The organism is Dyella sp. 05T440, assembly GCF_056395965.1.
Map to the genome: position 1 here is coordinate 1 of NZ_JBFTKN010000011.1, position 55,976 is coordinate 55,976.

The 55,976-nt window shown below is 64.5% G+C and carries 55 protein-coding genes and 1 tRNA gene (1 of these 56 running past the window's edge); 41 read left to right on the forward strand and 15 right to left on the reverse strand.

Annotated features, from left to right (window positions below; genetic code table 11):
- Positions 1 to 229: 229 nt before the first annotated feature.
- Positions 230 to 634, reverse strand: coding sequence for a hypothetical protein (locus AC1DE1_RS14855; protein ID WP_046973138.1), 405 nt, complete (start codon positions 632 to 634; stop codon positions 230 to 232).
- Between the two features lie 75 nt (positions 635 to 709).
- Here AC1DE1_RS14855 and AC1DE1_RS14860 point away from each other — a divergent pair, with 75 nt between their 5' ends.
- Both AC1DE1_RS14860 and recQ read left to right on the forward strand, forming a co-directional pair.
- A complete protein-coding gene (locus tag AC1DE1_RS14860) occupies positions 710 to 1,060 on the forward strand; it encodes an MGMT family protein (RefSeq protein ID WP_121882339.1) in 351 nt (116 codons plus the stop codon).
- Between the two features lie 189 nt (positions 1,061 to 1,249).
- Positions 1,250 to 3,067 carry a DNA helicase RecQ gene (recQ, locus tag AC1DE1_RS14865; RefSeq protein WP_477177757.1) on the forward strand — a complete coding sequence of 606 codons (1,818 nt, stop codon included), beginning with the start codon at positions 1,250 to 1,252 and terminating at the stop codon, positions 3,065 to 3,067.
- A gap of 114 nt (positions 3,068 to 3,181) precedes the next feature.
- On the opposite strand, the gene AC1DE1_RS14870 is transcribed toward recQ, so the two are convergent.
- Together AC1DE1_RS14870 and AC1DE1_RS14875 are read right to left on the reverse strand one after the other, a co-directional pair.
- Positions 3,182 to 3,439, reverse strand: a complete 258-nt coding sequence (locus AC1DE1_RS14870; RefSeq protein ID WP_441603157.1) for a hypothetical protein — start codon at positions 3,437 to 3,439, stop codon at positions 3,182 to 3,184.
- A gap of 220 nt (positions 3,440 to 3,659) precedes the next feature.
- Entirely contained in the window at positions 3,660 to 5,321 is a 1,662-nt protein-coding gene (locus AC1DE1_RS14875; protein ID WP_477177756.1) for a M28 family metallopeptidase, read from the reverse strand.
- 292 nt (positions 5,322 to 5,613) lie between these two features.
- Between AC1DE1_RS14875 and AC1DE1_RS14880 the strand changes: the two genes are divergently transcribed.
- The 5 genes from AC1DE1_RS14880 to AC1DE1_RS14900 all read left to right on the forward strand — a co-directional run bounded on the left by AC1DE1_RS14880 (position 5,614) and on the right by AC1DE1_RS14900 (position 10,819).
- Complete coding sequence (locus tag AC1DE1_RS14880; RefSeq protein WP_046973133.1) at positions 5,614 to 6,009, forward strand: HU family DNA-binding protein; 396 nt, start codon at positions 5,614 to 5,616, stop codon at positions 6,007 to 6,009.
- Between the two features lie 648 nt (positions 6,010 to 6,657).
- A complete protein-coding gene (locus AC1DE1_RS14885) occupies positions 6,658 to 7,086 on the forward strand; it encodes a phasin family protein (protein WP_477177755.1) in 429 nt (142 codons plus the stop codon).
- A 514-nt stretch (positions 7,087 to 7,600) separates the two neighbouring features.
- A complete protein-coding gene (locus tag AC1DE1_RS14890; protein WP_441603021.1) occupies positions 7,601 to 8,269 on the forward strand; it encodes a DUF1045 domain-containing protein in 669 nt (222 codons plus the stop codon).
- A 259-nt stretch (positions 8,270 to 8,528) separates the two neighbouring features.
- Positions 8,529 to 8,987 carry a host attachment protein gene (locus AC1DE1_RS14895; RefSeq protein ID WP_441603020.1) on the forward strand — a complete coding sequence of 153 codons (459 nt, stop codon included), beginning with the start codon at positions 8,529 to 8,531 and terminating at the stop codon, positions 8,985 to 8,987.
- 236 nt (positions 8,988 to 9,223) lie between these two features.
- Positions 9,224 to 10,819: an MASE1 domain-containing protein gene (locus AC1DE1_RS14900; protein ID WP_477177754.1), complete on the forward strand. Its 1,596-nt coding sequence runs from the start codon at positions 9,224 to 9,226 to the stop codon at positions 10,817 to 10,819.
- 31 nt (positions 10,820 to 10,850) lie between these two features.
- Here the strand turns inward: AC1DE1_RS14900 and AC1DE1_RS14905 are convergent, their stop codons facing one another.
- From AC1DE1_RS14905 to ftsY, 7 genes are all read right to left on the reverse strand, one after another.
- Entirely contained in the window at positions 10,851 to 11,312 is a 462-nt protein-coding gene (locus tag AC1DE1_RS14905; protein ID WP_441603018.1) for a hypothetical protein, read from the reverse strand.
- A 385-nt stretch (positions 11,313 to 11,697) separates the two neighbouring features.
- On the reverse strand, positions 11,698 to 12,798 hold the full coding sequence (locus AC1DE1_RS14910) for a TraB/GumN family protein (RefSeq protein WP_477177753.1): 1,101 nt from the start codon (positions 12,796 to 12,798) through the stop codon (positions 11,698 to 11,700).
- 417 nt (positions 12,799 to 13,215) lie between these two features.
- Positions 13,216 to 13,291: transfer RNA gene (locus tag AC1DE1_RS14915), tRNA-Phe, on the reverse strand.
- Positions 13,292 to 13,354: 63 nt separating this feature from the next.
- Complete coding sequence (locus AC1DE1_RS14920) at positions 13,355 to 13,633, reverse strand: oxidative damage protection protein (RefSeq protein ID WP_477177752.1); 279 nt, start codon at positions 13,631 to 13,633, stop codon at positions 13,355 to 13,357.
- Positions 13,634 to 13,657: 24 nt separating this feature from the next.
- Positions 13,658 to 14,689: an A/G-specific adenine glycosylase gene (gene mutY, locus AC1DE1_RS14925; protein ID WP_477177751.1), complete on the reverse strand. Its 1,032-nt coding sequence runs from the start codon at positions 14,687 to 14,689 to the stop codon at positions 13,658 to 13,660.
- Positions 14,686 to 15,780 (reverse strand): AsmA family protein, encoded by a 1,095-nt coding sequence (locus AC1DE1_RS14930; RefSeq protein ID WP_477177750.1) that lies wholly within the window; start codon positions 15,778 to 15,780, stop codon positions 14,686 to 14,688. The genes mutY and AC1DE1_RS14930 overlap by 4 nt, the downstream gene beginning before the upstream one ends.
- A 13-nt stretch (positions 15,781 to 15,793) precedes the next feature.
- Positions 15,794 to 16,945, reverse strand: coding sequence for a signal recognition particle-docking protein FtsY (gene ftsY, locus AC1DE1_RS14935; RefSeq protein WP_477177749.1), 1,152 nt, complete (start codon positions 16,943 to 16,945; stop codon positions 15,794 to 15,796).
- Positions 16,946 to 17,019: 74 nt separating this feature from the next.
- On the opposite strand from ftsY, the gene rsmD reads away from it, so the two are divergent.
- The 7 genes from rsmD to AC1DE1_RS14970 all read left to right on the forward strand — a co-directional run bounded on the left by rsmD (position 17,020) and on the right by AC1DE1_RS14970 (position 23,112).
- Positions 17,020 to 17,580 (forward strand): 16S rRNA (guanine(966)-N(2))-methyltransferase RsmD, encoded by a 561-nt coding sequence (gene rsmD / locus AC1DE1_RS14940; RefSeq protein ID WP_477177758.1) that lies wholly within the window; start codon positions 17,020 to 17,022, stop codon positions 17,578 to 17,580.
- Between the two features lie 204 nt (positions 17,581 to 17,784).
- Positions 17,785 to 18,303, forward strand: coding sequence for a pantetheine-phosphate adenylyltransferase (gene coaD / locus AC1DE1_RS14945; RefSeq protein WP_477179129.1), 519 nt, complete (start codon positions 17,785 to 17,787; stop codon positions 18,301 to 18,303).
- A 252-nt stretch (positions 18,304 to 18,555) separates the two neighbouring features.
- On the forward strand, positions 18,556 to 19,050 hold the full coding sequence (locus tag AC1DE1_RS14950) for a hypothetical protein (RefSeq protein ID WP_441603008.1): 495 nt from the start codon (positions 18,556 to 18,558) through the stop codon (positions 19,048 to 19,050).
- Between the two features lie 141 nt (positions 19,051 to 19,191).
- Positions 19,192 to 19,488, forward strand: a complete 297-nt coding sequence (locus tag AC1DE1_RS14955; protein WP_441603007.1) for a YfhL family 4Fe-4S dicluster ferredoxin — start codon at positions 19,192 to 19,194, stop codon at positions 19,486 to 19,488.
- Positions 19,485 to 21,212: a gamma-glutamyltransferase gene (ggt, locus tag AC1DE1_RS14960; protein ID WP_477177748.1), complete on the forward strand. Its 1,728-nt coding sequence runs from the start codon at positions 19,485 to 19,487 to the stop codon at positions 21,210 to 21,212. The genes AC1DE1_RS14955 and ggt overlap by 4 nt, the downstream gene beginning before the upstream one ends.
- Before the next feature lie 2 nt (positions 21,213 to 21,214).
- Complete coding sequence (locus AC1DE1_RS14965) at positions 21,215 to 22,066, forward strand: MBL fold metallo-hydrolase (protein WP_477177747.1); 852 nt, start codon at positions 21,215 to 21,217, stop codon at positions 22,064 to 22,066.
- A 29-nt stretch (positions 22,067 to 22,095) separates the two neighbouring features.
- Positions 22,096 to 23,112 carry a TMEM43 family protein gene (locus tag AC1DE1_RS14970; RefSeq protein WP_477177746.1) on the forward strand — a complete coding sequence of 339 codons (1,017 nt, stop codon included), beginning with the start codon at positions 22,096 to 22,098 and terminating at the stop codon, positions 23,110 to 23,112.
- A gap of 780 nt (positions 23,113 to 23,892) precedes the next feature.
- Here the strand turns inward: AC1DE1_RS14970 and AC1DE1_RS14975 are convergent.
- The 5 genes from AC1DE1_RS14975 to AC1DE1_RS14995 all read right to left on the reverse strand — a co-directional run bounded on the left by AC1DE1_RS14975 (position 23,893) and on the right by AC1DE1_RS14995 (position 28,088).
- Positions 23,893 to 25,149, reverse strand: a complete 1,257-nt coding sequence (locus tag AC1DE1_RS14975; protein WP_441603003.1) for an EAL and HDOD domain-containing protein — start codon at positions 25,147 to 25,149, stop codon at positions 23,893 to 23,895.
- A 95-nt stretch (positions 25,150 to 25,244) separates the two neighbouring features.
- Positions 25,245 to 25,691: a flagella synthesis protein FlgN gene (locus AC1DE1_RS14980; protein ID WP_477176975.1), complete on the reverse strand. Its 447-nt coding sequence runs from the start codon at positions 25,689 to 25,691 to the stop codon at positions 25,245 to 25,247.
- Positions 25,688 to 26,011 carry a flagellar biosynthesis anti-sigma factor FlgM gene (gene flgM / locus AC1DE1_RS14985; RefSeq protein WP_441603001.1) on the reverse strand — a complete coding sequence of 108 codons (324 nt, stop codon included), beginning with the start codon at positions 26,009 to 26,011 and terminating at the stop codon, positions 25,688 to 25,690. Before flgM ends, AC1DE1_RS14980 begins: the two co-directional genes overlap by 4 nt.
- An 83-nt stretch (positions 26,012 to 26,094) precedes the next feature.
- On the reverse strand, positions 26,095 to 26,784 hold the full coding sequence (gene flgA / locus AC1DE1_RS14990) for a flagellar basal body P-ring formation chaperone FlgA (protein WP_477176976.1): 690 nt from the start codon (positions 26,782 to 26,784) through the stop codon (positions 26,095 to 26,097).
- On the reverse strand, positions 26,781 to 28,088 hold the full coding sequence (locus AC1DE1_RS14995; RefSeq protein ID WP_477176977.1) for a methyl-accepting chemotaxis protein: 1,308 nt from the start codon (positions 28,086 to 28,088) through the stop codon (positions 26,781 to 26,783). The genes flgA and AC1DE1_RS14995 overlap by 4 nt, the downstream gene beginning before the upstream one ends.
- A 160-nt stretch (positions 28,089 to 28,248) precedes the next feature.
- On the opposite strand from AC1DE1_RS14995, the gene AC1DE1_RS15000 reads away from it, so the two are divergent.
- The 27 genes from AC1DE1_RS15000 to fliM all read left to right on the forward strand — a co-directional run.
- Positions 28,249 to 29,178, forward strand: coding sequence for a chemotaxis protein (locus tag AC1DE1_RS15000; RefSeq protein WP_477176978.1), 930 nt, complete (start codon positions 28,249 to 28,251; stop codon positions 29,176 to 29,178).
- Positions 29,179 to 30,181: 1,003 nt separating this feature from the next.
- Complete coding sequence (gene flgB, locus AC1DE1_RS15005) at positions 30,182 to 30,583, forward strand: flagellar basal body rod protein FlgB (protein ID WP_441602997.1); 402 nt, start codon at positions 30,182 to 30,184, stop codon at positions 30,581 to 30,583.
- A complete protein-coding gene (flgC, locus tag AC1DE1_RS15010) occupies positions 30,583 to 31,011 on the forward strand; it encodes a flagellar basal body rod protein FlgC (RefSeq protein ID WP_477176979.1) in 429 nt (142 codons plus the stop codon). Before flgB ends, flgC begins: the two co-directional genes overlap by 1 nt.
- A gap of 16 nt (positions 31,012 to 31,027) precedes the next feature.
- A complete protein-coding gene (locus AC1DE1_RS15015; protein ID WP_477178551.1) occupies positions 31,028 to 31,732 on the forward strand; it encodes a flagellar hook assembly protein FlgD in 705 nt (234 codons plus the stop codon).
- A 34-nt stretch (positions 31,733 to 31,766) separates the two neighbouring features.
- The gene (gene flgE, locus AC1DE1_RS15020) at positions 31,767 to 32,984 is read left to right on the forward strand and encodes a flagellar hook protein FlgE (RefSeq protein WP_441602994.1); all 1,218 of its coding nucleotides are present in this window, start codon (positions 31,767 to 31,769) and stop codon (positions 32,982 to 32,984) included.
- 6 nt (positions 32,985 to 32,990) lie between these two features.
- Positions 32,991 to 33,731, forward strand: coding sequence for a flagellar basal-body rod protein FlgF (gene flgF / locus AC1DE1_RS15025; RefSeq protein WP_441602993.1), 741 nt, complete (start codon positions 32,991 to 32,993; stop codon positions 33,729 to 33,731).
- Between the two features lie 23 nt (positions 33,732 to 33,754).
- Entirely contained in the window at positions 33,755 to 34,540 is a 786-nt protein-coding gene (flgG, locus tag AC1DE1_RS15030; RefSeq protein WP_046973171.1) for a flagellar basal-body rod protein FlgG, read from the forward strand.
- An 8-nt stretch (positions 34,541 to 34,548) separates the two neighbouring features.
- Positions 34,549 to 35,232 carry a flagellar basal body L-ring protein FlgH gene (flgH, locus tag AC1DE1_RS15035; RefSeq protein WP_477176981.1) on the forward strand — a complete coding sequence of 228 codons (684 nt, stop codon included), beginning with the start codon at positions 34,549 to 34,551 and terminating at the stop codon, positions 35,230 to 35,232.
- On the forward strand, positions 35,232 to 36,401 hold the full coding sequence (locus tag AC1DE1_RS15040; RefSeq protein WP_477176982.1) for a flagellar basal body P-ring protein FlgI: 1,170 nt from the start codon (positions 35,232 to 35,234) through the stop codon (positions 36,399 to 36,401). Before flgH ends, AC1DE1_RS15040 begins: the two co-directional genes overlap by 1 nt.
- The gene (gene flgJ, locus AC1DE1_RS15045; RefSeq protein WP_477176983.1) at positions 36,401 to 37,387 is read left to right on the forward strand and encodes a flagellar assembly peptidoglycan hydrolase FlgJ; all 987 of its coding nucleotides are present in this window, start codon (positions 36,401 to 36,403) and stop codon (positions 37,385 to 37,387) included. The genes AC1DE1_RS15040 and flgJ overlap by 1 nt, the downstream gene beginning before the upstream one ends.
- 17 nt (positions 37,388 to 37,404) lie before the next feature.
- Positions 37,405 to 39,279 (forward strand): flagellar hook-associated protein FlgK, encoded by a 1,875-nt coding sequence (flgK, locus tag AC1DE1_RS15050; RefSeq protein ID WP_477176984.1) that lies wholly within the window; start codon positions 37,405 to 37,407, stop codon positions 39,277 to 39,279.
- Between the two features lie 6 nt (positions 39,280 to 39,285).
- Positions 39,286 to 40,515 (forward strand): flagellar hook-associated protein FlgL, encoded by a 1,230-nt coding sequence (flgL, locus tag AC1DE1_RS15055; RefSeq protein ID WP_477176985.1) that lies wholly within the window; start codon positions 39,286 to 39,288, stop codon positions 40,513 to 40,515.
- A 257-nt stretch (positions 40,516 to 40,772) separates the two neighbouring features.
- Positions 40,773 to 42,200 (forward strand): flagellin N-terminal helical domain-containing protein, encoded by a 1,428-nt coding sequence (locus tag AC1DE1_RS15060; protein WP_441602987.1) that lies wholly within the window; start codon positions 40,773 to 40,775, stop codon positions 42,198 to 42,200.
- A gap of 195 nt (positions 42,201 to 42,395) precedes the next feature.
- Entirely contained in the window at positions 42,396 to 43,880 is a 1,485-nt protein-coding gene (gene fliD, locus AC1DE1_RS15065) for a flagellar filament capping protein FliD (RefSeq protein ID WP_477176986.1), read from the forward strand.
- A gap of 16 nt (positions 43,881 to 43,896) precedes the next feature.
- Complete coding sequence (gene fliS / locus AC1DE1_RS15070) at positions 43,897 to 44,328, forward strand: flagellar export chaperone FliS (protein ID WP_441602985.1); 432 nt, start codon at positions 43,897 to 43,899, stop codon at positions 44,326 to 44,328.
- Positions 44,325 to 44,624 (forward strand): flagellar protein FliT, encoded by a 300-nt coding sequence (locus AC1DE1_RS15075; RefSeq protein WP_477176987.1) that lies wholly within the window; start codon positions 44,325 to 44,327, stop codon positions 44,622 to 44,624. Before fliS ends, AC1DE1_RS15075 begins: the two co-directional genes overlap by 4 nt.
- 78 nt (positions 44,625 to 44,702) lie before the next feature.
- Complete coding sequence (locus AC1DE1_RS15080) at positions 44,703 to 45,260, forward strand: PilZ domain-containing protein (RefSeq protein ID WP_477176988.1); 558 nt, start codon at positions 44,703 to 44,705, stop codon at positions 45,258 to 45,260.
- A gap of 360 nt (positions 45,261 to 45,620) precedes the next feature.
- Positions 45,621 to 47,042, forward strand: a complete 1,422-nt coding sequence (locus AC1DE1_RS15085) for a sigma-54 dependent transcriptional regulator (protein WP_441603155.1) — start codon at positions 45,621 to 45,623, stop codon at positions 47,040 to 47,042.
- 206 nt (positions 47,043 to 47,248) lie between these two features.
- Complete coding sequence (gene fliE, locus AC1DE1_RS15090) at positions 47,249 to 47,572, forward strand: flagellar hook-basal body complex protein FliE (protein WP_441602982.1); 324 nt, start codon at positions 47,249 to 47,251, stop codon at positions 47,570 to 47,572.
- A gap of 48 nt (positions 47,573 to 47,620) precedes the next feature.
- Positions 47,621 to 49,324 (forward strand): flagellar basal-body MS-ring/collar protein FliF, encoded by a 1,704-nt coding sequence (gene fliF / locus AC1DE1_RS15095; RefSeq protein ID WP_477176989.1) that lies wholly within the window; start codon positions 47,621 to 47,623, stop codon positions 49,322 to 49,324.
- Positions 49,325 to 49,447: 123 nt separating this feature from the next.
- Positions 49,448 to 50,443, forward strand: a complete 996-nt coding sequence (gene fliG, locus AC1DE1_RS15100) for a flagellar motor switch protein FliG (protein ID WP_441603154.1) — start codon at positions 49,448 to 49,450, stop codon at positions 50,441 to 50,443.
- Positions 50,440 to 51,087: a flagellar assembly protein FliH gene (locus AC1DE1_RS15105; RefSeq protein WP_441602980.1), complete on the forward strand. Its 648-nt coding sequence runs from the start codon at positions 50,440 to 50,442 to the stop codon at positions 51,085 to 51,087. Before fliG ends, AC1DE1_RS15105 begins: the two co-directional genes overlap by 4 nt.
- Positions 51,084 to 52,445 (forward strand): flagellar protein export ATPase FliI, encoded by a 1,362-nt coding sequence (gene fliI, locus AC1DE1_RS15110; RefSeq protein ID WP_441602979.1) that lies wholly within the window; start codon positions 51,084 to 51,086, stop codon positions 52,443 to 52,445. The genes AC1DE1_RS15105 and fliI overlap by 4 nt, the downstream gene beginning before the upstream one ends.
- Positions 52,442 to 52,876 (forward strand): flagellar export protein FliJ, encoded by a 435-nt coding sequence (fliJ, locus tag AC1DE1_RS15115; RefSeq protein WP_441602978.1) that lies wholly within the window; start codon positions 52,442 to 52,444, stop codon positions 52,874 to 52,876. Before fliI ends, fliJ begins: the two co-directional genes overlap by 4 nt.
- Positions 52,877 to 52,910: 34 nt before the next feature.
- Positions 52,911 to 54,098, forward strand: coding sequence for a flagellar hook-length control protein FliK (locus AC1DE1_RS15120; protein WP_477176990.1), 1,188 nt, complete (start codon positions 52,911 to 52,913; stop codon positions 54,096 to 54,098).
- Positions 54,099 to 54,998: 900 nt separating this feature from the next.
- Entirely contained in the window at positions 54,999 to 55,499 is a 501-nt protein-coding gene (locus tag AC1DE1_RS15125; RefSeq protein ID WP_441602976.1) for a flagellar basal body-associated FliL family protein, read from the forward strand.
- Positions 55,500 to 55,512: 13 nt separating this feature from the next.
- On the forward strand, positions 55,513 to 55,976 hold the 5' portion of the coding sequence (gene fliM / locus AC1DE1_RS15130) for a flagellar motor switch protein FliM (protein ID WP_441602975.1). It continues 553 nt past the right edge of the window; the window shows 464 of its 1,017 coding nt (coding positions 1-464); it begins with the start codon at positions 55,513 to 55,515; the stop codon falls past the right edge of the window.

Genomic DNA, 55,976 nt, shown 5'->3' on the forward strand with positions numbered 1-55,976 from the left:
CCGTAGGTTTGTCGCGCACAGGGTGCGCTCCCACAAAGAGCCGATCGGTACCGGCCTGCGCGATCCCTTGTAGGAGCGCACTTGTGCGCGACCGCAGCGCCGGGATGTACCGCTCCGTAGGTTTATCGCGCACAGGGTGCGCTCCCACAGTCGCGATGCGGCCGCCTGCATAGAAACGCGGTGCGCGGCGTCTGCCTCCGTTCCTGTGGGGGGGCAGAACCGCCCTCAATCAGAGGTCATCGCCCCCAGCCGCAACGATCCTCTCCAACTGATCACCCAGCTCGCCGAGCTCCTCAATCAGACGCCTCAATTCCACCGCATCCAGCAATTCATACGGGCGGTTTTCGCACAGGTGCAGATAGGGCGAACCATCCAGGTCTGCAACGGCGAGAAAACCCTTGCGTTGCTCCCAGTTGAAACGCAGGCATCGGCGCGGGTCAGCACCGGCGAGCGGGCCCACCGGCGTGGAGATGCGCAGATAGCGGCGGCCGGACTCGTCTTCGAGTTCGGCGAGATAGATGCCCTGATGCCGGTCGTGCGGCAAAGTCAGATCAAAACTGATCAGATAAGGGTCGTTGTGGCGCAGCGCGTGCAAGCTGCCGATGTGGGAACGCACGGCTTCGAAATGGCGCATGGTGCGATCTCCTTGGCAGGCCGATCCAGGCTCGCTACTGTGCCACGACCCGGTGTAAAGAGCCTGTTGAAGATCATGGACAAGCCCAAATCCGACGCGCACGCCCGCATCTTTGCTGCCATCGCAGCTATTCCTGCCGGCCGCGTCGCCAGCTACGGCGCCATCGCAGCGCGAGCGGGACTGCCGGGGCGCGCACGTCTGGTCGGCAGGGCGCTCGGCGAAGTTCCGGACGGCATGGAGCTTCCCTGGTTTCGCGTGCTGCGATCCAGCGGTCATATCGCGTTTCCCCCGGGCAGTCGGGCCTTTCGCGAGCAGAGCAAGCGCCTGAAAGCGGAGGGCGTGGAAGTGAAGAATGGCCGTGTGCCGTTGGCAAGTTTTGGCCTGGATGCCAATCTCGATCGGGCCTTGTGGGGCATGCCGGGTTAGATCTGCCCGCGTGGCGAACATCGGATGTCATCGATTGCCTGCCGCCATGCCTGCGCGCGCTTGAACGGCTGCGCTTAGTCGGTTTTCTCCCGAGCAGTGCGTCGGCTGCGTGGCCGATCTGCGTACGTCTTGACAAAGGACAGTGGCGCGAGACGCAAAGCCGCATTCGACATTTGCTAGCATTCGCCGATGCTTCCAGCCCCTCTCGATATTCTTCAAAGCGTTTTTGGCTACGCGCAATTTCGCGGTCAGCAACAAGCCGTCGTCGAGCAATTGATCGACGGTGGCGATGCCTTGGTGCTGATGCCTACGGGTGGCGGCAAGTCGCTGTGCTATCAGATTCCCGCCTTGGTGAGGCAGGGCACCGGCATCGTGGTGTCGCCGCTGATTGCGTTGATGCAGGATCAGGTGGATGCGTTGCGCGAGGCCGGCGTTTCCGCGGCTTATCTCAATTCCAGCCTGGGCGCGGAAGACCAGCGCGAGGTGGAGCGACGCCTGCTGGCCGGTGAGTTGAACCTGCTTTATGTCGCGCCAGAGCGACTGCTGACGTCGCGATTTCTTGGTTTGCTCGAAAGCACCGAGGTGGCTTTGTTCGCCATCGACGAAGCGCATTGCGTGTCGCAGTGGGGACACGATTTCCGCCCTGAATATCGCGAGCTGGCGGTGCTGCATCAGCGTTTCCCGCAGATTCCACGCATCGCGCTCACCGCAACAGCCGATCAGCGCACGCGCGATGAAATCGTCGAGCGGCTGGCGCTGCAAGAGGCGCGTCAGTTCGTTTCGAGTTTTGATCGACCGAACATCCGCTATCAGGTCGGCCTGCGTCACAACGCGCGACGGCAGTTGATGGAATTTCTGGAGCGGCATCGCGGCGAGACGGGCATCGTCTACGCGCTGAGCCGACGGAAGGTGGATGAAACGGCGACGTGGCTGACGGAAGCGGGCATCGAGGCCTTGCCCTATCACGCCGGTCTGGACGCCGCGACTCGCAACGCGAACCAGCGGCGTTTTCTGCGCGAAGACGGCGTGGTGATGGTGGCCACGGTGGCGTTCGGCATGGGCATCGACAAACCCGATGTGCGCTTCGTCGCGCACCTTGATCTGCCGCGCAGCATGGAAGGTTATTACCAGGAAACCGGCCGTGCGGGGCGCGACGGCCTGCCGTCCGAGGCATGGATGATTTACGGCCTGTCGGACGTGGTCACGATGAGCCAGATGATTGCGCAATCGGAATCGGCGGATGAGCGCAAACGCGTCGAACGCCAGAAACTGGAATCGCAGCTGGCGTATGCGGAAGCCACGCAATGCCGCCGTGAGCTGTTGCTCGCCGCATTCGGCGAATCGTTCCAGGGGCCCTGCGGCCATTGCGACAACTGCATCGAGCCGCCCAAGACGTGGGATGCCACGGTGCCTGCGCAGAAAGCGCTATCCGCGGTTTATCGGAGCGGCCAGCGCTTCGGTTCCGGTCATGTCATCAGCATCTTGCGCGGGGAAGACAGCACGCGCATGACGGACTTGGGCCACGATCGCCTTTCCACCTTCGGCATCGGCGCCGATATGGACGAGAAGCAATGGCGCTCGGTGTTTCGCCAGTTGCTCGCGATGGGCCTGCTGGAAGCCGATGCGGAGGGCTTCGGCACGTTGCGCCTGAGCAAGGCCAGTCGCGAGGTGCTTGTGGGCAATCGTCCGGTGCGTCTGCGCGAAGACGCCACGCCGGCGCGCGCTACGCGCAAGCGTCGTCGCGACAGCCAGCTGGTGACGGGCGGCAGCCTTGGCGTGGAGGCTTACGAGCAGCCGCTATGGGACGAATTGCGCAAGTTGCGTACGCAGCTTGCGAAGCAGCATGGCGTGCCGCCCTATGTGATCTTCCACGACGCGACCTTGCTGGCGATGTTGCGCGACTTGCCTTCGAACGAATCGGAGCTGTCGGCGATCAGTGGCGTGGGTGAGGCGAAGCTCAAGCGATATGGGCGGGATTTTCTTGCGGTTATCAACGCGCACGAGTAGCCAGTAAGGGCAATAGGTGATCTTCCCGCGAGCACCTGCCCCTCACCCCGGCCTTCTCTCCCACAGGGACTTCCTTCGGGTCGCCCGGAGGGGAGAAGGAGACGTGAAGCGGCTTCAGCCCGCCAAACGCCAGCGCGTGCCTTCGCTCGATACACGTGAGTGCGCCAGGGCAAGTTCGGGGATATAGCGCCACTCGGTCAGTTCGCCAGGGAGGCGCGCCTGCGGGCAGTCGATGCGAGTGGCGATGAGCGCGGCTTCGGCCGTTTCGTGGCGACCCATTTCCAGTTCATCGCACAGCACGCGCCATTGGCGGCCGTGGCGGACGATGCGGAACAGGCCGGTTTTGGAGGGGTGAACGTATTGCGCCAGCATAGGATTCAACTTTTTTGAAGTCCGTTGTGGGCAGCTTGCCGTCGAAGCATGACCTTCTTGTGATTCCTGTCTGGCTCGACGGTGACTGCCATATTTCCGTTGTGTTTTGCCGTCATCTGAATCAGGTTCGCGTGAAAATCGTGTTCCCACGGGTTGGAACGGTTAAAGAAAAAGGCCCGCATTGCTGCGGGCCTCTTCATGTACTGCAACGTAACCGCGCTTATTTGCGCTGCGCTGCCGTGGCGTCGCGGGCCGCACGGAATTCCGAATCCTTGCTCCAGTTGGGCCAGGTGTCGGAGTTGGCGAGGTCGCTGCCGAGCTTGTAGAGGATCTGCAGATCGCGGGCCATGCCCGTGAACGGCCAATCCGCCTGCCACTCATCGGACGGCTGGTGATAGTGCTTGGCCACGTATTCGTCCTCGGCCGCCTTGCCGGCAGCCAGGCCGCCGTCAACCCAGTCGTTGCCCGAACCAAAGGAAACCGCCGGCACGCCACGCTTGGCGAAGGAGAAGTGATCGGAGCGGAAGAAGTGGCCGGCTTCGGGCTTGGGATCGGCCGAGTACACCAGGTTCCACTGCTTGGCCGTGGTGGTCAGCTCATCGAGCAGGTCGAGCTTGGCGCTGCCGGAGATGGTGAAGTTGCGCGACGGGCCGTGCGGATCGAGCGCATCCATGTTGATGTCGGCCACGGTGCTGGCGAGCGGGTAGAGCGGCTTGGAGGCGTAGTACTCCGAACCCAGCAAGCCCTTCTCTTCGGCGGTGACGTTGAGGAACACCACCGAGCGTTCCGGCTTGGGCTGGCTGGCGAAGGCGCGAGCCAGTTCGATCAGCGCAGCAGTGCCCGTGGCGTTGTCCACCGCGCCGTTGTAGATCTTGTCGCCCTTGGCATCGGGGGCGCCCACGCCCAGGTGGTCCCAGTGCGCGCTGTAGATCACCGTCTCGTTCGGACGCTTGCTGCCCTCGACGCGGCCCACGATGTTGTGGGAGGTGATCACCTTGGAGTTGATCTTGTAGTTGGCCGAGAAGGTCTCGCCCTTGAGCACCACCGGCTTGAAGTCGCGCGTCTGCGCCTGCTTCTTCAGCGCTTCGAAATCAAGGCCGGCAGACTTGAACAGGTCAACTGCCACATCGCGCTGGATCCATGCTTCCACCGGTGTATGTGCGCTGGCGGGATGGTCGCGCACGACGTCGAACTGGGTGTTGGTGTTGGAGTTGGCCACGGTCGCCCAGCCGTAGGAGGCCGGTGCGGTTTCGTGCACGATCAGCATGCCGGCTGCGCCCTGGCGAGCGGCTTCTTCGTACTTGTAGGTCCAGCGGCCGTAATAGGTCATGGCCTTGCCGCCGAAATCGCCCACGCCGGTTTCAAAATCCGGGTCGTTGATCAGCACGACGGCGATCTTGCCCTTCAGGTCCACGCCCTTGAAGTCGTCCCAGTTGCGCTCCGGCGCCTTGACGCCATAGCCCACGAACACCAGCGGCGCGTCCTTGATCGACACGGCCTTGGAGCCGTCGAGCGCGGAACGCACGGCGATTTGCTGGCCCTGGGTCAGCGCCTGGGTCTTGCCATTGATGGTGAACGACAGCGACGGCGTACCGGCGATATCGGACTGCAGCAGCGGCACGGCCTGCGTCCATTCGCGCTTGCCGTTCTTCAGGTCGCCACCGGGTTGCACGCCGGCTGCCTTGAACTGGGCAACCACGTAATCGATGGTCTTGGTTTCGGCCGCCGTAGCGGGGCCGCGGCCTTCGAAGGCATCGGACGAAAGCGTTTTGACGTCGTCCGACAAACGGTGCGGGTCGAACGTCGGGGTGGTCGGTGCATCGGCGGCGAACAGCGCCGACGTCACAGACAGGGCGAGCAGGGATAAGGCCAATCGCTTCATGGGCAGCACCTAGCGTGGAGACGAAGCTCGATAGTAGAGATGGCTGGCGCCGCCGGTCCATAGCCGCCTGAGGCGAATCCGCCGGCAAGCGGCGGGGAGGGGTTAGGAAAAGCCCTAAAAAACAGCCTTTCCGAGTGCCCGATCGTGACTTTCTTCACCCCTTCCGGGCCATTATCGAAAAAAAACCGCAATTTTTCCGTCTTGCAGCTTGGCGTGATGGGCTGGCATGCCATACATTCCGCATGCCGAGAGGCATCAAACACCATCTCTATTGATCACCACGGGGAAATGTATGGCGAAGGCGCAAAAAGCAGCAGCAAAGAAGAAGGCCGCTCCGAAGGCAGCTCCGAAGGCCGCCAAGGCGGTTGTTCACAAGCCGATCAAGGACGCACTGGGCAAGTCGGGCCTCGTGGCTCACATCGTTGAAGCCAGCGGCGTGGCTGCCAAGGACGTGCGCGCGGTGTTGGCCTCGCTCGAAGGCGCGGTGACGGGCTCGGTGCACAAGAAGGGTGCCGGTCATTTCACCATGCCGGGCCTGCTGAAGATCACGGCCGTCAACGTGCCGGCCAAGCCCAAGCGCAAGGGCATCAACCCGTTCACCAAGGAAGAGCAGTGGTTCGCTGCCAAGCCCGCTACGGTGAAGCTGAAGATCCGCGCGCTGAAGAAGCTCAAGGACGCCGCTCTCTGAGCGTAGCGTTTCACTAGAGCATTCTCGCCAGGTGCGGCCCTTGCGCCGCACCTGGTGTCTTCAAGAAGTGGCTTATCGCTGCGCAGCCAGCGGCCACTGGCACCGACCGCATCGACGCCTGTCGGTACCGATCATCCGACCCACCTGAAGATCCAGCGGCAGTTCGGCGCCCTTGCCGGCCGCGTGGTCCGCCTTGACCCTCGACACGCGCCCTTGAACGCCACGGCATGCACGCGGGCAGATAGCTGTGCGCGGATAGACGCCTCGCGCCGGCGTGGCACCTGCCTGTCGGGAGCACTCCTCCAGCACGCGGATCGACGCGAACTTCTACGTTGTTGTCCTTGGCGCAGCGTGTCTTGGCGGTCCGCACGGCATCGTCGAGCTACAGGTTTATGCAGGTTTTCGCGACCGGTCCCCCTAAAAACAACGACGAGCGAACCCATCCGCACCGCGCGCTGAATTGCTGCCACCGACGTCATGTGGACGATCAAGGCCGTACCGATCACACATTTCGTTGAGGCCGGAAGGTTCATGCTCCCGTCGCGCAGCTGGTCCATAGTGGCCGGAGGTGTCATGGCGACACCTGTGCAAAGCCACCGCCGGAGGGCGATGGCGCTACCGCAAAAGATCTCCCACTGAGGGCATGACATGGCTAACCCGAGCGATCTCCCGTTGAGCCTCTACAAAGCCAACACCGAGCTTCAGTTGCGCGTGAACAAGCTGGTGATGGAAAACTGGAAGAAATGGCTGGAGCTGTCCACCCGGGCGATGGACGACGGCATCGCGGAACAACAGGCGCGCGTAGAGCAACTGATCAAGGCGCAAGATTGGGCGGCCCTGGCATCCATGCCCGCCGATACCTTCTGGCGACAGCTGCAGCAGCGCATGGGCGATGCCAGCGTCACCAACCAGATCGCCGCCAACGTGCAGGCGCATTTCGCCAAGGGCCTGCAGGATGCCGTGCAGACCTGGCAGAAGGACACCGCCAGCGCGCTGGGCGGCGTGGGCGACATGAGCCTGTCCGAACCTTGGAAGGACATTCTTTCGCCGTGGGGCAAGTTCCACCCGATCAGCTGAAGGCGGTCGCCGTGACACCTGGCCTTGGCGCCGGGTGTCGCGTCGCCGGGCGGGGCCGGCGCCCTTCGACCACCCGCTCGCGCCCGGCCGATGCGCGCGTTCGTTCTGCCGATTCCATCGCGTTACCCGGGCGGCGCTCATGGTCAACTCTGCCGCTGCCGTGCTGGTCCGTCGCGCGGCAAGGGGATGGGCGACGCGCACGACGCGCAGTCGACTGCTGAGGAGCAGGAGGGCGCGCGGCCACAGTTCGCGCCGATTCCCCGTCTTGTCACATAGGTTTAGTTAGCTAGGGGGCGCAGCGCCATCAGGCGCGGCCTGTCGATGGTGCCGGTACGGGACTGTCGACAGCGGATTTTGAACTGGCAGGGGGACGGGTGAAGCGAGGACAGGGCAGGGCGCTTCAGGTCAATGACGCTGCGAGGATGGCTCGCACGCGCGCACCTGATGCATGGCGTGGCGGGCCCCAGCGACTCGGGCGCATACCGCTGCTGCGGGTATCGCTGGTCGGCAGCTGATGCGTTACGCCATTTATTTCTGCCCCGCGCCGGCGAGCGCGCTGGCTGCCCTGGGGCGCGACTGGGTGAGCACCGAGCTGGCTGCCAATGGCATTCCGGGGATCGGGTTGACGCGCTGGAATGCCCTGTTGGCCGACGTGCGCCGCTACGGCTGGCACGCCACGTTGCGATCCCCTTTCACGCTGTCGCCGGATGTCGACCTGGCTGAATTGCGCCAGGCCCTGCATGTCGTCGCCCGGTCACACGCGCCGATCAACCTGACGCTGCGTTGTGCGCGGCTCGCCGGCTTTCCGGCGCTGCGCCCACTGGGCGACAGCAAAGCGGTGAATGCCCTGGCAGCGGCCTGCATCGAGGCGATCGAGCCCTTGCGACTGCCGCTGGCGGAACACGATTTTCAGCGTCGCGCCTCCGGGCTCGATGCCATCGAAACTCACTACCTTGGACGTTACGGGTATCCCTACGTGTTTGAACGCTACCGTTTCCACATGACGCTATCGGCACCTGCTTCCGTCGACGAAGAGCGCGCACTGCAACGCTGGTTGTCGCTGCGCGCATCGATGCTGCCGACGGCGCGCATCGATGCGCTGACCTTGTGCGTGGAGTCCTCGCCCGGCGCCGCTTTTGAGCCCTTCGAACGCATCGCGCTGCACAAGGCATCGGCGGCATGACCAGGGGGCGCCGACTCCCATCGAGAGTCGCGCGCGGGCCTTCTCCGGGCCATCGTGATTCGGACGCAAGGCGGGCGAGCCAACGTGTCACCCTTGATTGGCGCAGCGACCTGCGGCCGAGCGTCAGGCTCACGTTGGCTTGACGCGTTGAAGGGGATTCTCAAACTTCCCCGACGGTGTCGACAGCGCCCGGTGCCATCGCCTGGTGCGCGGATGTCAGTCGCCCGGCATTCCTGGTGAAACTCCCTGGGAGCGCGTGATGAACAAGACGGTTTGGATCGTGGTTGCCAATCGAGGCGTTGCCCGGCTGTTTCAGGCCAGGCAGCCGACCGGTCCACTGGAGGAGCTGGATGCCTTCATCCATCCGGAAGCCCGCCTGCACGAGCAAGATCTTGTATCGGATCGGCCTGGTCGGGGCTTTGACCGGTCCGGTCCCGGCAGCCACGCAGAAGAGCCCGACACCACCATGGTGGAGCAGGAAACCAGCAATTTTGCGCTGGAACTCTCCCGCTTCCTGCTCAAAGGCCGCACCGATGGGCGCTTCGACGGCTTGATGCTGATCGCCGCGCCGGCCTTCCTGGGCTCGCTGCGGGATCGCCTGGATGGCCCCACCAAGGGGCGGGTCATGCTCGAAGTGGCCAAGAACCTGGTCCACCTGGATGCGGCTTCGGTGCGCAGCTATCTGCCGGACCGCCTCTATTCGGCTGTCGGCGGTTGATCGCCCGCCGGACCTTGCGGTAGCAGCGCAATATTTCACGTCGAAGACCTGCCGCGACTTTCACGACTCGATGCTGAAATGTTTGACGTGGTGCACATTTGCAACAACTGGCTGCGCTACGATAAGGGGGCTAGAACGCCGGGGCGTTTCACAGCGCTTTCACGCCTCAACCGATGTGATCGGCCGCTTGCGCAGAAGCCCGGCGCAGGCGAGGGAAAGACTGACAGGGGGATGCAATGCTGGACGCTCCGTGGGCCAATCCGTGGTTCCGCCGCATTGGCATCGCTGCGTCCTATGGGCTGTTGATCGCCCTTACTCGCCAGGTCACCATCACTCACTTCGTGCTGGGTGCCGGCATCCATCTGGCCGTGCTTCTGCTGGTGCGCTATCGCGACTGGCCGGCCCTGATCGTCGGTGAAACCCTGGCCTTGCTGCCCACGAGCATTGCGTGCGTGGGCGACTACGGTGTGCTGTGGGCCGTGCTGTTTACCATTCCCGGCCTGGTTTTCATGGCGCCGTTCGTCTACGTCCTGCGCGAACGCTGGCCCGTCCTGGCCGCCAGGGGCTCGCTCAACATGGGGTCACTGCTCGGGGCTGCGCTGGTGTTGTCCTTCGTGATGACCGCATGCAACCTGGCCACCATTTACTCGATCACGCTGCCGCCGGACTATCACCTGCAGGTGGATAAGCTGGCGACCAAGTGGGTGCTGGGCAACTACCTCGGCATTCTGGCGGTTACCCCGACCGTGTTGCTCGCATACCAGCTGTTGAGTGGTGCTGGCTGGCGCCAGCTGGGCACCCGACTGCTCGACAGTCGCGCGGTGCTCGACAGCATTTTCCTGGTGGTGCCCGCGCTGTTGTTGCTGGTGTGGATAGGCCTTGAGGCGCCGCGCGTCCGACAGATTGCCCAGGTCGCCATGTTCCTGCCCATCGTGTGGCTCGCCATGCGGCATGGCTGGCAGGGTGCGGCCATCGGCGGCACGGCATCGAGCCTGGCCGTGATGGCCTTGATGCCAGCCGCCGACGATCAGCAGACCATGCAGGCAGAGGCGATCGTTGCCTTGGCGATCTCCTCGATGCTGCTGCTGGGCGCACGCATCGGCGCCTTGCACCAGCACGCCGAACAAGAACGCATGGATGTGCGCATGGCCTTGGCGCTGGCCCAGCGCAACGTGCATATCGGCGAGATGCAGCTACGCACGACGTCACTCGCGCTGGAGCAGATTCGCGAGACGGTGCAGGCCAGCTTCTCGATGATGATGGGGCGCCTGCGCCACCTGCAGCCGACCATCGAAGACCGCAGCTATCACCGCCAGGCGCTGGTGGCACAGGATCAGTTGTTCCGCCTCGCCGACAGCCTTTATCCGGTGTCGTGGCGCGAGCGTGGCTTGCCGGCCGCCCTGCGCGAAGGCGCCATACCGCGTGCGCTCGATGAAACGGGCGTGGGTTACTGGTGTGACCTGCGTGGCCCGTTGAGTCGGCTATCGCAGACCCTGCATTTGGCCATCTATCGCCTCGTGGTCGAGGTCGTGGCCGATGCCTGCGCCAAGCGCAACCTCAGCGAAGTGATCGTTCGCGTGCGCTGCGGTGAAAAGCTGGGGCGTCGCTGGGTGCTGATCAGCATCATTTTCCGCGATACCGCCGACACGTCTTCGCAGGTGCGTTGGGACGAACTGCTGCCCCGCGTGATGCGTTCGACCAGCGGCATGGGCTGGGCGGGAATTCGTGATCGCGCCATGACCTTTGAAGGTGATGCCCGCGAACATCAGATCGCCAATGGCCGCCGGGTCAGCCTGCTGATGCTCGACCCGATCACGATCAGCGGCATTTGACACGCCGCTGATCGCTGGGTTTTCCCGCACTTTACTGAATGTGCGTGCTGCAGACTTCCGGGTTGCAGGTGCTGGCTGCGGCCTTCAGCTGCAGGGTGCCGTCGCTCAGCGGCGTGGCAGTCACCGTCGTGGCGGTGTCCTGGTAGACCGTGGCCGGAGCCGTGGTCGGGGTGGCCGTGGTGGCTACAGCCGGGCCCTGCTGCGGTGTGGTGACCAACTGCGAGAAGCGACCCATCGGCAGCGTGATGAACTGGCCGCCCGCCGAGCCGACGGCGCCGAGCACGTTGCCGTTCGCATCATTGATCTGCACGAACTGGATGCCGCCAATGGTGAATACATAGGCGTGGAAGTTCGGATTGCTGCTGACGTCGGACGCATTGGGCCACGACTGGCCGAGGCCGGTGGCGGGCGGCTGGTCGGCGAAGGCAGCTCCAGACGTAGCCAGAGCGAGCACGCCAAAGAGGCATGCGCGACGCGAGAGGGCTTTCAACATAACGGACCCCTTTGTTGGTGATGTGCTCAGACATTGAGCAACGGTGGCGAATGTAGCACCAACTTTGTCCCAGCCCTTGTGATTGATGGTTGGTGGGACGCGTATCCCGGATTGCTGCCGCGTCAGTGCTCGGAGGAAGCAATTGGTCCGGCCGTCGGATCGACTTGTTTGTGGGAAGGGCTTTCAGGGTGGTCCCGGAAAAATKTGATGTGGATCACATTTTTCCGGGACTGCACCGGAAATCTGCGTTCTGCTAACGATTTCCCTGGCGGCGCGACTCAAGCGGTAACCGTTCTCGCGGAGGAAGTCCTCTGCGATTGCTGCTAGAAGGCACGTCGTCACCGGGACCATCCTCCGCTCTTTCAGGATGCTTCCTCTGTTGAGCTCAATTATCAGGATTCGCTCCGATCAGAGCATCGGGTGATTGCACGGTATAGCCGTCCTTTTGGAGCTCCTTCAAATAGCCGTCGCCAGTCAAAATCCGATTCATCGGAAGCACCGCCAACGATTGAGAGTTCTGCGCGAGGGCGGCCTCGGCTGCCTTGATCCATGCTTGTCGGATACGGGCGGAGATATCGTTCATCCCTATCTCCTTGCCAAAGTCCGTGCTGCCTATGGCTGAAAGACAATCGTCCTGTTGCTTGGCCGACAAGATTTTCGTCAAGGTCTCCATGTCGCCGGTCGCCCACGCGTGTCCCAGTTCGGAGGCTTGCGGGAAATCCTGCTCGATGGCACTCAGGATTCCGCTGAGGCATTGCTGGTCATTCATTGCTACTTGCTTGAACTGTTTCGCGGCGCGATGCGGATCATCCAGCACCATGACATAGGAAGTGTCGGTTACCGGTACCTTGGCCCGATCCGCGGCGTAATAGATGGCAGCTTCCACCTTGTGGTTGTCGATGAGCCCGGATTGAAGGAGGGCGGCGCTGTACAACTTCTGACCCCCAAAAGTCGGTCGCAGACGTTCGACACCTGAGCCATGGCCAAGGTATCTGATCTTTTGGACTTGCCAGCGGCTGTACAGGTCAGGGGATAGCACCTGCTGCAACATTTTGCCATCCGGGAGTTTCTTCAGTCCGATCATGGAGGGAATCAGAAGCAGTCGGCCCCAAAGCCCGATTTGCGCCCCGATTTCCAGGCCTGGCGGCTTGAGTACCTGTTGGGAAGAGGCAATGAGATGCTCGACCCTGGGCGACTCCCATTGCACGCCTCTGGGTAGCGGTGAGGTGATTCCAAGTATCCACATCACGTGGCCGTCTTTGCTGACCTTCCACAGCGGAGGACCTGGCAAAACACCGGAAACCGCCACGGGCGACAGCGTCACGGCAGAGCCCGGTGTCGCGGGCGGCGAGGTTTTCTGAGCGAATGCGCCGAGCGTGATAAATGCTGTCAAGAAGAACGCGGCGGTGCGAACTCGACTTGCTGTGTGCATGGGCGTCCCTTTTAGCTTCATCTGCAACGTGAGATCCATCCAGGTCGTTGCCATCTCCGCTCAACAGGCCTTGTCTCTGCAGCAGTCACGAGCGGATCGAGCATGCGTCGTCCGTATCGCTCGGGAGGCTGGTGGGTACAAAGATGCTTGCGGTGTCGCCGGCAGCAGGATGGCAATCCCTCCGAAGGCGGTCTGTCGGAACAGTCTGAAGGTGAGGTCCGAGATCGACGGGGAGGGCGGCACCGATCCAGTCAGTTGCCGAAATCAAGCGCTCGTGCCGTTGCGTGTATCGCGGTCATGAGGAGATTCACCATGACGAAAATCACGACGCATAAAACTAACGAATGAACCTGGGATTGGGGGCTTGCGCGAGATGCAGCTCTTGCCTGAGCGAGGCGGGCGCTAGCGGCAGGCGAGTTCGACGACGAGACAAAAGAAAAGGGCCTGCATTGCTGCAAGCCCTTGAAATCATGGTGGCCGGGGACGGAATCGAACCGCCGACACGGGGATTTTCAATCCCCTGCTCTACCAACTGAGCTACCCGGCCATGCCAGCGTGCGTCGAAGACGCCGCGTGGAGCCGTGCATTAAATCCGAAGCAGGGCGGCTCGTCAAGACTCTGTGGGCGGGGCGACGTAGCCTTCAGGCTGCTTCACGTCGCCGCCGAACAGGAATTTTTCCATTTCGGCGCTCAGGAACTGGCGTGACTTGGGATCGAGCGGATTGAGGCGGTATTCGTTGAGCAGCATGGTCTGGTGGGCCAGCCATTGTTGCCAGGCTTCCTTGGAAATCTCCGCATAAATGCGTTGGCCCAGCGGGCCGGGCCAGGGTGCGAAATCCAGGCCTTCGGCCTCGCGGCCGAGCTTGGCGCAGTGAACGATACGGGTCATGCGATGTGACTCATCGGTAGTGATTCAAAGGTTCTGCAGCAGGGTGCGCACCGGAGCGGGCAGGCCGAGGGCCGCTCGCTCGCCGGGATCGCACCAGCGCAGGCTGGCATTATCGGCGATGCGCTGAAGCGCCGTCGCCTCGTCGAACAATAGCGGCTCGACCTTGAGCCGATAGTGGCTGAAAACATGCACGAATGGTGGCAGCGCATGCGCATCGTCGATCCGCGCCAGGGACTCGGCGGTGCGCCACGCGTGATCGTGATCGCTTGCTTCGGGAAGACTCCACAAACCGGACCACACACCTTGCGCGCCGCGGCGTTCGAGCAATACGCGTCCAGCGGCGTCGCGCAGGATCAGCATCACCGTGTCGCGCGTGGGTATCGCTTTGGTGGGTTTGGCGCTGGGCAGTTGCGCGGTGAGATGGTCACGCTTGGCGACACAGTCCGCTGCAAGCGGGCACTGATCGCACAGCGGCTTGGAGCGCACGCACACGGTGGCGCCAAGATCCATGATCGCTTGTGTGTAGTCGGCGGTGCGCTGGGCTGGGGTCAATGCATCGGCGTGTTGCCAGAGCGTCTTTTCGATGGCGCTTTGGCCTGGATGCCCGTGGATGCCCAGATACCGCGTGAGCACGCGTTTGACGTTGCCATCGAGGATGGCAAAACGCAGTCCATGAGCCTGCGCGAGGATCGCGCCCGCGGTGGAGCGGCCGATGCCCGGTAGATCAGCCAGTGCATCGAAATCGCGCGGCAATTCGCCTTGGTGCTTCTCCACGCAGATCTGCGCGGCGCGTTGCAGGAAGCGTGCTCGACGGTAGTAGCCAAGGCCGGACCATAGCGCGAGCACGGTATCTTCTTCGGCAGCGGCAAGATCGCGCAGCGTCGGCAGCGCGGCAACAAAACGCTGGAAGTACGGAATGACCGTGACCACCTGCGTCTGCTGCAGCATGACCTCCGACAGCCACACGCGATAAGCGTCGCGAGGATGCTGCCAGGGCAGATCCTTGCGGCCGTGTTCGTCGAACCAGGCCAGCAGTGCAGCAGCAAATGGATTCATGGCGACTTGCGCGTGGGCTTGGGCGGCGCGGGTTTCGCTGCTGCCGGTTTGGGCGGTGTCGCTGTGCTTGCCGCAGGAGCAGGCACATCGGTGCCTGCCTGGATGGTGAGGCCTTCCACGCTGATGTCGCCGGCCTCGATGCTGGCCACTTCCGCATGTCCGTTGCCGGGCGGCACGGTGAGTCGCGGACCGTCGTCGTGATCGAGCTGCGACCACCAGCTGGCCAGAGCCAAAGGCGGGATATGCAGGTCGGCGTGATTGTCTGGACCATCCAGCTTCAGCGCTAGCATCAGTGGATCGCTCTGGTCGGCGGGCGTCAGTTGGATCACTGCGTCGTATTCACCCGCATTGGCGTGGTCTAGCTTGCCGGTCAGTTGCGCGGATGCATCGGCGGCACCGCGCCAACGTGCGTCACCCGTGAGGTGCAGGGTGAGCGTGGTGCTGTGCGCCACGTACAGCGCGATGTTCTGCAGCAGCAGCGAGCCGTTCTTGATGCTGGGTGTTACCGATAGCCGCAACTGGGTGGGAATGCCCTGCGCATCCTTCGCCGTGATCGTGAGCGGAAACGCATGATTGGCGGCGAGGCGGCCCGCATCGAGCTCCACATCGCCGAGCAACAGCTGGTTGCCGCGCACCAGGCTGCCGCGCGTGATATGCACGCCGGCATCGATGCTCGGTATCGCCGCAGGCACCGCGGACGGTCCGGAGGGCAGGTCGTCCAGCCATGATTGCAAGGCATCGAGGTCGACGCGCGGCGAGTCGATCTGCATCTGCGAAATCACGGTTTCGCCGTGCAGCAGCGTGCGCCACGGCAGCGCGAGCGTGCCGCGCGCCGCCAGCAGGATGGGCATGTTGGCGTTGCGCGCGGTGAGCGTGATGCCTTCGAGCTCGAGCGCGGGACGCGGGAACAGCGCTGGCGTGGCGGGGCTTGCGAGACTCAGCTCAAGGCCGGCGTCCTGCGCTTGTTGCTGCAGCATCGCGGTGATGCGTTCGGGTTGCAGCAGCACGTGTACCGCGATCAGCGCGACGGCCACCAACAGCAGCGTCGCGCTGCTGATCACGATGAGGGCGAGGCGGAGCCAGCGCGGCACCCGTCAGCGCTCCTCAGCCTTGACCCAGGCTGGCGGGAAGCAGGCCGTCGACATAAGCCTCGGCATCGAACACGCGCAGATCGGTGGCGGTTTCGCCCAGGCCCACGTAGCGGATGGGCAGGCCGAATTCACGCGCCAGCGCGAACACCACGCCGCCCTTGGCGGTGCCATCGAGCTTGGTCACCACCAGGCCGCTGACGCCGACGATCTGGCGGAACTGGCGCACCTGGCTCACGGCGTTCTGGCCGGTGGTGCCATCGATCACCATCAGCACTTCGTGCGGCGCCTCGGTGTCGATTTTCTTGAGCACGCGGGCAATCTTGCCCAGCTCGTCCATGAGGCCGCCCTGTGTGTGCAGACGGCCTGCGGTGTCGGCGATCAGCACATCGGCATTGCGCGAGCGCGCGGCCTGCAGTGCATCGAAGATCACACTGGCGGCGTCGGCGTCCTGGCCCTGCGAAATCACCGGCACCTTGTTGCGTTCGCCCCAGGTCCTGAGCTGTTCCACGGCGGCGGCGCGGAAGGTGTCGCCGGCGGCGAGCATCACCTGGCGACCCTCGTCGCGATAACGACGCGCGAGCTTGCCGATGGTGGTGGTCTTGCCGACGCCGTTGATGCCTACGGTGAGGATCACGTACGGCTTGAGGCCGCCGACTTCCAGTGGCTGTTCGACCGGACGCAGCATCGCAATCAGCGACTGGCGCAGCGCGGCAAGCAGCGCACTGGCATCGGCGAACTCGCGCTTATGCATGCGCTTGCGCAGATCCTCCACCAGGGTCGTGCTCGCTTCGACGCCGACGTCGGCGGTGATGAGCGTGGTTTCCAGCTCGTCCAGCAGGTCGTCGTCCAGCTTGGGATGACGGATGAAGAGGGAAGTGAGGCTGCGTGCGAACCCGCTGCCGGAAAGGCGTTCGCGCCAGCTGCGCTTGGCCGGAGCGGCAGCGGCTTCGACGACGGCGGCAAGTTCGCTGGCGACGTCTTCGGCGGGCGCATCGGGTGCGGGCGGCGTTTCGGCCAGCGCTTCGTCCAGGGTGGGACTGGCGTGGTCGAGCGAGACGGCATCCGTGTCGTGCGCAAAGCCGGCTGCCGGAGCGATCTCGTCCGCAGGCGCGGTCGACTGGCCCGGTGCGGCGTCAGCGGGTTTCTTCTTCCAGAACTTGAGCATTGCGGCAGGGATTCAAAGACAATGGCCCGCATGCTACCACCCCCTTCCAAACTCACCGCTGAGCCATGGCGCCCATGAAGGGCGCGAGCGGGCGCATCCGCATCATTGGCGGACAGTTGCGCAATTCACGCCTCGATGTGCCCGATCTGCCCGGCCTGCGCCCCACGCCGGAGCGCGTGCGCGAGACCTTGTTCAACTGGCTGGCGCCGGTGATCGACGGGGCACGCTGCCTGGATTTGTGCGCTGGGACCGGGGCGCTGGGCGTGGAGGCGCTGTCGCGTGGCGCGGCTGGCGTGCAGTTTGTCGAGCGTGATGCACGGGCCGCCCAGGCGCTGCGGGACAATCTGGCGCGCCTGAAGGCCAGCGGTGGGCAGGTCGCCGCGATCGACGCGCAAGTCTATCTGCAGGGCGCTGGGCAGCCGTTTGGGGTGGTGTTTCTCGACCCGCCGTTTGGCCTCGATCTGTGGACGCCGTTGACCCGGCAGCTGGAGCAGGGTGGGTGGCTGACGGCGTCGGCGTGGATTTATCTGGAGTCGCCTCGGCAAGCGGAGCCGGTGGCTCCGGCCAACTGGACCGTGCACCGGCAGGGTACGGCGGGCGACGTGCGCTACACGCTTTATCGACGCGGGGTTTGACGCATCTTCTGCGCGACGAGCCGGCGGAGCGGGTAGACCGCGGCGCTGCGGTCGCGCACAAGGTGCGCTCCTACAAGGGTGAGGCAGGCCTGTGGGTGGCTTGGGCCCATGGATTTCCGGGTTTAGGAAACAGGCTAGGCGGATGCCTCGAACGGGCCTAAGCTAGCCGCCCCTCTGCTGACGGTGACTCGTCACGTGAACAAGCTGCCGGTCAACCAGCGCCTCGCCGTTTACCCGGGCACCTTCGATCCCATCACCAACGGCCATGCCGACCTGGTGGCCCGTGCTGCGCCGCTGTTCGAGCGCATCATCGTGGCGGTGGCCGACAGCCCCAACAAGGGCCGGGGGCCGGGCTTCAGCCTCAACGAGCGCATCGCCCTGGCGCGACTGGCGCTGGCCGACCTGAGGAACGTGGAAGTGCGCGGCTTCGATGGCCTGTTGGCGCATTTTGTCGAGGAAGTGGGCGCTGGCGTGATCATCCGCGGCCTGCGCGCCGTCTCGGATTTCGAATACGAATTCCAGCTCGCCAGCATGAACCGCCACCTCATTCCCCAGGCCGAGACGCTGTTTCTTACGCCGGCCGAGCAGTACAGCTTCATCTCCTCGACCCTGGTGCGCGAGATCGGCCGTCTGGGCGGCGATATCTCCGGTTTCGTGCACCCCGCCGTGCAGCAGGCGATGCGCCAGCGCTGGCACCGGGACCGCGTGGCCTCGGACGACTGAGCACCCCGTAAACCCGCAGTGCAACACGTCTGACGGTGTCCGGAGCGGGCATCGTCGTGTATCCTCGCCCGCATCCTGCGGACAGGACAGTCGCTCGCCGCGGATCAGGGGTAGGCAAGGTTTTGCTGGTGGCACGGCTGCCAAGAAACCGGTTGATTCCCCCGGTCCAACAAGGCTCTGTCGCATGACGGCCGAAAGGTCGGTTATCCAACGGATCCCATGACCAGATTTCATCATTCCAGGGTGACCACCATGTACAAGTACGCTCTTCTCGCCGCCATCGCGATCACCGGCATCACCGCCTGCAGCCAGCAGGACGAGTCCGCCCAGCAGCCGACCGAGCAGGTCGCCGCCGTTACCAAGCCGACCGATCCGAACGATTCCAAGGCGTGGAACGCCTACCTCGGCCAGATCGTCCAGAAGAACATGCAGGGCATGACGGCCGACCGTCCGTTCCCGTACCTGGTGCCGGGCGGCGATACCGAAGACGCCAACGCGCTGCGCCAGCGCCAGCTCGAGCAGGTGCAGGACACCGTGGCCCGCGGCGTGCTGCCGGGCAATATGCTGGTGTTCGCCGGTCCCGATTCGTCCAAGACCTCGCAGTTCGTGACCGATGCCTTCAAGGACGCCAAGGCCGGCTCCTTCAAGGACGTGATCGTGCTGGTGATCGGCGACGCCGGTGACAAGGACAAGGTGACCTCGGCGCTGCAGCCGACCGGCGCCACCATCCGTTACGTGAACATGTAAGTTCCGGATTCCGGAGCGGTTTCGAAGCCCGCGGTGCGAAAGTGCCGCGGGCTTTTGTTTTTCCAGTGCGCATCCATCTTGATGGTTCCAACCGCCGGATCTTGCGGCGCACCATCCGCGCCCACCATGTAAACTCAGCGAATGTCCCTGAAAATCCTCGATACCTGCGTCAATTGCGACGTCTGCGAACCGGTTTGTCCGAACAAGGCGATCTCGCTGGGCGAGGAGTACTACGTGATCGATCCGTCGCTGTGCACGGAGTGCATCGGTCACTACGACGAACCGCAATGCGTGGATGTGTGCCCGGTCGAGTGCATCATCGTCGACCCCGAGCACACCGAAACCCACGATCAGCTCGACCTCAAGTACCGTTTCCTGATGGCGCAAGGCGATAGCGCGGCACCATCGGGCCATGTATCCCCAAAGGACGACGCATGAAGCACCCGTTGAACTGGCGCGTGACGCTGCTGGCCCTGCTTGTTTCCTCCAGCGTTGCGTACGCCGACAGCCGCCCCGCCGTTGCTCCCGCCACCACCGCTCCCGCGCACGTCATCACGCAGCGTCCCGGCCACGCCGGCATCGCCAGCGCGAATTTCCACGCCACTGACGCCGGCCTCGAAGTGCTGGCCAAGGGCGGCAATGCGTTCGACGCGGCCATCGCGGTGGCCTCCACGCTTTCCATCGTCGAACCGGAAAGCTCGGGCATCGGCGGCGGTTTCATGGCGGTGCTGCATCGCGCCTCGGACGGCAAGGACATCTTCATCGATGCGCGCGAAACCGCGCCGGCAGCGGTGAACACCAAGGACTATCTCAACAAGGACGGTTCGCCCAATCGCGACACCGCCTTGAACGGGCCGCTTTCCGCTGGCATTCCCGGCGAGCCCGCCGGCCTCGCGTGGCTGGCCAAGCACTACGGCAAGCTGCCGCTGAAGGACTCGCTGGCGCCGGCCATCCGCCTGGCCCGCGACGGCTTCCAGCCCGATGCCCGCCTGATCAATGCGATCAGCGAACGCCAGCAGGACATCCAGCGCTGGCCTGCGTCAGTGGCCAAGTACCTGCCGAACGGCAAGCCGCCCGTCGCCGGTCAGGCATGGCGCGATCCGGACCAGGCCCGCACGCTGGAAGTGCTGGGCGAGCAGGGTGCCGATGGTTTCTATCGCGGCGAGATCGGCAAGAAGCTGGTCGACGCCGTGCGTGCCGCCGGTGGCAACTGGACGGCTAAAGACCTGGAGAGTTACCAGGTGAAGGAACGCACGCCGATCACGGTGGACTATCGCGGCTATCGCGTGGTCACGGCGCCGCCGTCCTCGTCGGGTGGCGTGGCAGTGGCGGAGATCCTCAACATCCTCTCCGGCTACGACCTGAGCAAGCTCGATGAGGCCCATCGCACGCATCTGGTGATCGAAGCCATGCGTCGCGCGTTCCGGGACCATAACGACTATCTGGGCGACCCGGACTTCGTGAAGATGCCGCTGGACATGCTGTTGTCGCCTTATTACGCGGCGGGTCTGCGCATGACCATCCTGCCCGACAAGGCCACGCCCTCGTCGATGCTGCCGGGTAGCACCGGTGTGGATCCGGGCATGCACACCACGCATTTCTCGGTGATCGACAAGGACGGCAATATCGCCTCGATCACCTCGACGGTGAACTACACCATGGGTTCCACCTTCGTTGCCGCCGGCACCGGCGTGCTGCTCAACGACGAGATGGACGACTTCGCGCTGGTACCCAACAAGCCCAACGTCTACGGCCTGCTCGGCAGCGAAGCGAATGCGCCGGCACCGGGCAAGCGCATGCTGTCGTCGATGACGCCGAGCATCGTGTTCGGCGCCGATCGCGTCGGCGTGATCGGTTCGCCGGGCGGTTCGACCATCATCACCCAGGTGCTGGAAGGCATACTCGCCTTCATGGACGGCAAGAACGCCGAAGGCATCGCTGCGCAGAAGCGCTACCACCACCAGTACATGCCCGATCGCGTGGACGTGGAGCCGGGCACCTTCGATCCGGCCACCGCCGACGCGCTCAGGCAGATGGGCCATGAACTGAAGGAACGCAGCCCCTGGGGTTACATGAACGTGGTCACCTGGGATCTGAAGACCAACAAGCTCGATGCGGCCAGCGATCCGCGCCGCGAGTCGGGTCTGGGCAAGGTGCAGTAACGATGGAACTGTGGTCTATCACCGGCAATTCGCAGCAGCTTGATGGCGGCGCCATGTTCGGCAATGCGCCGAAGGCGCTGTGGTCGCGCTGGATCAAGCCCGACGCGGAAAACCGCATTCCGCTTGCGTGTCGCTGCCTGCTGGTGAAAGACCTCGACGGCAAGAACGTGCTGTTCGAAACCGGCATCGGTGCGTTCTTCGAGCCTGCGTTGCGCGAGCGCTACGGTGTGGTGGAAGAGCGTCATGTGCTGCTCGATTCATTGGCGGAAGCCGGGCTCACGCACGAAGACATCGACGCCGTGGTGTTGTCGCATCTGCACTTCGACCACGCTGGCGGCTTGCTTGCTGCGTGGGAAGAGGGGCAGTCGCCGCGTCTGCTGTTTCCCAACGCCACCTACATCGTCGGCGCCGAGCATTGGCGCCGCGCGCTGCAACCGCATGCGCGCGATCGTGCCTCGTTCGTGCCGGAGTTGCAGCCGCTGCTAGAGGCAAGCGGTCGTCTGGAGCTGGTCGAACGCGAGCATTCCAAGGCACTGGGTCAGGCTGTGCGATTCAGCTATTCGGACGGCCACACGCCTGGACTGATGCTGGCGGAAGTGGCCGGCGTGGTGTTCTGCGCCGATCTCATCCCGGGGCGCTTTTGGGTGCACCTGCCTATTACGATGGGCTACGACCGCTATCCGGAAAAATTGATCGAAGAGAAGCGCGCGTTTCTGGACGACAAGTTGGCCCGCGACGTCCGCCTGTTTTTCACCCACGACCACGACTGTGCCGTGGCGCGGGTGGTGCGGGACGAGCGGGGCCGTTACGGTACGGCTGACGAACAAGTAGCGATGCGGGGACAGGCGGCCTGACCAGTCGTCCACAGGGGGAGGGGATCACCATGCAGCCTTGGTTGCGACGCGTTTTGGGTGTGCTGCTTTTGTTGGCGGGTGCGGGTCTGGTCGCGATGACCGAGCAGGGGCTGCTCGACAATCGCCATGCCTCCGATCGCCACGGCGGACAAATTTTCGACCTTGGCGGCGGCGATTCGTCGACCGCAGTTCATCACGGCAACCTGGTGCGCGTCAGCGGCGCCGTGCGCGTGATCGAGGAGCCCTCTGATTCCGAGTTCGGACAACGCGCGCATGCGCCGGTGCTGATTCGGCACGTCGAGATGTTCCAGTGGCGCGAGCTGCGCATGGGCGGCGACGTGCACTACGAACAGGACTGGGTCGATCGTCCGGTCGACTCGCGGCGTTTTGCGCAGACCTCGGGCCATGTGAATCCCGAACGCTTTCCGATCGAAGGCAGGCAGTTCGATGCCGGCCAGGCCCGCGTGGGCAACTATGTGCTGTCCGCACCGCTGCTGCATGCGCTGCTTGGCGGCGAGCTGATCGAGCCGAACATCAAGACGTTGCCGACGAATCTGGCGGCGAGCTTTGCGCTTAACGGCAACTACTTCACCACCAGCGAGCATCCCGATCATCCGCAGCTGGGCGATTTGCGCGTCAGCTGGGAGGCGGTGCCGGCGCAGGTGGTCACGGTGTTCGCCCAGATCGATGGCGATCAGCTGGTTCCCTCGGCCAGCGCCACTGACGGCAAGGGTTTCGACGTGCAGATCGGCGAGCGATCGCTGGTCGACGTGGTTCCCGATGTTCCTGCGCCACCGTCGTTCGTATGGGCACGCCGGATCGGCGGATTGCTGCTGGCGATGCTGGGCGCGCTGCTGTTGCTCCCCGAGCGTCCCCGCACGCATCACGATGCCTTGCTCGCGGTCGGCAGCGGTGCGCTGCTGATTTCCGCGGTGGCTTGTGTGATGTGGCTGGGGACGGATATGGCGGTGGGGGCGATGTGGTTTGGGGTGGCGTTGGTGGGGATGGGGGTGGCGGTTTGGAGGTTGCGGGTGACGGCTGCCTGAGCGTTGCTCCCTCTCCCCCGCGGGGAGAGGGTTGGGGTGAGGGGCCAACCTTGCCTCGCGGTGCGGAATCGCCCCTGTCTTCTTTTTGCTCGCCATTACTGCGATGGCGCGAGGCGCTTCTCGATAACCGAACGGCTGGTCACTCACTGACTACGCGCTGGGTCGTCACGATTTCGCCATCTGGCTCGCCTGCCGCGGGCTTCCGTCCTCCTGCCGGAGGCCGGGTTACTTTTCTTTGCTTGCCCAAAGAAAAGTAACCAAAAGAAAGGGCCCCCCGGATGACGCGCCTTCCGGGCCGTTGGCCCTCCAGGTGCGCGGTCGGGTTACGGGGTTTTTCGACAGGACATCCCTGTCCTGTCGAAAAACTGGCCGCATCCATGCGGCCACCCTTCGGGCTTTCCTCCACCCGCCCGCCGCGTCATACGGGGACCCCGGGAGCCAAGAGCCAAGAGCCAAGAGCCAAGAGCCAAGAGCCAGATTAAGAGCCAAACAACGCCCGGTCTTGCCGGGTATCTTTTTGTAGGAGCGCACTTGTGCGCGACCAGCCGACGGAGCGGTACATCTCGGCGCTGCGGTCGCGCACAAGTGCGCTCCTACAAGAGGGCGCTTACGCCGTGGGGCGCAATTGAAGGTTGCGGATAGGCTATTTGTGGGAGCGCACCCTGTGCGCGACAAGCCTACGGAGCGGTATACCCATGCGTGGCAGTCGCGCACAGGGTGCGCTCCCACAGACGAGCGGGCGTCAACCTTGGTGCAGCGAGAAAACCACGATCAGCAAGCTCAATTGGGTCGCTGGTCCGCGAACGCGTAAACGTGATCGGCCCACTGTGTGGCTTCGAGATAGATCGCTGCCATGCGGCGAATGACTTGTGGCTGCACTTCGCCACCGCGAAGGTTGCCTGCTTCCCACGCGCGGATCTGATCGAGCAGCGTCGCGAACGGTCCCTTGTTTTCCAGCAGTGCGCTGCTGATTTCGCGGGCGAGCGGCAGGTGCCACAGGACGAAATCCATCGGGGCTTCCATCATCGCGTCGAGCAGCGAGAAGAGGCCGGCGGTGAAGGCCATTTCGCGTTGTTCGGCGGGCATGTGCTGGGCGAGCTTTTCGCACATGTGGGCGCGGATGAGCGCGGCGCGCAGCAGTTCCGGCGGGCGGTCGCCGGTGCCGCTCAGCGCCATCGTGTAGATCCAATTACGCAAGCGCGCGGCGCCGAAGAAGATGGCAGCCTGCTGCACGGATTTGAGCTGGCGCGGCAATGCGAAGTACGCGGAGTTCACGCAGCCCAGCAGCTTGTAGCTGAGGATGGCGTCGTCGCGCACGATCTGGCCTAGTTCGACCGGGCCCGGATTGCCTTCCTGCAAGGCCTTCATCAGGCGCAGCAGACTCAGGCGGCTGGCGGAGAGCACCGGCACGGCGACGGGTTCGGGCTTGAGCAGGAACTGGCCCTGGATCGCCTGCAACGGCAGCGATTCGCAGCGGTGATAGGTGTCGTGATCGTCGACATGACCGGCGACGACATGGGTGCCGCGCGCATGCAGGTATTCGCTGCGCGAGCGCAGCGTGGCCGGGTCGAGCTTGCTGGCGTCCAGGCGCACGAACTGCACGATCTTGAGCAGGGGTTCCACGGCGGGATTGAATTCCAGCGTGGTGTCACCGGCGTCGAGCATCAGCGGGCAACCGCGCTGCGCCATGCGTGCCAGGCGTTCCACCAGGGCGGCATCGGCGGCGGCCTCGGGCTGCAGCAGCACGCCGAAGCGTGGCTGGTGCTGCAGCACGTCGGTTTCTTCCATCAGCAATTCGTGCGTGAGCCTGAGGAACGTGCGGTTGCCGCGCACCAGGCGCGCGAGCGCGCCATCGGTGATGGTGGCGAGCGCGCGACGCATCAGTGTGGCTTCGTCCTCGGCATCGTCCTGGAAGACGATCTCGTAGGCGAACAGTTCGCGCTTGCTGTCCAGCATGGGCAGACGGATCACCGGCAGCGCTTGTTCGCTGGCGGTGGAGGCGTCCGAGGCGGAGGGGATGGCCGCAGCTTCGCTCATGATCAGTCGATGTGGTGACGATGGTGGAGAGGAGCGGCAACTGCCGCCTGCAAACAACCGCGCGTGCTGGAAGGCTGGACGCGCGTCATAACGTCTTAAGCCTCGGCCAACGACTGTGAGCGCAGGCTCGTGCGCAGATCACCGGTGCGGCCGTACACGCTCGCTTCGGCTTCGTTGCCGGTCAGTACGGCCAACGCCTTGCGCACTTGCTGCAGGCGCTGACCGACGAGATAACCGTTGCGCTGGTTGAGCTGCTGGCAGGCACGCAGCGACTGCAGAATCTCTTGCCAGCGGGGAGCCAGCGTGCGGCTGGCTTCCGGCGCGCCCTGGCTGAGCTGCACGCGTTCGCTGTCGAGCTGTTCCAGTCGCACCATCAGTTCGTGCTTGCTGGCGCCGGCCTGGTTGAGCGCATCGACGTCGGCCGTTTCCAGGGCGGTGCGCTCGGTGGTGAGCGCATCCATCAATTGGCCCACTGCCAGCCGCATCTCGTCCACCGCGGCGGTCAGCGCATGGTCCAGTTCGGCTTGCAGTGACGGGCTCATGACTTGCCGTTGAGCTGGTTTTCGAGGGACATCATGCGATCGGCGATCTTGCCTGCATCGACCTTGTAGGTGCCGCTCGCCAGCTGCTGGCGGATGTGCTCGACTTTCTTCGTGTCCATGGTGGCACCGCTGTTCGTGCGGGATGCTTCCTGCAAGGCACGCGCGGAGTCGGTCAGCTGGACGCGGTCGTTTGCGCCCGTGCTGCTGCCGGTGGCCTCGCTGGCCGTGGTGCTGGTCGCGCCCTGCGTGGAGCCGCTGGCCTGGCCTGTGGCGGGCTGGGGAAGCTTGGGCAAGCCGTTGTTGGAGATCGTGGTATTCATGGGTCCGTTCTCTTGGATATCTGGCCCTGTTGCTTACAGGATCGGCCGGGGGGCCGCAAACTTTAATGGCTCATGCACTGCATTCAGGGTAGCGCCAGGACTTCCCCCGGGGCCGTCACCATGGCGTCGATCACCTTGCCGGAGCTGCCGTTGCGCACCTTCAGGCGCGAACCGCTGTCCCCGCCACCCAGCGCGACGCCGCTGGCGCGGACTTCGATCCCATCCAGCCGGGACACCAGTTGCACCTGGTCGCCCGCCTTCACCGCGCTGCGCCCGCCCAGTGCCGCCGGCGTGACCACCGAGCCGGCGCCCAGGGCGCGCGAGAGCGTACGCCCCTGCAGCTCTGCCATGTCGTTGACATAGCCGTAGCCCAGGCGCGTGATGTCGCGCTCCTCGCCGCGCACGTCGTCGGCGCGAACGCCGTCACCGCGCTGCAGCGGATGAGTCAGCACCAGCACCTGGCGAAACACCTGCAATTGCACGGGCACGTGCAGAGTCCAGCCATCCGGGCCCGGGCACCTTACCAGCACGTTCATGCGTGGCATCAGACGAGCGCCTGCCTGCAGGCCCGCCGTCAGCGAGGCCGGGCAGGGCGCGAGCTGCAGCGCGTGCGTATCAAGTTCAGCGGCTTGCGCCACGACGCGGCTGCCGGGCGTCTCGTACTGGCCACGCAGCCATTGCTCGGCCGCCGTACGCGCCGCCTGTGCCGGCTCCGTCGCATGGACGGGCAGCACGAAGGCGCCGAGCAGCAGGGCGGCCAGAGGATGCTTCATAGATCGGCGAGCAGTGCGTTCAGTTGGGTCAGCAGCGTTTCGCGCTCGCCTTCGAGCTGTCGCATCAGCTGGCCCGCCTGATCGAGCTGGCCATCGCATAGCAGGGTGGCAAACGTGCTGCCTTGCTCGCGCATGCGCGCGCCAGCGGCCGAGAGTGCGCCAGCGGCGGCGTTGCTGGAGCGGCCTGCAGTGAGGCGGTCGAGCGTGCGGCTGAGGGCCTGGGTGTCGAACCAGCGGCGATCGAGCGCGGCCGGCTCCTGCAGCGCCAACTCCATCGCCTGGCGCAGGCCTTGGGCGGCTTCGCGCACGGTGAGGCTGAGGCTGGCCGGATCTTCGCCACTTTCGCTCTCCAGCCAGTCCAGCGCGAGGCGATGGCCGAGCAGGGCGCCGCGGCTCAATGCTTCGGACTGGCGGGTGGCTTCCGCCGAACGACGATGCCACGCGCCCAGCGCGGCTTGCGCCGCGACGGCGCGGGCGTGGTGGACATCCTGGTTCTTCTGCATGCTGCCGATGCGCTCGCCGATCTGGCGCAGCGCTTCGCCGCTGTCGCGCAGCGAGGTTTCGGTCTGGCTGAGGCCGCCCTGCGCGCGGTCGAGGCGCTGCAGGCCTTGCTGCACATCGCCATCCAGCTGCAGCGAGAAATCACCGATGGAGCCGGTGACCGTTTCGATCTCGTTGGTGGCCAGGCTGGTTTTCTCGGCCAGCTGTTTCACTTCGTCGGCCACGACGGCAAAGCCGCGACCAGCTTCGCCAGCGCGGGCGGCTTCGATGGCGGCATTCAATGCCACCAGGTTGGTTTGGTGGGCGATTTCCTGCACCACACTGGTGAGCTTGCGGATCTGCGCCACTTGTTCGGCGAGCTTGCTCTGGTTGCGGTTCATGGCCGACAGCGCCGTGCGCAGCAGGCGCAGCTGGCCGTCGAGCTCGCTCACGCTGCGCTCGCTGGTCTCGCCGGTCTGGCGTGCATAGTCCAGGCCGGTGCCAATCTGTTGGAGGGATGTCGAGATTCCGGCACTGCCGTCCGTCAAACGGCCGACGTCGTCGCGGCTCTCCTGCGCCGACTGGTGCATGGACGCCTGCTCGCGCGCCAGCTGCTGCGATGCACCCAGCACCAGGCCCAGCTGCTCCATCGTCTGCATGGCCACGGCCACGGGCGGCCTGGCAGTGAGAACGGCCGCCAGCAGCGGCGCCAATGCCTGCGCTGCGCGCGGATGGCGGGCCGTCAGCTGTGCGACCTGGGCGCGATCACCCGCCGCGGCAGCGCGGGCAAGTTCGGCGAGGTGCTGGCTCCAGATCAGACTCATGGGTGGATCTTTCCTTCCTTTAGGGTCGCCTCCGGCATCGGCGGCGAACGTCGGAACTTGAGAAGCAAGCGACGTGCCATGGCGATGTTGCTGCTCAAGCCGATGCGCTGGCGGCCGATACGCGGGAGATAAAGCGGCTGGGCCGCGGCGAGGAATCCGCATGAGCGCGTGGATGGACAAGGTGGAGCAGCAGACCCGGCTGGCGGGTCACAACCGCGTGGCCATGCTGTTGTTCCGGATGGGCGATGAGCAGCTGTTCGGCATCAATGTATTCAAGGTGAGGGAGGTGATGCGCCGTCCTCCGATGGAGCGCATGCCCGATGCGCATCCGCTGATTGCCGGCAGTTGCGACTACCGCGGCACGACGATACCCGTCATCGATCTGGCGGTGGCGCTGGGCTACGCGTCTTTGCGCGACGTGAGCTCGGCACACCTGATGGTCACCGAGTTCAGCCGCAGCGTGCAGGGCTTCCTGGTCGCCGAGCCGCAACGGCTGGTGCATTGCGATGGCGAATCGCTGGCTGCGCCGTCGGCAGCGCTGGGCTTTGGCAGTCGCGTCAATGCCGTGACTCGCGTGGACGGCTCCTTGGTCGCCGTGGTCGACGTGGAGCATGTGCTGGCCACGCTCAATGCCAACACCACCGAATTGTCCGCGCCGATGCAGCGCATCGCGCGCGTACATGATCTGCAGCCGCGGCGGGTGATGGTGGTGGACGATTCGCTGGTGGCGCGCAACCAGCTGGTGAACCTGTTCCGCCAGATGGACGTGGAATGCGTGGTCGCCCAGGATGGCCGCGAGGCGCTGGAGCGGCTGGAGGCGCTGGCGGAAACGCAGGGCGAGGAAAGCGTGACCCTGGTGGTGTCGGATATCGAGATGCCGCGGATGGATGGTTACGCGTTGACGCGGGCGATTCGCGAAACGGCGTCGCTGCGGTCGCTGAAGGTGGTGTTGCACAGTTCGATCAGCGGGATATTCAATGAGGCGATGGTGCGCGAGGTGAATGCGGATCGCTTTGTGGCGAAGTTTCAGCCGGATTTGTTGGCGCAGACGGTGTTGGAGTTGATGCCGGAGAGGTTTGAAGGGTTTTGATTTTTGGGGGCGATGTTGCTGAGGCCGTGATCGTCGCGACTTGCTCCCTCTCCCCTTCGGGGAGAGGGTTGGGGTGAGGGGCCAATCTAGCCTCACCGTGTGGCGGTGCTGCAGTCTTCTTTTGCTCGTCATCCCGGCGTAGGCCGGAAGCGCTCTTCAACAGCCGAATGGCTGGTCATCCGGTAGCGAAAGTCTCCGGTTGTTGCCCTATCGCCAGCGTGCCGCCTACGCGGCGGGCGTTTCGTCTGCCTGCCGGCAGCCGAGTTACTTTCTCTTGCTTGCCCAAGAGAAAGTAACCAAAGAGAAGGGCCCCCCGGATGACGCGCCTTCCGGGCCTTTGGCCCTCCAGGTGCGCGTGCGGGTTGCGGGGTTTTTCGACAGGACATCCCTGTCCTGTCGAAAAACTGGCCGCATCCATGCGGCCACCCTTCGGGCTTTCCTCCACCCGCCCGCCGCGTCATACGGGGACCCCGGGTCAAGAGCCGCATCAAGAGCCGCATCAAGAGCGCACGGCCAGTCGTTGCCCGGTGTGCTTCTCTTGTGGGAGCGCACCCTGTGCGCGACAGCCCCACGGCGCGGTACGCCGCAACTCTGCGGTCGCGCACAAGGTGCGTTCCTACAAGGGGTGCGCAGATTCGTGGGTGGCGGACCAATGATGACGGTCTGCCATTTGTGGGAGCGCACCCTGTGCGCGACAAACCTACGCAGCGGTACACCCAGCGTGGCGGTCGCGCACAGGGTGCGCTCCCACAGGCAAGCGCCAGGTGTGGCGATGGCTGAGGGTTGAGACGCTTGAGAGCATGGCGTGGACACTCCTTCAGTCCATGCGTCAGGAAGCCGCTACCGCCCGCGTCGAAATTCCGACTCCCACCCGAAAACCCACTCCAAGGCCTTGCGCAAAATCCGCGTAAACCCAGCAACGGCGCGGCCTGCCAGCCGCGTTGTGAACCGTGGCACGCAAATTGCTCAAACCGTCCCGCGGCCTCCGCCGCAGGAGTGAGTGATGAGTTCGATCAACGACAACCTGTTCGGATTGCACACGCAGGCGCTTGATACGTGGCAGCGGCGCAGTGAAGTGTTGGCGAGCAATCTGGCCAATGCGGACACGCCGGGATACCTCGCGCGCGATGTCGACTTCAAGAAGGCCATGGCCAATGCGAGTGGCAACAGCAATACGCTAGCCATGACGATTACCCAGCCGGGGCAGATCAATCCGCAGGCGCAGTCGGCGCAACAACTTGCGTATCGCACGCCCACGCAGCCCTCGATGGACGGCAATACGGTGGACACGCAGGTGGAGCAGGCGAATTTCGCCGCTAACGGCGTGCACTACCAGGCCAGCCTGTCCTTTATCACGGCGCAGATCCACATGCTGCGCACGGCCATCACCGGAGGCCAGAGCTGATGTCCTTGTTCAAGATCTTTGATGTCTCCGGTTCGGGCATGGCGGCGCAGTCGCTGCGGCTGAACACGGTGGCGTCCAACCTTGCCAATGCCGACAGCGTGTCGAGCACGCCCGAAGGCGCGTATCGCGCGAAGGAGCCGCTGTTCTCGGCGGTGCAGCGCGCGATGGGCGGGGCCAAGAGCGCCGATGCGGACAGCTCGGTGGGCGTGCAGGTGAAGGGCGTGACCGAAAGCCAGGCTGACGTGCAGGCGCGTTACGAGCCGGGCAATCCGATGGCAGATGACACGGGTTACGTCTATGGCAGCAACGTCAACCCCATCGATGAGCTGGTGAACATGATCACGGCGTCGCGCTCGTACCAGAACAACGTCGAGGCGATGAATACCACCAAGCAGCTGATGCTCAAGACACTCGACCTCGGCAAGTAAGCCGGCAGGAAACCCCATGTCCACGATTCCAAGCAGCACCAGCAATACCAATACGAACAACTCGAGCAGTTCCAGCTCGAGCAGCTCGTCGAACGTGAATTCGGCGCTGTCGAGCACGATGACGCAGGCTGATTTCCTCAAGTTGATGACGGCCCAGCTGCAGGCGCAGGACCCGACCAACCCGGTCGACAACTCGCAGTTCGTTTCGCAGATGGCGCAGTTCAGCCAGTTGTCGGCCACGCAGCAGCTCGATACCGACCTCCAGACGATGAGCAGCAATGTCACGTCGAACATGCAGACCTCGCAGGTGCTGAGTTCGGCGAACCTGGTGAATCGCGATGTGCTGGTGCCGGCCGGCTCGGCCACGTTTGACGGTACTGACGCGATAAAGGGCGCCATCAATGTGACCGCCGCGAGCAGCCCTACGGTGCAGGTGCTCGATGGCAGCGGCAACGTGGTGCGCACGATTGCACTCGGCGCACAAAGCGCGGGCCTGGCGCAGTTCAGCTGGGACGGCAAGGACGATAACGGCAATACGGTGGCCAAGGGCACTTACACGCTGCAGGCGAGCAGTGGCTCGGGCAGCGCCAGCACCTCGTTGGACACCTATGTCTCCGGCACGGTGACGGGCGTGGGTTATGGCGGCAGCACGCTGGGCACGTACTTGCAGGTATCGGGCGTGGGCGGCGTGCCGCTTAGCCAGGTGGCACAGATTCTCTGACGCTACACGCGTCCACTCACACGAGGAATAGAACATGGCACTCAACACGGCGCTCAGCGGCATCAACGCTGCCCAGTCCGATCTCAACGTCATCGCCAACAACATCGCCAACGCCAACACCACCGGCTTCAAGGGTTCGCGTGCGGAGTTCGCGGACATCTTCGCGGTGACCGGCCTCAACCTCAATTCCACCGCGGTGGGCAGCGGCGTCACGCTGCAGGACGTGGCGCAGCAGTTCAATCAGGGCGACCTGCAGACCACCGGCAACAGCCTGGACCTGGCCATCAATGGCAACGGCTTTTTCGCGGTGAACAACGGCAGCGGCGTGCAGTACACGCGCGCCGGCGATTTCATCAAGAACTCCAACGGCTTCATCACCTCGCCGGATGGTTCGCGCCTGCAGATCTACCCGCCCAACGGCAATGGCGGCTTCGACATGAGCACGCTGTCCGACTTCAGCTGGCAGACCGCGCAGAGCAGCGCCACGGCGACCTCGTCGATCACCTTGTCGTCGAACCTGCCGGCCAGCGCCACCGTGCCGACCAATCCGTTCAGCACCACCGATTCGACCAGCTACAACAACGCCGCGCCGGTCACCGTGTACGACTCGCAGGGTGGCTCGCACCAGGCCACGATCTACTACGTGAAGACCGGCACCAATACCTGGAACGCCAATCTTTATGTGGACGGCCAGAGCGCCGGCACGCAGCCGATGACGTTCGACAGCACCGGCAAGCTCACCACGCCGACCACCGGCACGTTGGCCTTCAACCCGGTCAATCTCGGCAACGGTTCTTCGCCGCTGACGCTGTCGCTCAACGTGACGAATATCACTCAGTTCGGTACGGACTACTCGGCCGCCCCGATCATCCAGAACGGCTTCGAAGCAGGCACCTTGTCGGGTCTGGACATCGACGAAAAGGGTGTGGTCACGGCGACCTATTCGAACAACCAGAGCACGCAGATCGGCCAGGTGGCCATCGCCAACTTCGCCAACGTGCAGGGCCTGCGCCAGCTGGGCAATACCACCTGGGTGGCGAGCACCGATTCGGGCCCGGCCACGATGGGTACGGCGAACTCGGGCGAGTTCGGCACCATCGAGTCCGGCGAGCTGGAAAGCTCCAACACGGCCGATACCACCGCACAGCTGGTCGACATGATCCAGGCCCAGCGCAACTACCAGGCCAATGCGCAGGTGCTGTCGACCGACAACACGCTGGCGTCGTCCCTGTTCAACGCCGTCTCGCGCTGATAAGCCATGGACCGTTCCGTCTACGTAGCGATGACCGGGGCGACGCAGATCATGCGCGCCCAGGACGCGGTGAGCCACAACCTGGCCAATGCGTCCACGGTCGGCTTCAAGAGCCAGATGTCCGCGTTCCAGAGCGTGCCGGTGCTTGGCGATGGCACGCCAGCGCGTATCAATGCGGTGACCCATGGCATTGGCCAGAGCAGCGCGCAGGGTTCGCCGGTCAACACCGGGCGTTCGCTGGATATTTCGGTGCGCGGTCCCGGTTTCATTGCGGTGCAGGCGCCGGACGGTTCGGAAGGCTATACGCGTGCGGGCGATCTTCAGCTCACCGCCGATGGTGGGCTGACCGATTCGCGCGGCAACCCGGTGATGGGCAGTTCCGGGCCCATCACCATTCCGCCGTCGACGGATATCAGCGTCGGTTCCGACGGCACGATTTCAACCGTGCCGCAGGGGCAGGGCCCGAACTCGGTATCGCAGATCGACCGCATCAAGCTGGTCAATCCCGATGTCGCGCAGATGACGCAGGCTGGCGACGGCCTGATGCATATGAGCGATGGCAGCACGGCCGCCGCCGATGAAAACATCACCATCGCCTCGGGCGAGCTCGAAGGCAGCAACGTCAATGCATCGGCGGAGCTGGTGAAGATGATCGCGCTTTCGCGCCAGTACGACATGCAGGTGAAGTCCATCAAGACCTCCGAGGACAACGCCGATTCCAGCCTCAAGCTGCTGCAGTCCAACTAAGCCTGACTTACACGGAGTAACCGATGTTTTCTTCCCTGTGGATTGCCAAGACCGGCCTGGACGCGCAGCAGACGCGCATGGACGTGATCTCCAACAACCTGGCCAACGCCAACACCACCGCGTTCAAGAGTTCGCGTGCGGCGTTCCAGGACCTGATGTACCAGAACAAGGGCCAACCCGGATCGCAGACCACCGAGCAGACGCTCAACCCGTCGGGCCTGATGCTGGGCACCGGCGTGAAAGTGGTGGGCAACGAAAAGCTGTTCACCGAAGGCAACCTGACCCAGACCGGCGGCTCGATGGATGTGGCCATCCAGGGTCGCGGCTTCCTGCAGGTGAGCATGCCCGATGGCAGCGTGGCGTATACGCGCGACGGCGCGCTGCATACCGATCCCAATGGCCAGCTGGTGACCGCGGACGGCTATCCGCTCGAGCCGGCCATCACCATGCCGCCGGGCGTGCAGAACATCACCATCGGCACGGACGGCACGGTCTCGGCCACTACAACGTCGTCCGCGACGCCGCAGACGCTGGGCACGCTGCAACTGGCCGACTTCATCAATCCCGCCGGCCTGCAGCCGCTGGGCCAGAACCTTTATGTGGAGACCGCCTCGAGCGGCGCGCCGCAGACGGGCCAGCCTGCGCTCAACGGCATGGGCTCGCTGCTGCAGGGTTCGCTGGAATCGTCCAACGTCAACGTGGTGGCCGAGATGGTCAACATGATTGAAACCCAGCGCACCTACGAAATGAATTCCAAGGCGATCAGCAGCACCGACCAGATGCTGCAAGACCTGACCGACAAGATGTGAGAACCGTCATGCTGTCCTTGCGCTTCCTCAATCGGATCAGTGTCGTGGTGGCCATCGTCGGCCTCGTGGGCTGCGTCATGCCGCAGCCGCGCGACGATCACCAGTGGGCGGCCACCATGCCGGCGGAACAGACCGCGGCGCCGCCGACCGATGGCTCGATCTACCACGCCGAGCAAGGCATGGAGTTGTTCAACGATGCGCGCGCGCATCGCGTGGGCGACATCCTTACCATCTCGCTGGTGGAGAGCACGCAGGCGTCGAAGAAGGCCAGCACCAGCACCAGCAAGAAGGACACCGCCAGCATCGATGCGCCGACCATTCTCGGTCAGGGCCTGAGCATCGGCGGCAAGGTGGCCAATACCACCACCAATGGCGACCGCAGCTTCGACGGCAGCGGCGACAGCAGCCAGAGCAACCAGCTGACCGGCTCGATCACGGTGACCGTCGCGCAGCGCCTATCCAACGGCAACCTGCTGGTGCGCGGCGAGAAGATGCTCACCATCAACCAGGGACAGGAGCTGATCCGCATCTCCGGCATCGTGCGTCCGCAGGACATCCTGCAGGACAACAGCGTGCCGTCGACGCGCGTGGCGGCAGCGCAGATTGCCTATACCGGCAAGGGTTCACTGGCTGATGCGAATACGCAGGGCTGGTTGTCGCGCTTCTTCAGCTCAAAATGGATGCCGTACTGATGAACATCCGTCGCTTGCTCCCGCGCGTCTCGCTCGTTCGTCTCCGCGAACGCGTTGCATCGGCGCTAAGCAGTACGGCCATCGTGCTGTGCGCGTGCCTCTCGGTGAACCAACCGCTACATGCGGACAAGATCCGCGACCTCACCCAGGTCGCCGGCGTGCGCAGCAATCAGTTGATCGGTTATGGCCTGGTGGTAGGCCTGGATGGCAGTGGCGACCAGACCACGCAGGCGCCGTTCACCACGCAGAGTCTGGAAAACATGCTGGTGCAGTTCGGCATCACGGTGCCGGCCAATGTGCGTCCGCAGCTGAAGAACGCAGCAGCCGTCACGGTCACCGCACAGCTGCCGCCGTTCGCCAAGCCGGGGCAGGCGATCGATGTCACGGTGGCGTCGATCGGCAATGCCAAGAGCATTCGCGGCGGCGAATTGTTGATGACGCCGCTGCGCGGTGCCGACGGCAATGTGTATGCGATGGCGCAGGGCAGTGTGGTGGTGGGTGGCATCAGCGCGCAGGGCAAGAGCGGCTCCAGCGTGCAGGTGAATATTTCCGCCAGCGGTCGCGTGCCCAATGGCGCGACGGTGGAGCGTGCGGTGGCTTCCGCGTTTTCCAACGGCGGCGACCTCGTGCTCAATCTCAACACGGCCGACTTCACCACGGCGACGCGCGTGGCAGAAGCAGTCAATCGCACCTACGGCGCCGGCACCGCGAGTGCGCTCGATGGTGGCTCGGTGAGCGTGCGTGGTCCGCTCGATCCGGCCCAGCGCGTGGCATGGCTGGGCGCGATCCAGGGCATCGAAGTGACGCCGGGCGATGCGCCCGCGCGCGTGGTGGTCAACTCGCGCACCGGCACCGTGGTGATCGGACAGGAAGTGCGCGTGACGCCTGCCGCCGTGGCGCACGGCTCGATCCAGGTGACGATTTCCGAGAATCCGCAGGTATCGCAGCCGGCGCCCTTCAGCAAGGGTGGGCAGACGGTGGTGGTGCCGCAAAGCGACGTGCAGGTCAGCGAAGACGGCGGCCACATGTTCAAGTTCGGCCCGGGTACGAATCTCGACACCATCGTGCGTGCGGTAAATCAGGTGGGCGCCTCGCCCAGCGATCTGATCTCCATCCTGCAGGCGCTCAAGCAGGCGGGTGCGCTGCATGCGGAGCTGGTGGTGATCTGATGGCGATCTCGGGCGACGCTGCCAGCAGTCTGAATACCTGGACCGATCTGTCCGGGTTCGCCGCGTTGCGCCAGAGCGCGCAGAGCGACGCCAAGGCGGCGCTGCCGGCGGTGGCCAAGCAGTTCGAGTCGATCTTCACCCAGATGATGCTCAAGTCGATGCGCGACGCGAGCAGCGGCGACGGCTTGTTCGACAGCGATGCCGGCAACCAGTGGCGCGACATGTTCGACCAGCAGTTGTCGGTGCAGCTGTCGCAGGGCGGCAATGGCATCGGCATCGCGCAGATGCTGGTGCGCCAGTTGGGCGGCGCACTCGGCGGCAAGTCGGATGGCGCGACCGGCGACGCCAGTGGCAGCAAGACGGCCGGTGCGGCAGGCCTGGACGACAGCTGGCAGAAGCGCCTCAGCGACATCGCAGGTTCGGCGCGGCAGGTCGGCGAGAAGGTGCTCAAGCTGATGCCGGCCGACGCGGAAGATTTCGTGCGCCAGCTGGCGCCTTATGCGCAAAAGGCTGCGGAGAAACTCGGTGTATCGGTACGCGCGGTGTTGGCGCAGGCCGCGCTGGAAACGCAGTGGGGCCAGCACATGCCGGCGCATTCCAACGGCAATACCAGCAACAACCTGTTCGGCATGAAGGCCGGGCAGAGCTGGGGCGGCGAAAAGGTAAGCGTGCCCACGCTGGAATTCGAAGATGGCGTGGCAGTGCATCGCCGCGCGCAGTTCCGCTCCTACGACAACCCGGGCCAGTCGTTCGACGACTACGCCCAACTGATTGCCGACAACCCGCGTTATGCCAAGGCGCTCAACCATGGCGAAGACGTGGTGGGCTTCGCCCGCGGACTCGCCAGCGGTGGTTATGCGACCGATCCGTCCTATGCGCAAAAAATCGTGGCCATCGCCAATAGTCCCCAGATGCGTGACGCACTCGACGCCATCGGGCAAGCCGCCCTCAAGAAAGTCGGCGTCGCGCCGAACCCCTCCCAGTGATTGCCCCGGAATGACATATGTCTAACCTTCTCAGCATTGGTACCTCAGGGCTGAACGCCGCACAGGTGGCGTTGACCACCGTGGGCAACAACATCAGCAACGTCAACACGGCGGGCTATAGCCGTCAGACGGTGCTGCAGACCGAGGCCATCTCGCAGGCCGGCGGCAACTACACCATCGGCAGCGGCGTCAATGTGCAGGCGGTGCAGCGCGCTTACAGCGACTTCCTCACCACCGCGTTGTGGACGTCCAATTCCAGCCTGCAGCGCGCCACCACGTACAACAGCCTGGCCACCACGCTCAACAGTTCGCTCTCGGCCAGCGGCAACTTGCAGACTGCGCTGGATAACTTCTATGGCGCGTTCAGCACGGTCGCCAATACGCCAGGCGTGGCCTCGAGCCGTCAGTCGCTGCTGGGCAGCGCCGGCCAGGCCGTCACGGTGTTCAATACGCTGGGCCAGCAGCTCGCGGCGCAGCAGAGCCAGGTGAATGCGCAGATTTCGACCACGGTCGACAGCATCAACAACGTCTCGGCCAATATCGCCAGCGTGAACGCGCAGATCCATGCGGCGGGCAACAATGTTCCCAACGACCTGCTCGACCAGCGCGACAACCTGGTGCAGACGCTGTCGGGTTATCTGGGTGTGTCTGCCTATACGCAGAGCGACGGCACGGTCAGCGTGTATACCTCGAGCGGCGCGGCGCTGGTCACCGGCGACAAATCGTTTGCGCTCAAGACCGGCAACAATCAGTACGACGCCTCGCGCACCGAAGTGCTCGACAACACCGGCACCGTGGTCAGCAGCAAATTGAGCGGCGGCTCGCTGGGTGCGTTGCTCGATTACCGCGGCAACGTGCTCGACAGCGTGCAGAACCAGCTCGGCCAGGCGGCCGTGGCGCTGTCCACCAGCGTCAACACGCAGCAGTCCAAGGGCCTGGATCAATACGGCAAGCAGGGCGGGCCGATGTTCAGCGTACCGTCGCCGGCCGTGCTGCCCAGCAATCTCAACAAGGGCACGGCCAGCGTGTCGGCGAGCATCAGCGACGTGTCGCAGCTCACCGGTTCGGACTATGTGCTGAGCTACGACGGCAGCAACTGGAGCATGGCGACCACCGCCGGCCAGAGCGTGCCGATGACGGCCAACCCGGATGGCACGTATTCCGCCGACGGCATGACGCTGACGCTGTCCGGTACGGCGCAGGCGGGCGACACGTTCCAGCTGCAGCCGACGCGCCAGGCATCCACCGGCCTCGCGCTCACCATGACTGATCCCAACGGCATTGCTGCCGCAGCCGCGTTGAATGCGACGGCGGCCAAGGCCAATACCGGCAACGGCGCGATCGGCTCGGTGACGGTGACCGATCCCACCAATGCTGCCCTGCTCAGCGGCGCCACTGTCAGTTTTCCGACGTCCGGCAGCTATCAGGTGACCGACGGCTCGGGCAACGTGCTTGCCAGCGGCAGCTATGCGCCGGGGCAGACCATCAGCGCCAACGGCTGGAGCGTGACGCCGTCGGGCACACCGGCAGCCAGCGACAGCTTCAGCATCGGCGCCAACACCAACGGCCTCAACGACACCAGCAATGCGCTTGCGCTGGCCGGCCTGGCGGACAAGGGTGTGCTGGCCGGCGGCACGCAGTCGGTGATCGATGCGTACGGCACGCTGACCACCAACATCGGCACGGTGGGCAGCCAGGCAGGAAGCAACCTCACCACGCAGACCAGCCTGTTCAACCAGGCCATGTCCGCGCAGCAAAGCGTCTCGGGCGTGAACCTCGATGAAGAGGCGTCCAACATGGTCAAGTACCAGCAGGCCTACCAGGCCTCCGCGCAGGTGATTTCCACCGCGCAAACCATCTTCAGCAGCTTGCTCACCGCGATCCAGGGATAACCGTCCATGCGCCTTTCAACGAGCTGGATGTATCAGCAGTCGCTCAGCACCATGCTCAGCCAGCAGAGCGCGCTGGCGGCGACGCAGAACGAAGTCAGCACCGGCAATCGCATCAACCTGGCCTCCGACGATCCGGCCGGTGCCGGTCAGGTGGTGAGCCTCAATCATGTGATCGCGGCGAACGAGCAGTATTCGAACTCCATCGATACGGCGAACACCCGACTGAACACCGAGGCGAGCACGCTCAGCTCAGTCAACAGCGTGCTCGACAATGCACGCACGCTGGCCTTGCAGGCGGTCAACGGCACCTTGTCAGCGAGCGACCGCAACAGCATCGCCAGCCAGCTCAGCCAGATGCGCGACCAGCTCCTTCAACTGGCCAACACCACCGACAGCAACGGCAACGCGCTGTTTGCCGGCACCAGCACCACCAAGACGCCGTTCCAGTCGGATGCCAATGGCGTGGTGACTTACGGCGGCAACGATGCACAGCAACGCTCGGCAGTGGGCGCAGGCCTGCAGGTCGCCAGCAGCGATCCGGGCTCGGGCCTGTTCATGACTATTCCCATGGGTAATGGCACGTTCGAAGCCAGTGCAGGCAGCGCCAACACCGGCACCCTGGTGGTGGGCAGCAACAGCGTTACTGATCTCAATGCGTGGAATAGCGCCACGTCCAGCAGCGGCGGCGGCTACACCATCACCTTCGGCACCGGCGGCACGTGGTCGGCGACCGATGCCAACGGCAACGCCGTGCTCGACAGCAGCGGCAACCCGGTCACTGGCACGTATACCGATGGCGGCTCGATCAGCTTCAACGGCATGACCATGGCGATGAGCGGCACGCCTGCCGCTGGCGACACGGTGTCGGTGACATCCGGTGGCCAGCAGGACATCTTCAGCACGCTCACCAACATGATCAATGCGCTGCAGAGCGGCAGCACCACCGATACGCAGCTCACCAATGTGATGAGTCGCCAGATCGAGTCGATCGACCAGACGCAGTCGGCGATCAGCTCGGTGCAGGTGTCCATCGGTGGACGCCTGGACACGCTGCAACAGCAGCAGGGCGCCTATCAGGATCTCAGCGTCACCTACAAGAGCGCACTGTCGGATGTGCAGGGCGCCGATGCGTATACCGCCATCAGCAATCTGTCGCTGCAGCAGACGGCGTTGCAGGCATCGCAGCAGATGTTTGCGCAGGTGAAGTCGATGAGCCTGTTCAACTATCTGAAGTAATCGCAGCAAGCTGCGCGCAAGGCAAACATCGCAAGAACGAGAGGAGGGCTACGCAACGTTGAATGGTTGATGGGACGGCAGAAAGGCGGGCAAGGCCCGATCCAGTGCGCTCCATCACGAATTGGCATCGAACACGGCTCAAGTAATCGCAGGACGGGCCGAAAAGTTCACTGAGGCGGATGGCATCCCACGCGGAACCTGATCGCCGGCACGCATACAGCCAATTCAACCGGTCACCGGTTACGTAGGAGAAATCCATGTCTCTCGTTATCAATACCAATATCTCGTCGCTGAACGCGCAGAACAACCTGACCAAGTCGCAGAGCGCGCTGTCCACCGCCACGCAGCGTCTGTCGTCGGGTCTGAAGATCAACAGCGCCGCCGACAACGCCGCCGGCTTCGCCATCTCGCAGCGCTACACCACGCAGATCGGCGGCCTCGGCCAGGCCAGCGCCAACGCGTCGGACGCCATCAACCTGGCGCAGACCGCAGGTTCCGCCCTGGACCAGGTCACCGCCAACCTGCAGGCGATCCGCGACCTCGCGGTGCAGTCGGCCAACGGTACCTACACCGATTCGGACCGCGCCTCGATCGACCAGGAAGTGCAGCAGCGCCTGGCTGAAATCACCCGTATCGCCAACCAGACCACGTTCAACGGTTCGAACGTGCTGGACGGCTCGATGAAGACGAAGAGCTTCCAGATCGGCGCCGACGTCGGCCAGACCATCTCGGTGAGCCTGGGCACCAGCGTGAAGTCGAGCGCCATGGGCCAGGTTGCCGAAGTGGCCTCGGGCGACATCAGCAATGCGTTCAAGGGCTATACGCTCGCCGCTGGCGCGCTGAACGTCTCCGTCGACGGCGGCACCACCAACGTTGCCGTTGCTGCTGGCACCTACCACAGCGCCGGTGACCTGGCTGCCGCCATCAACACGGCTGCGGGCAGCTCGGTGGCGTCGGTTGACAGCACGACGGGCGAACTGAAGATCAACAACGGCGGCGCCGCTGCCCTGACCTTCACCGGCGCAGCTGCCACCACGCTCGGCCTGCCGGCCTCGACCGCCGCTGCCGGCACCGGTGCCTCCACGGGCGTCGTGGCCGCCACGGGCGATCTGTCGAAGGAAGGCCTGACCATCAATGGCACGGCCATCGACCTGAGCAGCGCCAAGAGCCTGCAGGACGTGTCCGACGCCATCAATGCCGCCGGTATCACGGGCGTCAGCGCGGCAGTGAACGGTGCCGGCAACGGCATCAACTTCTACTCCGCCGGTGCGCTGACGGTTGGCGACACCAAGGGTCAGATCGTCGGCGCGTCCGCTACGGACGTGAACGCCGGTGCGACCTACACCCAGGGCACCTCGGCCGCGACCGGTGGCTCGCTCGCCACGGGTAGCGTGGGCACGGTGGATTCGGCCAACGACCTGATCTCCCGCGTCGACGTCGCCCTGAAGACGGTCAGCGATTTCGCTGCCCAGCTGGGTGCGGTGCAGAACCGCTTCCAGTCGACCATCTCCACGGTGGCCGCTCAGACCACCAACCTGCAGGCTTCGCAGTCGACCATCCAGGACGCGGATTTCGCGGCCGAGACGGCCAACCTCAGCAAGGCGCAGGTGCTTCAGCAGGCGGGTATCTCGGTGCTGGCCCAGGCCAACTCCAACCCGCAGCAGGTTCTCAAGCTGTTGCAGTAACGGACGCAGGCCCGGATGCGACTCCTCCCGAGTCGCATCCACCGCGGCCGGATCTACCACCAGGCGGGTTGCCCCTCGCAGCCCGCCCGGTGTTTCGGGAGCTTCCGGCAAAGTCTTCATGCGTGAAGATTTTGCCGGGGGCTCGAAAACTTCCGCCACGGCGGAATCACTTCGGGAAACGGACAAGGTAGTGCGATGACCACGACTAGCAGCACCAGCGGTAGCAGCCTCAGCGCGTTGCTCAATTCGCTCACGTCGGCCACCAGCGGCTCCGGCAGTTCATCCTCGTCGAGCGGTTCATCGTCCGCCGGCAGCGGCACGCTCAGCGCCGCAGGCATCGGCTCGGGCCTGAACGTCGATTCGATCGTCACGGCGCTGGTGAATGCACGCAAGGCCGCATCGCAACAGCAGATCACCACGCGCACCAACCAGACGAACAGCCTGCTGGGCGGCCTGTCGTCGTTGAATTCGGCGCTGGGCGGCATCCAGACCGCGCTGGCGACGCTCAGCGCCGCCAGCACGTTCAGCAGCTACAACGCGACGCTGACCGCGCAGGGCAGCAGTAGCAGCATCGGCACCGCGACGACGATGTCGAGCGCGCATCCGGGCACCTACACCATCGCCGTAAGCCAGCTGGCCACGGCGCAGAAGCGTGCCAGCAGCCCGGTGACTTCGGGTACGGCAGTCGGCGCAGGCACGTTGAACATCACGGTCGGTTCGACCACCATGAACCTGGCCGTGTCGGCCACCGATTCGCTGTCGAGCATCGCCACGGCGATCAATAATTCCTCGTCCAATCCGGGTGTGACGGCCACCATCGTCAACGGCACGAATGGCCAGCAGCTGATGCTGAGCTCGACCAAGACGGGCGTGGCCAACGGCTTCACCGTCAGCGCCAACGCCACCAGCAGCAGCGGCCTCACCAGTCTCGCAAATACGCTCAACACACCGGGCGGTAACGAGGCGCAGGACGCCAAGCTCACGCTGGACGGCATCGCCGTCACCAGTCCCACCAATTCCGTCAGCGGCATGATGGACGGTGTGACGCTCAACCTCACCGGCACCGGCACCAACACGCTGACCGTGGCGCAGGACAATACCGCCGCCACCAACGCGATCCAGGGCTTGGTGGACGCGTACAACAGCTATGCGTCCACCGTAACGTCGCTGTCGAGCTTCGACACCACCGGCGCCAATCCTCCCGGCGTGCTGCTGGGCGACAACACGCTCACCTCGGTGCAGCGCCAGATCGCCTCCGTGTTGAGCAATTCGGTCAAGGGCAACGGCATCGGCACGCTGGCCAATGTCGGCATCACGCGCAATGCCGACGGCACCATGAGCCTGGATAAAGACAAGCTTGCCGCGGCCTTCCAGAGCAATCCCTCGGCAGTGAAGGACTTGTTCACCGGTTCCAACGGCTATGGCACCACGCTCAACACGGCGATCAATTCGTACACGCAGAGTGGCGGCATCATCGGCACGCGGATGGACAGCCTCAACAATACGTTGACGCAGCTGGGCCAGCAGCAGACCTCGCTGGACAACCGCATGGCCACGTACCAGACGCAGTTGCAGCAGCAGTACACCGCGCTCGATACGCTGATGTCCTCGCTCAACAACACCAGCACGTATCTCACCACGGCGCTTGCGCAGCTGACCAACTCCAGCTCCAAGAACTGACCTCCGGGGATCGACCATGACCTACGGCTACATGCGCAACGCCAGTGCGCTCTATCAGGAAACCAGCGCGCGCGGCAGCGTGGAAGGTGCCGACCGTCACCAGCTGACCAATATGCTGTTCGATGGCGTGATCGACCGTATCAACCAGGCGCGCGGCGCGATCCGTCGCGGCGACGTGCCGGCTAAGGGCATGCACTTCAGCCGCGCACACGCGATCGTCACCGAACTGCGTGGCAGCCTCGATCATGCGCAGGGCGGGGCGCTGGCGGGCCGGCTCGATGCGCTTTACGACTACGTGAGTCGTCGCCTGCTGCACGCGCAGCTCAATAACGACGAGCGTGCGATCGACGAAGTAGTGGATCTGCTCACCCCGGTGCGCGATGCCTGGCGCCAGATCCGCCATGATTTCCTGGCAAAACAGGGCAGCCAGCCCAGCGCGGCGGCATGAACATGGACAACGCGACGCGCGCGGTGGCGCTTGAGCTCAGCGAACGCATGCTGGCAGCCGCCCGTGAAGGCGACTGGAACGCCGTGGCGACGCTGGAGACCGAGCGCAGCGAGCAGATCGCCCGCTTGCCCATGACCGAAGCCCAGTCGCTGCCCGTGCTCAAGACCTTGCTGGCGCATACCGAAGAAGTGCGCGAATTGGCTCGACAGCAGCGCGATCGCCTGGGCGAGGATCTGGGCCAGCATCAGCATCGCCATCGCGCGCTCAGCGCCTATCTGCGCGCCGGCGTCGAATAAGCCCGGCGCCACCCGGCAGCAAGCGCGCATAATCGGGCACGGCCGCGACGTTCACCGGCCCAGCGCAACGAGGGAATCATGCAAGACGCATCCTGGCAGCAGTTTTCCGAGCGGGTGGCCTATGACGACGGCCTGCACGTGAGCTGTGCGGCCTTGACCGAGCCACTGGGCGAGCTGCAGCGCATGGCCATGCGCGATCGCAATCTCAGCGTGCTTGGCACCTTGGCCGTGTTCAACGAGCGCCGCAGCGAGGCACTGGACGAAGAGAGCCAGCTTGGCCAGGACATGCAGCGCCTGGACAGCAAGCTCAACGTGCTGATGGCCATGCTGGACCAGTTGCTTCAGCGCGACGCGCAGCTGCCGCCCCGTGTGCGTGTCAGCTTCAACGCGATTGGCGCGTTATTGCCCAAGTCCTTGTGGCCGGCTGCGCAAGAGCATGCTTTGGTGCGTCTGCACTTCGACGGATGCCTGGCCTTGCCGCTGGAACTTGCCGCGCAAGTCGTGCAAGAGCGTGATGCAGATCACATTTTTGTTGCCTTTGAATCGATGGATGAGGCGACATGTGACGCGATTGAGCGACTCGTGTTCCGCCATCACCGACGTAAAGTGGCAGAGCGTCGAGCGACCGCGACGTAGACTGCGAACCCGGTTCACAATCGTAATGTGATCGCTATCACGCTACGGAAACCCGACACGAACGTTCTTTGACGCACATCTCGAAAGGGTGTCGCACAGGGTCACCATCCCGAGCATTGCGCCTCGGGATTTTTTTTTAGCGATTTCAGTGGTCTGTGGCGTACCGCTGCGTAGTTTCCTGGCAACGTTTACATCAGGTGACGCTCACCGGCAGGCGTGAAGTCCCACGCCGCGTCGAAAAAACGTGATTGGCTGGCCTTCTTCTTGCTCATTCCTACTCGCGGACGGCGACGGATTGTCGTCAGCGAGCAGGTGCAATCCAGGGGGACACCAATGAAGCAGCACGCACGAGAACATCACATGGGCAAGTTCGACGTACTGGTGATCGAGTCCGATCACCGCAGGGCGGAGTCGGTCGTTTCGGCGCTGGAATTTCTCGGCTATCGCCCGCAGCGCGGCGAAGAGTGCGAGATGGTGGACGAAGCGACGCACGCATGGCGCGCCGTGTATGTGGGCAATGTATGGGATGAAGCCGAAGCCGAACGTCAGTTCGCGCGGCTGGGCACGGCGTCCAATCAGGCAATGGTGTTGATGGCCGCCGATTCCGAATGGCTGCCGCGCCTGGGCAATGACGCCGCCGCCGACAACAGCCGTGTCGGCATCATCGAATTCCCGCTGCGCTACGACCAACTCTCGCAGACGCTTCGTGGCCCGCAGGCGCAGACGCCGCGTCGTCCGGAGTTGAAGCTGGTGGGCAGCTCCGGTCCGATGGCCCGTGTCAACGCATTAGTTCGCCAGGTAGCTCCGTTCGATTCCAGCGTCCTGGTGCTGGGCGAATCGGGTACCGGCAAGGAAATGGTCGCGCGCAGCATCCACGAGTGTTCCTCGCGTCGCGACAAGCCGTTCGTGGCGATCAACTGCGGCGCCATTCCCGCCGAATTGCTGGAAAGCGAGCTGTTCGGTCACGAGAAGGGCGCATTCACCGGCGCCATCAGTACCCGCAAGGGTCGCTTCGAGCTGGCCGAGGGCGGCACGCTGTTCCTGGATGAAATCGGCGACATGAGCTTGCCGATGCAGGTGAAACTTCTGCGCGTGCTGCAGGAGCGTGTGTTCGAGCGCGTGGGCAGCAATCGCACCCAGCGTTGCGACGTGCGCATCATCGCCGCGACGCATCGCAACCTGGAAGCCGCCATCGCCGATGGCCAGTTCCGCGAAGACCTTTACTACCGCCTGAGCGTGTTCCCGCTGGAAATGCCCGCGCTGCGCGAGCACCTGGACGACCTCTCGGAGCTGGTGGGCGAATTCAACCAGCGCCTGTCGCGTCGTGGCCTGGGTAGCGTGCGCTTCAGCGCCGGCGCCATGCATGCGCTGCATAACTATGCGTGGCCGGGCAACGTGCGCGAGCTTTACAACCTGGTCGAGCGTCTTTCCATTCTCTATCCGCACAGCGAAGTGCGCGTCAGCGACCTGCCGGAAAAATATCGCGGCCAGCAGATCGTGGAGGAAGTGCGAGGCGCGGCGTTGCTGTCGCTGATGACCGGTCACTCCACCGTGCTGCCCGAGCCGATGGCCGTGGTGGCCAGCGATTCGCTGGTGATGCTGCCCGAGGGTGGCCTGGATCTTAAGGATCACCTTGCCGACATCGAGGTGGGTCTGATCCGTCAAGCGCTTGACGTTACCGGCGGCGTGGTGGCCCACGCGGCGAAACTGCTGCGCATGCAGCGCACGACCCTGGTGGAAAAGCTGCGCAAGTACGGTCTGCAGCCGAGTTTGCAGGCCTAAGTGCGGGAGTGAGTCGGGAGGAGTGAGAGGCGGAAGAGGGCAGGCTTTGCCCTGCTCACGCCACGCACTCCGCTTCACTCACTTCCGGAAAGCGGAACTGCGTCACGCTTTCTCTCACTGCTCACCACGCGCCACTCACTTCCGGCTTCGTGGCACACGTCGTGCAGTAACACCCTCGATAACTCTTTACGCGTTGGAATTCCGTCATGAGTCAGATCGACGTCAACAACCTGCTGTCGCAGATGCGCCAGCTCTCCTTGCAGACCAAGCCGGCGGAGCAGTCCTTTACCGCGGCAGCGCCAGGGCAGACCGATTTTGCCAGCCTGCTCAAGAAATCGATTTCGTCGGTGGCCGATGCGCAGACCGACGCCGGCATGCAGGCGGCAAGTTTCGAACGCGGCGATGACGGCGCCGACCTCGGTCGCACCATGGTCGCCATCAACAAGGCCGATCTGTCGTTGAACACGTTGACCCAGGTGAGAAACAAGCTGGTCGACGCTTACAACAACATCATGAACATGCCGGTCTGACCGGTCCATTGACGACGTTTCTGCGTCCCCCAAGCAAGAGCAGTCTTCATGGCCGATAACGCCCTCGCGACCACCGACGAAAGCCCCGGTTCTCGCCTGGACCTCAAGCAGCTTGCGCGCACCCCGGCAACACGACAGTTGTTGCTGCTGGTGGGTGTGGCCGGCGCCGTTGCCCTTGGCGTTGCCGTGGTGCTGTGGTCGCGCGGCCCCAACTACGGCCTGCTCTACGCCGGTCTGGAACAAAAGGATGCCGCCGCCGTCACGCAGGCGCTGCAGGCCTCCAATACGCCGTACACCTTGGGCGCTGATGGCAACTCCATCATGGTGCCCGCTTCCGATCTGGCGGCCATTCGCCTCAAGCTCGCCGCGCAGGGCCTGCCGCAGGGCAGCTCCGCCACTGCGGCCGCACCCGGTGCCGATTCGCCGTTTGGCATGAGCGATCTGGCCGAGCGCACGCGTTACCAGCAAATGCTGGAAAGCGATCTGGGCAGCACCATCGCGGGTCTGCAATCGGTGCGCGCTGCGCGCGTGCATCTGGCGCTGCCCAAGCCGTCGGCCTTCATCCGCGACAACAAGGAAGCGAGCGCCTCGGTGCTGGTGACGCTATATGCCGGTCGCCAGCTCGATGCGAGCCAGGTGGCGGCGATCGTCCACCTGGTGGCGTCGAGTGTCCCCAATCTCGATCCCAAGCAGGTGTCGGTGGTCGATCAGGCGGGCCAGCTGCTCACCACCACCGATGCGGGCAGCGCCAGCGCCATCGGCGATACGCGTCTGCGTCTGGCCACGCGCATCGAGAACACCTATGCGCAGCGCATCGAAGAACTGCTGACGCCGCTGGTGGGCCCGGGCAAAGTGCGCGCGCAGGTCTATGCGGATCTGGATTTCAGCGAGACCGAGAAGGCGACGGAGACGTTCGACCACGAACATCCCGCGCTGCGCAGCGAGCAGACCAATAGCGAACAGCACACCGGCGAAGCGAACGACGCTTCGATTCCTGGCGCGTTGAGCAACCAGCCGCCAAATACCGTGGCGCAGCCGACCGCAGCAAAGCCTGCCGCGGGCAAGAATGGGGCAGGCAAGACGGCCGCGACCGCGCAGAGCAACGGCCCCAGTCAAAACTCCAGCAGCGCCACACGCAATTACGAACTCGATCGCACCATCAGCCACGTCAGCGATCCGGCGGGTCGCCTCGCGCGTCTCACCGTGGCCGTGGTGGTCGACAACAAACTGGTGCCCGGCGACAAGGGCGGCAACAAGAGCGTGCCGTTCACCCCGCAGGAACTGGAACATCTCACGACCCTCGCGCGCAACGCCGTGGGCTACAACGAGGCGCGCGGCGACAGCGTCAGCGTGATCAATCAGGCCTTCCATCAGGACCCGAGCAACGATGTGGCCACGCCGGCACAGCCGTTCTGGGAACGTCCGGGCATGCTCGACCTGATCAAGCAGGCGGCCGGCATCCTGGTGGCACTGCTGGTGGCGTTCGGCCTGCTGCGGCCGTTGCTGCGCGGCTTGTCGCGCGCGCCGTCCACCAGTCGCGAGCTTGCCCTGGCCGGTGCCATGCCCATGGACACGCCGACCATTTCGGTGCGCGTGGACGACAAGGACGAGGGCGACGACGTGCTCAAGCTCGGCGTGCCGCCGCAACTGGCGTACGAGCAACGCATTGGCCTGGCCCGCCGCATGGTCGGCGAAAACCCCAAGCAGGTGGCGCAGGTGGTCAAGAGCTGGGTGGGCGAAGATGGCGGCTAAGCGCGAATTCGCACGACGTCCGCATGGCCAGCGTCGACATCGCATGTCGTCGCTGGCTCCTCTGCGGCAGGCGACGGTGAAACAAGTCAGCGGGCAGAACGCATCATGAAAGCAGAAACGCCAATCGGCGGCGCGCAGCGTGCCGCCATCCTGCTGCTCACCCTGGGCGAACAGGACGCGGCCGAGGTGCTCAGGCATCTGAGCGCACGCGACGTGCAGGCGGTGGGTTCGGCCATGGCCAGCCTCACCAATGTCACCCGTGAGCAGGTGGAAATGGTGCTCGCACGCCTCAATGAAGACATGGGGCGGCACACCTCGCTGGGCGTCGGCACCGAGGAATACATCCGCAAGATCCTGGTCAATGCACTGGGCGAGAACAAGGCGGGCGGCCTGATCGATCGCATCCTGCTTGGTCGCTCCAGCAAGGGCCTGGAGTCGCTCAAGTGGATGGAGAGCCGCGCCATCGCCGAGATGATCGGCCAGGAACATCCGCAGATCATCGCGCTGGTGCTGGCGCATCTGGAACCGGATCAGGCGGCCGAAGTGATCGGTTACCTGGCGCCGCGCGTGCGCAGCGACGCAGTGATGCGTATCGCCACGCTCGACGGCGTGCAGCCGCATGCGTTGAACGAGCTGGACGAAATCATGGAGCGCCAGTTCGCCGGCGGCAACACCAAAAAGCTCAAATCCGCGAGCGTCGGTGGCCTCAAGGCCGCGGCCAATATTCTCAACGCGATGGAAACCAGCCGCGAAAACGAGTTGATGGCGGCCATCCGTACCCACGACTCGGGCCTGAGCGGCCGCATCGAAGAATTGATGTTCGTGTTCGAAGACCTCGGTGACCTCGACGACCGCAGCATGCAGACCCTGTTGCGTGAAGTGCCGACCGCCCGCCTGGTTACTGCGCTCAAGGGCGCCGAGCCCGGCGTGCGCGAAAAGATCTTCGCCAATATGTCCAAGCGCGCGGCCGACATGCTGCGCGACGACCTGGAAGTATCCGGTCCGGTTCGCCTCAGCGAAGTGGATTCGGCACAGAAGGAAGTGCTCGCCATCGCGCGCAAGCTGGCCGATTCGGGTGCCATCAATCTCTCCGGCACAGGTGACGAGCTGGTCGCATGAACGCCGTGATGAACCGTGACAAGTTGCTGCCCTTTGAACGCTGGCTCCCGCCCGAAGTGGGCGAGCCGGTGGCGGTCGAGCCGACGCCAGAGCCGGTGCAGCAGCCGACCGTGCGCGAGCTGGAATCGATCGAGCAGCAAGCGCGCGAAGAGGGCTATGCCGCGGGCCTCGCCCAGGGCATGGCCGAGGCGCAACAGGTCTTGCACGAACGCATGCAGCGACTGGACGCCTTGCTGGAATCGGCCGCCCGTCCACTGCGCAGCATGGATGAACTGGTGGAACTGGAACTGACCCGCCTGGCCATGACGGTGGCGCGCCAGGTGTTGGCGCACGAGTTGCGCACCACCCCCGACCTGGTGGTGGAAGCCGTGCGCCAGGCGGCGCTGGCGCTGCCTTCGGCCAGCGGCAACCTGCGCGTGCGCCTGCATCCGGATGATCTGGCCTTGCTGCGTTCGCTCGAGATGGTGGAGTCGCACTGGCAGCTGCTGCCCGACAACAGCCTGCAGCGCGGCGATTGCCTGTTGGAAAGCGAGCGCTCGCGTCTCGACGCCCGCGTTGAAACACGGCTCGCCGCGGTCGTGGATGCCGTGCTCGGCGCCGAAGCCGAAGGCATCGATGAAGATGCCGACGAGGTGCGTGGATGAACGCGCCCAGCCCGTCGCGTGCCGCCTTGTGGCAGGAGCGACTGGCCCGTCGTCGGCAACGCGCCATCGGCGCGCGCACGCTGACCGTGGAAGGGCGTCTGCGCCGCGTGGTCGGCCTCACGCTGGAAGCGGAAGGCTGCGAGGCGCCCCTGGGTGCGCGCTGCCTGGTCACCACGGCTGATGGCAGCGAACTGGAAACCGAAGTGGTCGGCTTCGCCGATGAACGCCTCTTGCTGATGCCTGTCACCGAAATGCATGGCGTGCTGCCCAACGCCCGCGTGCGTCCATGCGCGCATACCAGCGGCCTGCCGGTGGGCATGGCTTTGCTGGGCCGGGTGGTCGGTGCCGACGGCGTGCCGCTCGATGGCCTTGGCCCGCTCGATGTGGACGAGCACGCCCTGCTCAAGAACGAACCGATCAACCCGATGGCGCGCAAGCCGATCGATACGCCGCTGGATACCGGCGTGCGCGCGATTAACTCGCTGCTCACGGTCGGCCGCGGCCAGCGCCTTGGCCTGTTCGCCGGTTCGGGCGTCGGCAAGTCGACCCTGCTCGGCATGATGACGCGCTACACCGACGCCGACGTGGTGGTGGTGGGCCTGATCGGCGAGCGCGGCCGCGAAGTGAAGGAATTCGTCGAACACACGCTGGGCGCGGAAGGGCGCGCACGTGCCGTGATCGTCGCCGCGCCGGCGGATGCGCCGCCACTCAAGCGACTGCGCGGGGCGCAGTACGCCACCGCGATCGCCGAGTGGTTCCGCGATCGCGGCCAGCGCGTGCTGCTGCTGATGGATTCGATCACGCGCTATGCGCAGGCGCAGCGCGAGATCGCGCTGGCGATCGGCGAGCCGCCGGCCACCAAGGGTTATCCGCCGTCGGTGTTTGCGATGCTGCCGGCCTTGGTGGAGCGCGCTGGCAATGATGCCGAAGGCCGCGGTTCCATCACCGCGTTCTACACCGTGCTTACCGAGGGCGACGACTATCGCCACGATCCCATTGCGGATGCCTCGCGCGCGATTCTCGACGGACATATCGTGCTGTCGCGCGATCTGGCCGAAGCGGGTCACTATCCCGCCATCGATATCGAGGCATCGATCAGCCGCGTGATGCCGGCGGTCGTGAAGCGCGAACACCTGCGTTCCGCCCAGCGTTTTCGCCAGGTCTATTCGGCGTATCGCCAGCAGCGCGATCTGATCACAGTGGGTGCTTACCAGAAAGGGTCCGACCCGCAGGTGGATCACGCCATCGCCATGTGGCCGCGCTTGCGCGACTTCCTGCAGCAGGAGGTGGACGCGCCGACCACGCTCAACGACGCCATTGGCGCACTTGAAATGCTGACCGCCGGAGGCACGCCGTGACATCCCGCGCAAACCGCCTGCAACCTGCCGCCGACCTCGCGCACGACCGTCAGGAAACGGCCATGCAGCGCCTGGCCGAGCAGCAGCAAAAGCTCGCCAAGGCCGAGCAGCAGCTGGAAGAGCTGCAGAAATACCGCGCCGAGTACGCCGAGGCGCAGGGCGGGGTGAGCGTGAGCGCCCTGCTCAACCGGCGTCAGTTCGTGGAGCGCATCGACCAGGTCATCGCGCAACAGATCAACGAAGTGGCGCGCCAACGCCGCGTCCTTGATGGCGCGCGCAACCAGTGGCGCGAAGCCCACGCCCGCGAGCAGGCGCTGGGCAGTGTGATCGACCGCTACCGCGAGCAGGAACGCAAGAGCGAGGACCGCCGCGAACAGGCCGAGGTCGACGAACGCAATCAGTACCGCCGGCCGGCGAGGGGGCTCTCGTGAGCACCGCCATCAACGCATTCCAGGAGATCATCGTATGACCTCGTCCATTGCCGCGGTGGTGAATCTGCCGCCGCCCACGAACGCGCCTGCCAGCGATACGACGAGCGCTTCGTCCAGCGATCCGAACAAGGATTTCAGCAAGCCCTTGCAGCATGCCCGTCAGCAGTTGGCGCGGCAGAGCGACCCGTCACGGCCCGTGCACGACCGGCACGCATCGGCAAAGGCCAGCCCCTCGACTCCATCGCAGTCACCCGCCAAGAGCAAGCAGGACGACAAGGACGACGACAAGTCGGCCTCTGACGCGCCCGCCGCTGCCGCCGCGATGCTCGCCTTGCTGGGCCAGAGCGTGCCGGCTTCGGCGGCTGCCAGTGCGGTCCCGGCGGCGGCTGACGGTGAAGATGCGACGGACGCTGTCACTGCCGCGGCTGCATCCGTTGTGACGCCGGCCACCGTCGCACTGCTCGGTGCTGCGCAAGCAGCGGGGCAGGCAAAGGCAGGCGGCGTGGCTGACCTGGACAAGGGCTTGGGTGGGATTGAGGACAAAAGCCTTTCCATGGCGACCCAGGACGTGGGCGACGGCGATGACGCCGTGGCCGCGCCGGCGACCGATACCACGCCGAGCACGCAGGGCGATGCATTCAGCACGGCCTTGCAGGCATTGACGGCGTCTTCGAGCCAGGGCAATCACAGCGATGACTCGGTCGATGCACTGAAGAATCTCACTGCCCAGGCGATGTCGCAGCAACCGCAGACTTCGTCGAACGTGGCGACCGCGCCCGCTCCGCATGCGCTCACGATGCAATCGAGCGTGGGGTCGCCTTCGTTCGGGCAGGAACTGAGCCAGCAAGTGACCTGGCTGGGTGGCCAGGACGTCAAGGAGGCACGCATCCGCCTGCATCCTGAGGACCTCGGCGAGCTTGATGTGAAGGTGAGCGTGAAGCAGGACCATGTGGACGTGGCCTTCATCGCGCAACACCCGCAGGCCGTGCACGCCGTGCAGCAGACGCTGAGCCAGCTTGATTCGATGCTGGCGCACCATGGTTTGACCTTGGGGCAGGCGCAGGTGGGGCAGGGGAATACGGGGCAGGGTTCTGCTCAGGCCGGGACGTCGGGTGGTTCCTCTTCCGGGTCTGAGAGTGGGGTGGCTGAGGGTGTTGGAGAGTTGGGTTCGGTGGCGGGGGCGGTGATGAAGGTGGTGGGGTTGGTGGATATGTTTGCGTAACCCGCTTCTGCTCCCTCTCCCCTCCGGGGAGAGGGTTGGGGTGAGGGGCGGGTGCTCGCGGGAACTTTTCTATTTGTCGTCCCGGCGAAAGCCGGGACCCAGAGCCTCGGTGTTTAGTTGTCGCGATACAGCGACCTGGCTCGCCTGCCGCGGGCTTCGGTCCTCCTGCCGGCGACGCAAAGCTAGTCCCCTTTTTGGGAAGGCCGGGTCACTTTCTCTTGCTTGCCCAAGAGAAGGTAACCAAAGAGAAGGGCCCCCGGATGACGCGCCTTCCGGGCTGCGCCCTCCAGGTGCGCGTGCGGGTTACGGGGTTTTTCGACAGGACATCCCTGTCCTGTCGAAAAACTGGCCGCACCCATGCGGCCACCCTTCGGGCTTTCCTCCACCCGCCCGCCGCGTCATACGGGGACCCCTAGGGCAAGAGCCACATCAAGAGCCGAACAACGCCCTGGCGTCGCGGGCCGGCAGCTTTTTTGTAGGAGCGCACTTGTGCGCGACCAGCCTACGGAGCGGTGCACCCAGCGCCGCGGTCGCGCACAAGTGCGCTCCTACAAGGGTGCGCTTGCCGTGGATCTTGGATTAATGGTTGCGGGTCGCCCTTTGTGGGAGCGCACCCTGTGCGCGACAACCCTACGAAGCGGTACATCCCAGCGTGACTGTCGCGCACAGGGTGCGCTCCCACAGACAGGCGCCGGGCGCGACAAGCTTCCGACCACCGCCACCACCCCGTCACGCCCAATCCCCGACACGCGTCAAGAAAGCGCCGCGATGCCGTCGCGATACCGCGCAAACCCAGTCGCAGCAACGTCTCCCGCCGATGGCATGCCGTTTGCAGATAACGGACATGTGCCGCCCGTGGCGGGTGGCCGATGACTGAACTTTGATAGGGATTGATTTCGCATGGCTCAGAACGAGCAAGCAGAAGCGGCGGCCGCAGCGCCCAAGAAGGGATCGAACAAGCTCGTGCTGATGATGGGCGTGGCGTTGCTCGCCATGGCCGGTGTGACTGGTTACCTGGTGATGAACTCTCGCAGCAGTGCGCATGGTGCGGAGGGGGATGAGCCGAAGGTGGCGCTGTCCAAGCAGGAGCAGTACCTCATGCTGGATCCGCCGTTTGTCGTCAATTTCAAGGACGACCAGTCCATGCGCTTCCTGCAGGTGGGTGTGAGCCTGATGTCGCATGACGCGGCGGCGCTGGCGGCGGCCAAGGATGCCGATCCGGTGATCCGCAATGCGCTGGTGATGCTGTTCAGCAGCCAGGACTACTCGATTCTCAGCGACGCCGCGGGCAAGCAGAAACTGCAGGCGCAGGCGCTGGACGCGGTGCGCAAGATCATCGAGAAGCGTCTGGGGCGTCCGGGCGTGGAAGCGCTGTACTTCACCAGCTTCGTGATGCAGTGACGGGACAGCGGCGATGAGCGACCTGCTTTCACAGGAAGAAATCGATGCCCTGCTCGACGGCGTGGAAGGTGGCGCCGTCGAAACGGGCAATGACGAGCCCTTGCCGCCCGATGCGGTGATCTCGTACGACTTCACCCAGCAGGACCGCATCGTGCGCGGTCGCCTGCCCACGCTGGAAATGGTCAACGATCGCTTCGCGCGCTTCTTCCGCACGGCCGTGTTCGGCGTGCTGCGCAAGACCTGCGAAGTGTCGGTGCTCGGCGTGAAGATGATGAAGTTCGCCGAGTACGTGCATGCGCTGGCCGTGCCCAGCAACCTCAACCTGGTGCGCATCAAGCCACTGCGCGGCACCGCGCTGGTGGTGATGGAGCCGCGCCTGGTGTTCACCGTGATCGACAACTTCTTCGGTGGCGACGGCCGTTTCCATGCGCGCATCGAGGGTCGCGATTTCACGCCGACCGAAAACCGCGTCATCCA

Bases quoted from the DNA above. Each gene is read 5' to 3' on its own strand.
- AC1DE1_RS14855 (WP_046973138.1), bottom strand. From the start codon at position 634: ATGCGCCATTTCGAAGCCGTGCGTTCCCACATCGGCAGCTTGCACGCG.
- AC1DE1_RS14860 (WP_121882339.1), top strand. From the start codon at position 710: ATGGACAAGCCCAAATCCGACGCGCACGCCCGCATCTTTGCTGCCATC.
- recQ (WP_477177757.1), top strand. From the start codon at position 1,250: ATGCTTCCAGCCCCTCTCGATATTCTTCAAAGCGTTTTTGGCTACGCG.
- AC1DE1_RS14870 (WP_441603157.1), bottom strand. From the start codon at position 3,439: ATGCTGGCGCAATACGTTCACCCCTCCAAAACCGGCCTGTTCCGCATC.
- AC1DE1_RS14875 (WP_477177756.1), bottom strand. From the start codon at position 5,321: ATGAAGCGATTGGCCTTATCCCTGCTCGCCCTGTCTGTGACGTCGGCG.
- AC1DE1_RS14880 (WP_046973133.1), top strand. From the start codon at position 5,614: ATGGCGAAGGCGCAAAAAGCAGCAGCAAAGAAGAAGGCCGCTCCGAAG.
- AC1DE1_RS14885 (WP_477177755.1), top strand. From the start codon at position 6,658: ATGGCTAACCCGAGCGATCTCCCGTTGAGCCTCTACAAAGCCAACACC.
- AC1DE1_RS14890 (WP_441603021.1), top strand. From the start codon at position 7,601: ATGCGTTACGCCATTTATTTCTGCCCCGCGCCGGCGAGCGCGCTGGCT.
- AC1DE1_RS14895 (WP_441603020.1), top strand. From the start codon at position 8,529: ATGAACAAGACGGTTTGGATCGTGGTTGCCAATCGAGGCGTTGCCCGG.
- AC1DE1_RS14900 (WP_477177754.1), top strand. From the start codon at position 9,224: ATGCTGGACGCTCCGTGGGCCAATCCGTGGTTCCGCCGCATTGGCATC.
- AC1DE1_RS14905 (WP_441603018.1), bottom strand. From the start codon at position 11,312: ATGTTGAAAGCCCTCTCGCGTCGCGCATGCCTCTTTGGCGTGCTCGCT.
- AC1DE1_RS14910 (WP_477177753.1), bottom strand. From the start codon at position 12,798: ATGGCAACGACCTGGATGGATCTCACGTTGCAGATGAAGCTAAAAGGG.
- AC1DE1_RS14920 (WP_477177752.1), bottom strand. From the start codon at position 13,633: ATGACCCGTATCGTTCACTGCGCCAAGCTCGGCCGCGAGGCCGAAGGC.
- mutY (WP_477177751.1), bottom strand. From the start codon at position 14,689: ATGAATCCATTTGCTGCTGCACTGCTGGCCTGGTTCGACGAACACGGC.
- ftsY (WP_477177749.1), bottom strand. From the start codon at position 16,945: ATGCTCAAGTTCTGGAAGAAGAAACCCGCTGACGCCGCACCGGGCCAG.
- rsmD (WP_477177758.1), top strand. From the start codon at position 17,020: ATGAAGGGCGCGAGCGGGCGCATCCGCATCATTGGCGGACAGTTGCGC.
- AC1DE1_RS14950 (WP_441603008.1), top strand. From the start codon at position 18,556: ATGTACAAGTACGCTCTTCTCGCCGCCATCGCGATCACCGGCATCACC.
- AC1DE1_RS14955 (WP_441603007.1), top strand. From the start codon at position 19,192: ATGTCCCTGAAAATCCTCGATACCTGCGTCAATTGCGACGTCTGCGAA.
- ggt (WP_477177748.1), top strand. From the start codon at position 19,485: ATGAAGCACCCGTTGAACTGGCGCGTGACGCTGCTGGCCCTGCTTGTT.
- AC1DE1_RS14965 (WP_477177747.1), top strand. From the start codon at position 21,215: ATGGAACTGTGGTCTATCACCGGCAATTCGCAGCAGCTTGATGGCGGC.
- AC1DE1_RS14970 (WP_477177746.1), top strand. From the start codon at position 22,096: ATGCAGCCTTGGTTGCGACGCGTTTTGGGTGTGCTGCTTTTGTTGGCG.
- AC1DE1_RS14975 (WP_441603003.1), bottom strand. From the start codon at position 25,149: ATGAGCGAAGCTGCGGCCATCCCCTCCGCCTCGGACGCCTCCACCGCC.
- AC1DE1_RS14980 (WP_477176975.1), bottom strand. From the start codon at position 25,691: ATGAGCCCGTCACTGCAAGCCGAACTGGACCATGCGCTGACCGCCGCG.
- flgM (WP_441603001.1), bottom strand. From the start codon at position 26,011: ATGAATACCACGATCTCCAACAACGGCTTGCCCAAGCTTCCCCAGCCC.
- flgA (WP_477176976.1), bottom strand. From the start codon at position 26,784: ATGAAGCATCCTCTGGCCGCCCTGCTGCTCGGCGCCTTCGTGCTGCCC.
- AC1DE1_RS14995 (WP_477176977.1), bottom strand. From the start codon at position 28,088: ATGAGTCTGATCTGGAGCCAGCACCTCGCCGAACTTGCCCGCGCTGCC.
- AC1DE1_RS15000 (WP_477176978.1), top strand. From the start codon at position 28,249: ATGAGCGCGTGGATGGACAAGGTGGAGCAGCAGACCCGGCTGGCGGGT.
- flgB (WP_441602997.1), top strand. From the start codon at position 30,182: ATGAGTTCGATCAACGACAACCTGTTCGGATTGCACACGCAGGCGCTT.
- flgC (WP_477176979.1), top strand. From the start codon at position 30,583: ATGTCCTTGTTCAAGATCTTTGATGTCTCCGGTTCGGGCATGGCGGCG.
- AC1DE1_RS15015 (WP_477178551.1), top strand. From the start codon at position 31,028: ATGTCCACGATTCCAAGCAGCACCAGCAATACCAATACGAACAACTCG.
- flgE (WP_441602994.1), top strand. From the start codon at position 31,767: ATGGCACTCAACACGGCGCTCAGCGGCATCAACGCTGCCCAGTCCGAT.
- flgF (WP_441602993.1), top strand. From the start codon at position 32,991: ATGGACCGTTCCGTCTACGTAGCGATGACCGGGGCGACGCAGATCATG.
- flgG (WP_046973171.1), top strand. From the start codon at position 33,755: ATGTTTTCTTCCCTGTGGATTGCCAAGACCGGCCTGGACGCGCAGCAG.
- flgH (WP_477176981.1), top strand. From the start codon at position 34,549: ATGCTGTCCTTGCGCTTCCTCAATCGGATCAGTGTCGTGGTGGCCATC.
- AC1DE1_RS15040 (WP_477176982.1), top strand. From the start codon at position 35,232: ATGAACATCCGTCGCTTGCTCCCGCGCGTCTCGCTCGTTCGTCTCCGC.
- flgJ (WP_477176983.1), top strand. From the start codon at position 36,401: ATGGCGATCTCGGGCGACGCTGCCAGCAGTCTGAATACCTGGACCGAT.
- flgK (WP_477176984.1), top strand. From the start codon at position 37,405: ATGTCTAACCTTCTCAGCATTGGTACCTCAGGGCTGAACGCCGCACAG.
- flgL (WP_477176985.1), top strand. From the start codon at position 39,286: ATGCGCCTTTCAACGAGCTGGATGTATCAGCAGTCGCTCAGCACCATG.
- AC1DE1_RS15060 (WP_441602987.1), top strand. From the start codon at position 40,773: ATGTCTCTCGTTATCAATACCAATATCTCGTCGCTGAACGCGCAGAAC.
- fliD (WP_477176986.1), top strand. From the start codon at position 42,396: ATGACCACGACTAGCAGCACCAGCGGTAGCAGCCTCAGCGCGTTGCTC.
- fliS (WP_441602985.1), top strand. From the start codon at position 43,897: ATGACCTACGGCTACATGCGCAACGCCAGTGCGCTCTATCAGGAAACC.
- AC1DE1_RS15075 (WP_477176987.1), top strand. From the start codon at position 44,325: ATGAACATGGACAACGCGACGCGCGCGGTGGCGCTTGAGCTCAGCGAA.
- AC1DE1_RS15080 (WP_477176988.1), top strand. From the start codon at position 44,703: ATGCAAGACGCATCCTGGCAGCAGTTTTCCGAGCGGGTGGCCTATGAC.
- AC1DE1_RS15085 (WP_441603155.1), top strand. From the start codon at position 45,621: ATGGGCAAGTTCGACGTACTGGTGATCGAGTCCGATCACCGCAGGGCG.
- fliE (WP_441602982.1), top strand. From the start codon at position 47,249: ATGAGTCAGATCGACGTCAACAACCTGCTGTCGCAGATGCGCCAGCTC.
- fliF (WP_477176989.1), top strand. From the start codon at position 47,621: ATGGCCGATAACGCCCTCGCGACCACCGACGAAAGCCCCGGTTCTCGC.
- AC1DE1_RS15105 (WP_441602980.1), top strand. From the start codon at position 50,440: ATGAACGCCGTGATGAACCGTGACAAGTTGCTGCCCTTTGAACGCTGG.
- fliI (WP_441602979.1), top strand. From the start codon at position 51,084: ATGAACGCGCCCAGCCCGTCGCGTGCCGCCTTGTGGCAGGAGCGACTG.
- AC1DE1_RS15120 (WP_477176990.1), top strand. From the start codon at position 52,911: ATGACCTCGTCCATTGCCGCGGTGGTGAATCTGCCGCCGCCCACGAAC.
- AC1DE1_RS15125 (WP_441602976.1), top strand. From the start codon at position 54,999: ATGGCTCAGAACGAGCAAGCAGAAGCGGCGGCCGCAGCGCCCAAGAAG.